Raw genomic sequence first — 57,236 nt, 5'->3', positions numbered from 1 at the left:
TCGAGGGCTCCAAGGAGCGCATTCAGGTCTTCAAGGGCGTGGTCATCCGCCGGCAGGGCGGCGGCGTGCGGGAGACCTTCACCGTGCGCAAGGAGAGCTACGGCGTCGGTGTCGAGCGCACGTTCCCCGTGCACTCGCCCAACATCGACCACATCGACGTCGTCACCCGCGGTGACGTCCGCCGCGCCAAGCTGTACTACCTGCGCGAGTTGCGTGGCAAGAAGGCGAAGATCAAGGAAAAGCGCTGATCTGCCCGCCGGCCGGGTACCCGGTGCGTGCTGGCTAGTCTGATCTTGTGAGCGGACCCCCCACGCCCGACGACCCCCAGCCCGAGCACACCTCCGAGGCGGACGCCGCAGCGGAGGACGGCAAGAAGTCGGACAAGAAAAAGGGCGGCGCGCTGCGCGAAGCCGCGATCTTGATCACCATCGCGGTGGTCCTGTACTACGTCATGCTGACGTTCATCGCCCGTCCGTACCTGATCCCGTCGGAGTCGATGGAGCCGACGCTGCACGGGTGTGACGGCTGCGTCGGGGACCGGATCATGGTCGACAAGCTCAGCTACAACTTCACCTCGCCGCGCCCCGGCGACGTGGTCGTGTTCAAGGGGCCGCCGAACTGGAACATCGGCTACCAGTCGATCCGATCGGACAATCCGGCGCTGCGCTGGGTGCAGAACGCGCTGTCGGTGGTCGGGTTCGTCCCACCCGACGAGAACAACCTCGTCAAGAGGATCATCGCGGTGGGCGGTCAGACGGTGCAGTGTCGTCTCGACACCGGATTGACCGTGGACGGCAAGCCGCTCGATGAGCCCTATCTGGACACCGAGACGCTCAATGCCGACCCTGCGGTCTACCCGTGCCTGGGCAACGAGTTCGGCCCGGTCAAGGTCCCCGAGGGCAGGTTGTGGGTGATGGGGGACAACCGCACGCACTCGGCGGATTCGCGGAGCCACTGCGCGAACGAACCCGACGACGCACAACGCGGCCTGATCTGTACGGGGGACCCGGTCCCCGGCACCATCCCGGTGGAGAATGTGATCGGCAAGGCACAGTTCATCGCCTGGCCCCCGTCGCGGTGGGGTGGGGTGAGCTCGTTCAACCCGCAGACCTGAACAGGAGGCCTCGGACGTGCGTGCTGCGTGGCCACCCCGGACGGTGATCCGCAAAGCCTCGGGACTGCGCACCCTGGAGTCGGCGCTCTACCGCGCCGGGCTCGGCCCGGTGGCCGGTGTCGACGAGGTCGGACGGGGTGCGTGTGCGGGTCCGCTGGTGGTGGCCGCCTGCGTGCTCGGCCCCAATCGGCTCGACAGCCTGTCGGCGCTCGATGACTCGAAGAAGCTCGGCGAAGCCGAACGTGAGCGGTTGTTCCCGCTGATCAAGCGGTATGCGTTGGCCTATCACGTGGTGTACATCCCGTCGGTGGAGGTGGACCGCCGCGGCGTGCACGTGGCCAACATCGAAGGGATGCGGCGGGCGGTCGCCGGCCTTGCGGTGCGCCCCGGCTATGTCCTGTCCGACGGCTTCCGGGTGCCGGGTCTGCCGATGCCGTCGCTGCCCGTCGTCGGCGGTGATGCGGCGGCGGCGTGTATCGCCGCGGCCAGTGTTCTGGCCAAGGTGAGCCGGGACCGGCTGATGGTGGCGATGGAGGACGAGCACCCGGGGTACGGGTTCGCCGAGCACAAGGGCTACAGCACACGTGCCCACAGCGCGGCGCTGGCGGCGCTCGGGCCGTCACGTCAGCACCGCTATTCCTTCATCAACGTGCGGCGGCTGGTCACCTGCGATCGCGAAGTGGGTTCGTCGACCCAGTGGGAATGGGAACCCGGAGAACATGGCGAACTCGCGTGCGGGAAGATGAGCGCAATGGGCCCGATGGACTCCGACCTACATGAAGGACAGCTGAGCCGATGAGTGCCGAAGATCTCGAGAAGTACGAAACCGAGATGGAGCTCTCGCTGTACCGGGAGTACAAGGACATCGTCGGGCAGTTCAGCTATGTCGTCGAAACCGAACGTCGCTTCTACCTGGCCAACAGTGTGGAGCTGCTACCCCACAACGCCGACGGCGAGGTGTATTTCGAGCTGCGCCTCGGCGATGCGTGGGTGTGGGACATGTACCGGCCGGCACGTTTCGTCAAGCAGGTCCGGGTCATCACCTTCAAAGACGTCAACATCGAAGAGGTCGAGAAGCCCGAGCTGCGGCTGCCCGAGTAGTCACCCGATCCGGGTCAGCGTGAACGGCATCCGCACGTTGAGCGACCGGTTCACCCCGCACGCGCCGCTGGGGCCGATCGTCTGATCCCAGCCGCTGAGCCGGTCGTGGCGGTCCGGGGCGTCCAGCCGTGCCGCCCAGAATGTGAAGGTCTGCTCGCCTGGCGCGGTGCTGCCGTCCGGACACCGCTGCCACCCCTCGATGACGTGGGCGGCCTTCCAGCGCTGACTCTGATACACCAGTTCGGCGGTCCAGCCCTGATCGCTGATCACGGTGCCGGTGCAGTCCTGGAAGGTGGTGCACGACGACGTGACCGTCCAGGTGGCCACGACGTCAGGCTGGTAGACCATGATCTCGTTGGTCGTGGCCCACAACCCGTCGGAGCGCGCGGTGAACGTGCCGTTGAGCGCGACGTCGGGGGAGGCCTGAGCAGCGCCGCCCAGATGCGTGGCTGCCCCGGCGAACAGGCACGACGCGAGGATCAGGGCACGGTGGGCCATACCAGGTCCTCCCAGCTGTCGGCGGGCGCCACCAGATCGGTCTGCTGCACGGCCCTGCCGTCGTCGGTGGCGACCCGACCGGTTTGCGGGTCGTAGGTGGCGACCGCGACCGGCGAGGGTGGGGGCGCTTCGGGCGGCATCGGAGTGCCGGCCGGCGGGCTGAACAGCCGCTCGTCGCGCGTGACCCGGTCATCGGGTGCGACGCCCTGCCCGATGAGGTTGGGATCGAACGGGTACGGTCCCAGCGCGTGCTGACGGGCGGCCAGCGGCTGGAAACCTCGGTCGCTACGGCACAACTCGACGGTCGGCGCGCGCTTGCCGGGAACATCCATACACGGAAGGTTGCGCACTCCGCGCACCGCGATCGGGGAGTCCTGCGGCAGTTTGCAGTACAGACCGTCGGGCGTGTCGATGGTGGTGGTGTCCGCCGGTGACCGCCACGACGACGGCGGGAGAAACCCGACGGTGCACGCGGGAGGGTCGTCGACCGAGATCCGGAAGTCCCCGACCGGGATGCCGGTGGCGTTGTTGGAGCCGACCGCGGACTGGTAGAACGCCGAAGCCGGCGGCAGGAGCACCAGGAGCTGCTCGAGCCCGGGTCGATAGGTCAGTCCCACCTGGCCCAGCGACGTCAGGTTGGCCAACAGCACCGGCAGAGTCGGCCGCACCTGCTCGAGGAGCTGCGAGACTTCCTGCGCTGCAGGGGATCCCGACTCGATGATGGTACGGATCTCCGGGTCGCGGGCCACCAGCTGGGCGCTGAGCGCGGCCAGCCGGGCCGACCAGGTCGCCAGCGCGTCGGCGCCGGCGACCTGGCCGTCGAGCACCGGGGCGCTGTCCTCGATCAGCGCCGAGGTGCGATCGGCCACGCTGTCGGTGTCAGCGGCGATCCGCGAGGTGGACTCGGTCAGTGTCTGCAGGTCGTAGCCCGCCCCGTGGAACGCGGTGAACGACTCGTCGAGCAACCTGTCGAGTTTGTCCTTCGGGATGCTGGTCACCAGCGCGCTGAGATTCCGCATCATGGGCGCGACCTGCTGCGGGACGGTCACCGCCGACGTGGGGATCACCGCGCCGTCTTCGAGGTAAGGCCCAGAGTCGGTGCGGGGCTGCAGATCGACGTACTGTTCGCCGACGGCTGACACGCTGCGCACCTCGGCCTGCAGATCGGCCGGCACCCGGGGCGAATCCGCCAAAGACAGCGTGGCGAGGGCGCCGTCGCGATGGACGTCGACGGCGGTCACCTTGCCGATCTGCACGCCCCGGTAGGTGACATTGGCGAAACGGTACAGCCCGCCGGCCTCGGGTAGCTGCAACGCGATCTCGAGGCGTCCGACCCCGAGCAGCGTCGGCACGCGGATGTACTGCACGACCATCACCGAGATCCCGACGATCGACGCGATCGCGAACAGCGTCAACTGAATCCGCACCATCCCGGTGAGCATCAGCCGCCACCCGTCGGCAACCGGTCGGGTCCCATCACCCCGGGCGGCGGCGCCACCGCCTGGCCCTGGGCGTTCTTCGAATAAAACGTGTCATAGCCGGGGTCGCCCGGTGCGGGCACCAGCGGGGCGTTCTCGTCACCGAACGAGGTCCCGGCCAGCAGGCCCCGCTTGAAGCGGCCCAGCGTCAGGTCGACGGTGACGAACAGGTTCATGTAGTCACCGCGCACGCCGCGGTCGATGATGTTCTGGTTTAACGGAAACGTCAGCGCATAACCCAGCCCCGTGCCGATGTCAGGTCCGACGTCGGACAGGGCGCGGAAGACCGGTTCCAGGTGTGCGAGGTTGGCCACCAGATCGGTTTCGACCGAGTGGATCACGGTGGCCGCGGTGTCGCTGAACCGGCGCAGCGCGTCGAGCGCCTCGATCAAGCGGGGCCGCTGGCGCAGCAGCGCTTCCAGCGCGGGCGGAATGTCGCGAAGTGCTCTGCTGACCACGTCGCGCTGGGCGTTCACGGTCGCGGCGAACCGATCGAGTTCGGTGATCGTGGCCAGGATGTCGGCGGTCTGAGCCGACAGCACGCCGACAAAGGTGTCGAGTCTGCCCAGCAGCTCGCGAATGTCGCTCTGACGGCCGGTGAAGACGTCGTTGAAGGAATGCACGACGTCGCCGATCTGGCCCAGGCCACCGGCGTTGACCACCGTCGACAGCGCGGCCAGCGTCTGTTCGGTGGAGGGGTAGGTCGACGATCGGTCCAGACCGATGGTGGCGCCGGAGGCCAACACACCGGCGGGGCGCTCGCCGCCGGGCGGGGCGAGTTCGAGGTGCATCGAGCCGAGCAGACTGGTCTGTCCCACCGTGGCGATCGCGTTCGCCGGGATCTCGACGCCGCGCTGCACTCGGATCGTCACCTCGGCGTGCCGCCCCGCGATCCCGATGCTGCGAATGCTACCGACCACCACGTCATCGACCAGCACCGGCGAATTGCTTTCGAGGGTACCGACGTTGGCGAGCTCGACGGTGAATATGGACGCACCGTCCTCCCGTCCGACCGTGCCGGGCAGCGGTAGCGAGTTCACCCCCTCAAAGGCGCATGCCGTCGCGGCGAGCATCGTTACCATGGCCAGCGCAGCGGCGCGCCGCGCCGTGTGGAGTGGCTTCACGGGGCCGGCCTTTCGGCGGGCAGCAGCATCTGCGGCAGTGTGGGCGGTGCGGCCTGATACGCCGAATCTTGCGGGGCGATCGCTGCGGGCTCGGAGCGGGTTCCGGGACCGCCGGGCCGAAGGTCGGGCTCGCTGTAGATCAGCTTGCTCTCCGACGGCACCGGGGTCAGCAGTGGGTTCACCGGGAACGGCAGGTAATTGAAGTTCACGGTGTCCAGCCCGGGACCCAGGTACTGGGCGCACAGCTTGGCGCTCTCGGGGGCGGTCACGTTGGCCAGCGCGCCGAGCATTCCGCAGAAGAAAGCGGTCGGGTCAGCCATGTTGTTGAGCACGAACACTCCGCTGGCACCTCCGGTGCGCGGGTCCATCATGTTGTAGGCGTTGGCCATCGCCGAAGGGGCGACGTGGAGCACCTGCTCGAGGTCGGCGCGGTGATCGACCAGGTTCTGGGTGACGTTGACCAGGCGGGCGACCTGTTCCCCCGCGTGGTCCCGGGTGCCCGCGACGAAGTGTTGCACCTCGCCGACGGCTTCGGCGAGGTTGGTCAGCGCGGAATCCAGATCGCTGCGGCTCCCGTCCAGGACGCTCGTGAGCGTGGCCAGCCGCTCCTGGAACTGCACGATCTGTGCGTTGCTGTCTCGCAGCACCGCCACGAAAGTCTGCAGGTTGGTGATGATCTCGGTGATGTCACCGCTACCGTCGGCGATGACCCTGCTGATCCCGGCGAGTTGTGCTATGGCGGCGCGCAGCGTGTGCCCGTTGCCGTCCATCGCGTCGGCGGCGCTGTCGATGAATCGGCCCACCGAACCCGTCGTGGAATCACCGGCGGGGCCGAGGTCGGCGGCCAGCCGGTCGAGTTGTTCTTTGACCTCGTCCCACTCCACGGGCACCGCGGTGCGTTCGCGGGGGATCACCGCGCCCGGACCGAGTGCCGGTCCGGTGCTCCCGCCGGCGGTGAGCTGGACGTAACGTGCCGACACCAGGTTCTGGGCGACCACAACAGCTTTCGCATCCGCGGCCACCCGCACCCCGTGGTCGATCTCGAGTGTGAAGACCGCCTGTGTGCCGTCGGCTCGGATCGACGCGATGCTGCCGACCTGCACACCCGCAATGCGGACGTCGTCACCGGGATAGATCGCGTTCGCGTTGGCGAACACCGCGGTGATCGTGGTGGCCGGGAACAGCCGCGCCACGGTGACGAAACCGACCGATCCGATCAGCAGCGCGCCGAGGGCCGCGGCGGTCCATCTGGTCAGCAGCGTCGGGCTCATCGCGGCGGCCTCTGGGGGATGCCGTTGCGCGGGAACGGCAGCTCGGCGCGCGGGCCCGCGTTGTCGGGCGGTTGGCCGGCGTTGACACCGCGCCGGAAACCGAAGGCGTAGTCCAGGAACGGCTGCAGGATGGGAGGAAGGTCGAGGTTGGGGATGTAGGCCGAATAGTACGGTCCACTGGCGACCGTCTCGCCGAGAGTGACCTGGTACTTGGCCAGCCGCGGCAGCGCCAGCGCGATGTTGTCGCGCTGGCGTTCGAGCATCTCCAGCACGGTGTTCAGCTTCTCCAGTGTCGGTGCGAGTTCAGCCTCGTTGTCGCGTGCCAGCCCGGTGACCTCGCGGGCCATCGCCGACGTGTAGGCGAGCAGTTCGGCGATCGTCTGGCGCCGTTCGTTGAGCGTCCCCACCAGGTCATTGGCGTCGAGGATCAACGCTCCCACCTCCGCGCTGCGGTCGGCGAGCACCTCGGTGACGTCACGGCCGCTGTTGAACAGCCCGGCGAGGGCGGTGTTGCGGGAGTTGAGCGCCTCCGAGATCCGGGTCAGCCCGTCGAAAGTGGGACCCAGGTGCGGCGCGATCTGATCGATGGTGTCGGACAACGTGTTCAGGGCCTCGTTGAGGCGGGCGGTGTCGGTGTCGGTGGTGTTGGTGGTCAGCTCGCCGATCGCGTCAGTCAGCGTGTACGGCGACGAGGTGCGGTTGCGTGGGATGATCTCCATCGGAGACAGCGTGTCGTCGCCGGAGGACTCCAGCACCAGCACCCGCTGGCCCAGCAGCGTGCCGGTGCGGATGTGCGCGGTGGTCTGCGATCCCAGTGGGGTGCGGCTGTCGACGGTGAAGGTGACCCGCGCGTCGGGGTCCTGCAGCGACACCGCGGTCACCTTTCCGAGCGTCATCCCCGAGACCGTCACGTCGTTGCCCACCGCCAGGCCGCTCAGGTCGGCGAACACCGCCTGATACCGGATGGTGGTGGCCCACCCGATGATCCGTTCGGGCGCCAGGCCGACCGCGATCACCAGCGTGATGAGCACGACGCCGATGAAGCCCGCCCGGATTGTGCCTGCGCGCCGATACTTCACCATCAGTTCTCCGCGCACCTTCCGTTGTCCTGCCGGAACACCGGGAACACCGCAGTGCGCCCCTGCAGGTCTGTGACCCGAACACCGAGTGAGCAGATGTAGTAGTTGACGAAGCTGCCGTAGGAGCCGATGCGGACCAACTTGCGGTAGTTGTCCGGCGCTTTGGCGATGGCGGTCTCGACACGGTCCAGCTTGCTTTCCAGGTGGGGCGCCAACCGGTGGAGCTGGTCGACGGAACCGGCCAGCGGGGCGCGGGTCTCGGCCAGCAGATCCGACAGTGCTGCGGTGCCGGCCGACAGTGAGTCGATGGCGGCGCCGATCGGCTCACGCTCGGCCGACATTTCTCCGACCAGCGTGTGTAGCCGCTGCAGCGCAGTGGAGAACTGGTCACGCTGACCGCCGAGCGTGGCCAGCGTCGTCTGCAGATTGTCGACCAGTTGCTCGATCACCTGGTTCTTGTCGGCGAGCGCATTCGAGAACGACGACGTCTGGGACAGCAGGGATTCCATGGTGCCGCCCTGCCCCTGCACAATCTGGATCAGTGACGCGCTGAGCGCGTTGACATCTTGTGCGTTGAGGCCCTTGATCACGGGTTCCAACCCGCCCAGCAGCAGGTCGAGGTCCAGCGCCGGGGCGGTCCGCCCGATCGGGATCTGCGCACCCGGCGGCAGAATCTTCGTCGATCCTTCGTCGTCGACGAGCTCGAGGAACCGGTCGCCGACCAGGTTGAGGTAGCGGACCAGCACGCGGGTACCGGTGGTCAGTGCCACCGAGCGGTCGGCGTCGAAGGTGACCACGACGGTCTTGTCGGGCTGCATGGACAGGCTCTTGACGGTGCCGATCCGGACGCCGGCGAACCGGACCGATTCCCCGGTGCGCAGGTTCGAGACATCGTCGAAGACCGCCGAATACGTGTGGGTCGACCCGGACCGGTACTGCCCGAAAACAGCGAACAGGCAGCCGGTCAGCAACATCATCACGGTGACGAACGCGGCGAGCTTCGGAACCACCGTCCGGCCCCGGGTCATCCGGGTTGTCCGATCTGTGCGCTGTTGCGCGGCGGCCCGTCAATCGGCCCGAACATGATCTGTTTGAGCAGATCGGAGTTCACGATCGGCCCCCGGTTTCCGTACTTCCACGGGTTGGCGCCGGTGTCGGCGATGACGAACGGGGGAGCCTTGCCGTACGGGATCTTCGGAAGGTCGGTGCATTGGGGGCCTCCGGTCGCGGCCACTTTGGGCAGATCCGACGGGTAGCGGTACCGGTCCTGCCCCCAGAAGAAACCCGCGAGCACCTCGACGCCCGGGACGTCGAGTGGTGGGTTGTTCGCCATCACGGTGAGCGACCCGAGCCCGCAGGTCAGCGCCCGATGGTAGTCGGCGACCAACTCCGTGGTCGGCGCCAGCAGGCCCAGCACGTCGGACAACGGTCGACCGTTGTCCTCGAGCACCTGGGTGCCGAGATTGCCGAGACCGATCGCACTGACCAGGAGAGCGTCCAGGTCGTCTTCGGTCTCGACGATGCTGGTGCCGATCCTGGCCGCGCTGTCGACCACCGACAGCAGATCCGGCGCTGCGTCCGCGTAGGCGGCGAACACGGCGGGCGCGGTCGCCAGATCGCGCCGGAGCGCCTCGAGGTGCGGATTGATCTGCGCCAGTGCGGAGTTGAGGTCCGAGAGACTCTGCCCGATCATGTCGCCGCGGCCCCTCATCGCCGCGGCGATCGCGCCGAGGGTGTGGTTGAGCTTTTCGGGCTGGACGGTCGACAGAACCGAGACCAACTGTTCGAACAGCGTGTTGACCTCGATCATGACCCGGTCGGCGGTGAGAACCTGTCCCGAGTGCACGGCGCGCGGCGCGGGATGTGGGGGTGGGACCAGTCGGACCACCTTGGCGCCGAACACCGTCGTCGAGGCGATGTCGACGCCGACATCCTCCGGGATCAGCTCGCGGCGCGCCGGCTCGATAGCCAGGTGCAACGCCGCCGTCCCGTCGGCCAGATAGTCGATCGAATCGACCTTACCGACCTGGACGCCATGGAGCTGCACCTTGGCATCGGGATTCATCACCAGACCTGCGCGAGGTGAGATCACGGTGAGGGCAACAGCTTCGGAGAACCCGTCCTGGAAGAGCACGGCCGAGACGGTGGTGACCACCGCGACGGCTGCGATGGAGATCAGCCCGGCGAGCGGGCGCACCAGTGCCGACCTCACGTGTTGTTTGGCCGGATCGCGATGGATCCGATGCCGCCGGTGGACCACACGACGACGCGATATGTCTTGGAAGTCATTCGTCTCTTCCGGATGTGCGGGAACAGCGCCCGATCGCAGCATTTCTGTCGAGGGCGTCAAAAGTGCCGGGCGCGCGCGGTGGTTCGCGTCGGACGGCAGCGCAGTCGGTACGGAATCGTCGGTCCCTCAGGCGGACGGGGGAGGGATGCCCGTCAGTCCATTTCGCGGGCGCGCCCCATGCGCCGGCGCGGTGCCGGCTGTCCTGCGGTGGGTCATCACGTGCTTCCTCGGATCGGTCGCGAGGTAGTGAACCTAACGTTTGCTCCGGAAAGCTAACAGTTACGCCGGAAGTCGGTCAATACCGCTGAAGCGAATTGCGAGAACAAAAGTTAGGTTACGTTGGCGACGCAGCTGAGACACGGCCCGCTCCGCAGGCCGGTGGAAGGATGACGTGGCAGGACCTGTGACGCCCTTACGCACCGTGGTGTGGTCGACCGGTGGAGTGGGGTGCAATGCGATCGGCGCGATCACCCGCCGGCCGGACCTAGACCTGGTGGGGGTGTGGGTGCACGCGCCGGAGAAGGTCGGTCGGGACGTCGGGACACTGTGTGGAGGCGAACCGATCGGTGTCACCGCCACCGGCGACGTCGACGACCTGATCGGGCTGCGGCCCGACTGCGTGGTGTACGCCGCGAGCGGACCCGAGCGCGATGCCGCCGCCGTGCCGGACTACGTCCGGCTGCTTGAAGCGGGAATCAACGTGGTCACAACAAGTTCCACCGGACTCATCTATCCGCCCTCCTACTATGCGCCGCAGTGGCGAGCTGCGCTGGACGCGGCGGCGAAAGCCGGCCGAGCATCGCTGTACGCATCCGGCATCTTTCCCGGCTTCGGTTCCGACCAGCTGGCTCTGCTGCTGTCGACGTTGTCGAAGACGATCACCCGCGTCACCGTCACCGAGGTGGCCCTCAACGACCATTACCCGGTGGCCGAGGTGATGACGGACGCGATGGGCTTCGCCCGTCCGCTGGACTTCGAGCCGTTGCTCAAGACCCCTGGTTTCATCGCAATGGCCTGGAGTGCACCGATTCTCCTGATGGCCGAAGCTCTCGGCGTCCAGGTCTCGGAGGTTCGGGGCACCCTCGACCGACAGACCGCCGACCGCGACATCGAGGTCGCGTTCGGAACGGTGCCCGCCGGCACGTGCGGTGCGGTGCGCACCCGCGCCGCCGGTGTCGTCGACGGTCGCGAGGCGATCGTCGTCGAACACATCATCAGGATGGCCCGTGACGTGGCGCCGGACTGGCCGGCCTCGGAGTTCGACGCGACCTACCGGGTGGACATCGACGGGGAGCCCGAGGTGCACTGCTGGATGGCGCTCGGTGCGGCCGAAGGGCACGGAGCCGGCCGTGCGGCCATGACCGCCACCGCGATGCGCGTGGTCAACGCCATCCCGTTCGTCGTCGATGCCCCACCCGGGCTGCTCAGTTCGCTGGATCTGCCGAATACGCTGCCGCGGCACGTTTTCGGGTGAGATCTCAGCCCCTCCGGCGGCCGGTGCGGGAGTCGATTCGACCTGACCGCAGCAGGCGACGCGGGAGCCGAACGGGATTGACGCGTCGATCACCGTCTGGCTAGGTTCTAGAACAAAGATTTGGTTGGAAGCGGCACTTGCTATCCGGAGAGGCTCGATGATGACATCGCGCACCGTAGTGGTCACCGGCGCCTCCCGTGGGCTGGGCCTGGCCTCGGCAGCCCACCTGCACCGGGCCGGCTGGACCGTCGTCGCGGCGATGCGGTCCGTCGACGAGGGCATGGCGCGATTGCGGGATGCAACCGGCGCCGGTGCGGCCGATCGTCGCCTCATCGGGGTGCGCCTCGATCTGACCGATGCCGAATCGATCTCCGGAGCGGTTAAGGACATCGAGCAAGCAGTCGGCGCGCCCTACGCGCTGGTGCACAACGCCGGAATCTCGGCAGCCGGGATGGTCGAGGAGACGCCGGTGTCGCTGTGGGAGAGGATGTTCGCCACCAATGTGTTCGGTCCCGTGGCGTTGACCAGAGCGCTGCTGCCGTCGATGCGGGCGGCGGGTGCCGGACGCATCGTGCTGGTGTCGAGCCAGGGAGGGGTGCGGGGGATGCCGGCGACAGCGCCGTACTCGGCAGTGAAGGGGGCGCTGGAACGGTGGGGGGAATCGATGGCGGGCGAGGTCGCGTCGTTCGGGATCGGCGTGAGCGTGTTGGTCACCGGCACCTATGACACCGACATCATCACCGACGCCGGGACGACGGACTGCCGGGTGCTCGACGGTCCGTACGCCCGGCACCACCAGACGATGGACCGGCGGGGCCGGGCGGCAATGCGATACGCCGCTCGCTCACCGGAGGCGTTCGCGGTCGGGCTGGAAAAGGCACTGCAGTCGAACAAGCCCTTCGACCGGCGTGCGGTCGGCCCGGACGCCCGCATGCTGATGGTGGCCAGCCGCCTACTGCCGCCGTCGGCGCTGCATCACATGGTGCGGGTGATGATGGGAATTCCGAGGTTCGGTGCGATCCGGCCCGTGCCGGCCACGGCCACGCGGCTACCCGCGGACAGCGACCCCGCGTAACACGGTGTCGCGCGCCAGGATCAACGCGTTGCGGGTGCCGACCTGCCGCAGGATGTTCTCGGGTATCCACTGCTCGCCGATGATGCAGCGGGCGAGCATGTCGGCGGTGGGGCTGTCGATGTGGATCTCGCCGGCCTTGATGCCCTCGGACAGCAGCGCTTTCATCTGACGGATCCGGGTGGTGAACGACCACGCCGGGTTCGCCGAGTCAGGCGGAGAGTGGCGCAACCACGCCAGCTGGATGCGGAATTCGTCGGGGAACTGATCAAGGGCGTTGATGTTCAACCAGCTCAGCGCATCCAGCTTCTCCACCGTGCTGGAATCGGCGCGGACGATCTGCGTCCACGCACCACCGACCTTGCGACCGAACTCCAGCATGATCGACATCAGCAACTCGTCCTTGGAGCCGATGATCCGGTACACGGTGCCGGTGCCCAGACCGGCGGCGGAGGCGATGTCGCGGATGGTGGTCATCTCGTAACCCCGCCGACCGAACTCGGCGCGGGCGACGGCGCGCAGATGAGCGACCTTCAGGTCCGCGTCGTCCTCTTCGTCGACCCAGCTGTTGATGATCGAATCCGCGGCAGCGAATGCCGCCGACGCGTCGAGATCGGTGTCGGACGGCGGATCGGTGGCCAACCCCTGCAGTGCGATCCGGCATTTGAGCTTGGCCAGATCGTCGGTGCGCGCTTTGTGCCGGATCACGTCGAGACCGACGTGCAGCATGCTCTGGCAGAGGCGGTCGGCAAGGGTGGGCAGGTCGACATCGGGACGGATGTCCCCGCTCCAGCGGCCCGCGCGTAACGCCTGCAGCATCGCGGCTTCGATCTTCGTCGGTTGTCGGGAGGTCAGCTCGATGAGCTCGGGATCGTTGCTCGGGCCCTCGTAGAACGACATCTGCAACGCGGCGCGGTGCTCGACCGCGCAGCGGGCGATCGCGCATCCGAGGGCGGTGATCTGCTCAGCCACAGGGGCGGGGTCAGCGGCGTCGAGACGCTGCAGTGCGAGTTCACCGACCCGGTCGAGGTCCGCGTGGTAGAGCCGGATCAGCTCGATCAGGATGGCTTCTTTGGACTCGAAGTGATGATAGAGGCTCCCGGCGAGAATGCCTGCCCCATCTGCGATCTGCTGCAACGAGCTGCGCAGCCCGGTCGCGGCGATCACCGAATTGGCCGTCTTGAGAATCTCGGCACGCCGGGTCAGGTCGGTCGGTGGCGGACCGGTGACCGCCGCGAGCTTGGTGGAGTTGGTCTTGACCGCGCGACGACCGCGTCTGGAATTACGCCCTGCGGCATCGGCAGCGGCCATCGCTAGCGCCTCTCCTTCGTCTGTGCCGACATGGGCCCGCGGCCGATCCTACCGGCCGGTGCGGGGATTCCCGGGGCACGTCAGCTCCGCGGTTCCGGGAAACTCACCTCGGCGTTGTCGGGCATCGCGCTGATCCCGCGTCGGTCGCACACCTGCAGCACCTCGTCGACGATGGAATCCGGCACGATGAAGTCGGCGGTCGACGACACTTCCGCGAGGTGCTCCGCGATGTCCTCGGCAGTGGGGTCACTGTCGGCGTCGGCCAGCCAGCCCTGGCCGAGCCCGGTGAAGACCCGGGCATAGCGTCCGGCGCATGCCGAATAGTTGTGATGGGTCAATGCACAGGCTCTGCTTGCCAGGAAGGTCACCAGTGGCACCACGAGCTCCGGCCGAATGGCGCGCATGAAGCCGGACTCGGCAAGGAACTTCTCGTCGCCGACAGTCTCGGTGACCATCCGGGAGAACCCGGTCGGCAGCACGGTGTTGGAGGCAATCCCATACGCGGCGCCTTCGATCGCGATCACATTGGACAAGCCGACCAGACCGGTCTTGGCTGCGGCGTAATGCGCTTCCATCGGTTGGCCGAAGTTGCCCGCCGAGGACGAGATGAAGACGAAACGGCCGTAATTCTGGTTCATCATCACCCGGTAGGCCGGTTGGCTGAGGTGGAAGCCGCCGTCGAGATGCACCCGGAGCATCCGGCGCCACTCCTCGGTGTCGAGTCGGTGGAACGGGACGCTGGTGAAGATGCCCGCGTTGCTGACCACGACGTCGAGGCGGCCGTACTCGGCCATCGCCCGGTCGATGACGGCCCGGCCGCCGTCGGGGGTGTCCACCGAGTCATACGACGCTGTCGCCTGTCCTCCGGCGGTCCGGATCTCCTCGACCACCGCGTCGGCGACGGTGGTGTCGCGCCCGGTGCCCTGCATGGTGCCGCCGATGTCGTTGACGACGACCGCCGCGCCCCGGCGCGCGAGGTCGAGCGCGTAGAGCCGCCCCAGTCCACGTCCGGCGCCGGTGACCACCGCAACCTGTCCGGCGAAGTCGATCATGTTGCTTCCCCGTCTATTTCGCGAAGATCGGGATGCCGAACGGTTGGTCGGCACGAGATCGGCCGACCGCCGTCCAGCGACCTGATGGCATTGACTCCGGTCGAGCCGAACTCTACGGTGGAACAGATATTTGGTCAACACGCTGTTCGGCTGGGTGCGGAGGTGCGCGGGTGTCCAACGGTGGTGGCGGCAACCGGTATCCCGGGTTGGGTCTGCTGGCGTCTGCGCTCGCCGGCCGTCCCGTCGCGGTGGATGTGGCCGATCCGGGGAGGCCGTCGTGGACGGACGGTCAGACGGTGTTCGTCGACCCGTCGGCGCCGTCGCACGCACGGGTCGAGGCCGTCGCGGTGCAGGCGTCGTTGATCGCGGCCGGCAGCCTGGATCCGGACGTGATGAGCGCCCTGGTGCGGCATCGGCGACTCGCACAGCGCTACCTGGCCATCGAGGGACACCGCGCGCTGCTGGCCAACGCGGCCCTGCTGCCGGGCAGTCTCGTCGCCATGGCCGACCGCAGCATCGGGGAACACAGCGACTCGGCGGCGGCCTCGCTGCGGATCGCCCGACAGGATGGGGCGATGCCCGGCCCGCCGAAAGCCTTCGGCGCCATCGCAGCCAAGAAGGTCCTCGCGGTCAGTGCTGCGGCGGCCAAGCACGCCGATCCGCAAGGGGCGGGGCATGTGCCACGACGCCAGGAACGGCACGAGCTCACCGAACTCGACGAGGACCAGGTCGACGACACCGACGATCCCGATCTGTTCTCCAGCCCGGTGGGCGGCGGGGGGACCATCGGCAAGTGGCTCAAGAAGTTGTTGTCCTCGGCGCGCAAGACCGGCGGCAACGGCGCGGGCCCGCCCGGCGCGGACACTCCGACACACCGCACAAACTCGACCACCCGCGGACTGCACGCGGTGTCGTCGCTGGCGTCGGTGGCGTCCGAGCAGGTCGACGACATCAAGACCGAGGGTCTGAAGTATCCGGAGTGGAACGCCGAGCGCAAGACCTACCGACCGGACTGGTGCACGGTTCGCGAAGTGGATCCGGAGATCAAGGCCAGCGCCACCCAGCAGATCGAGGACGCGATCAGCGTGCGTCGCCCGCTGGCCCGCCTCGGAATGGGGCTGCACCGACGCCACCGGCAACCGCAGGGCGACGACATCGACATCGACGCAGCACTGGAGGCGCGCGTTGAGGTGCGGGCCGGATCGGCCCCTGACGAGGCCGTCTACCTTGACAGCCTGCGGCGCCGGCGCGACCTCTCGGTGCTGCTGCTGCTCGACATATCCGGGTCGGCCGCCGAGCCGGGAACGGTCGGACGCACGGTGCACCAGCAACAGCGCACCGCGGCGGCCCATCTGATGGTGGCGCTGCACGACCTCGGGGACCGGGTGTCGCTGTACGCGTACTACTCGCAAGGCCGTTCCGCGGTGAGCATGGTGCCGGTCAAGCGCTTCGACGAACACCTCGACGCCCAGGTGTTGCGGCGCCTCAACAGCCTCGAGCCCGGGGCGTACTCCCGCCTCGGTGCGGCCATCCGGCACGGCGCCGCGGTATTGGAGGACCGGGGCGGCACGTCACGAAGACTGCTGGTGGTGCTTTCCGACGGTCTGGCCTACGACCACGGCTACGAACGGGCCTACGGCGCCGCGGACGCCCGGCGCGCACTGACCGAGGCGCGCCGCCGGGGGACCGGTTGTGTGTGTCTGACCATCGGTGCCAGTACCGATACCGCAGCGCTGCGCAGGGTCTTCGGCAGCACCGCGCATGCCACGATCTCCCATCCCGACCAACTCGCCGGAGTGATCGGACCGATGTTCCGTTCCGCGGTACGGTCAGCCGAGGTGCGCCGGCGTGTGTCGTGATGGCAAGTCGCAGAATGCACTTGGCGCGCGACCAGCGGCGCGGACGACGCCCGGCCACATGCTTGAAACAAACATCTGTTCCGGTTAGGCTGCGTTCCATGCACAGCGGCACGGGAGCGCAACGAGAGGTGTGTCGATGACCATCGAGTCCGGGTTCGCCCATACGAACGGCGCCGCCGCACAGGCCACCGCATCGCGTCCGTACTACACGCCGGTCGGCAATGAGGAGACGGTGTTCAAGGCCGCGTACCGCCAGGGTCTGTCGATCGTGCTGAAGGGGCCCACCGGGTGCGGCAAGACGCGCTTCGTCGAGGCCATGGCACACGATCTCGGCCGGCCGCTGATCACCGTTGCGTGCCACGACGACCTCACCACCGCGGACCTGGTGGGCCGATACCTGCTGCGCGGCGACGAAACGGTGTGGGTGGACGGGCCGTTGACCCGGGCCGTGCGCGACGGTGCCATCTGCTATCTCGACGAGGTGGTCGAGGCCCGGCAGGACACCACTGTGGTGCTGCATCCGCTCGCCGACTACCGACGGCAGCTGCCGATCGAGCGACTCGGGGTCACCCTGGATGCGGCGCCGGGCTTCGGGCTGGTGATGTCCTACAACCCGGGTTATCAAAGTGTGCTCAAGGACCTGAAGGACTCGACGCGGCAACGAATGGTCGCCATCGAGTTCGGTTTCCCTGCCCCGGAGGTCGAGGAGGCGATCATCGCGCACGAAGCGGGCGTGGACGCCGGTACCGCCGCCGAGTTGGTGCGGTTCGGACAGGCGATCCGGCGGCTGGAGACCGGGGGGCTGCGAGAGGTCGCGTCGACGCGGGTGCTGATCGCGGCGGGGCGGCTGATCGCCGAAGGGCTGCCCGTCGCGGTGGCGGCCGAGGTGGCAGTCGCCGGGCCGCTGACCGATGACGTGGCGGTGGGTCGCGGCCTGCGCGAGCTGATCGAGGTCTACCTGGGGGAATCGGCGCCGGAGTGATTGACGCTGCACGGCGGCGCGGTTAGTGTCTGAACAAATATTAGGTTTTTTTAGTGGGTCGACAACTGTCGGTCGACACCGCGACGTGGAGGTCGGATGTCGTACGAGAGCACCGCTGAACCCATCAAGGTCGGCTACCTGATGGACTTCACCCTGCCTCCGGGTTTCCCCGACGAGTTGCGGGCGTCGTTCACCCGAACCTTCGACCTCGTCTTCGAGGAGGCCGTCGCCCAGCGTCTGATGGACCGTCCGGTGCAGATGATCTACCGCGAGGTCGAGGGCTTGCCCAAAGGTTCGGTCAAAGCAGTCATCGATGCCTACGGTGAACTCGTCGACGAGGGGTGCCTGGTGGTGTTCGGCCCCAACATCACCGACAACTGCGTGCCACTGCGGGAGGCGATCGAGGAGCGCTTCAAGGTGCCGGCCATCAGCGTCACGGGAACCGACGACTGGCTCGGTGAATGGACGTTCGCTTTCCCGCAGGGCTCGATGACCGACGAGCCGATCTTCCTCATCGATCTGGTGGCCAAACGCGGCCTCACAGAGGTCGGCGTGCTGGCCGAGCAGAGCCTGATCGGCGAGAGCTATCTGCGGAATCTGCGAAGCGCAGCAGCGCGCAAGGGAATTCGCATCGTCGCCGAAGTCTCGATCGCCCAGACCGCGCAGGACATCGATGCCGCGGTGCGGACACTGCACGAAGCCAAAGCCGAAGCGATCATCCACCTGGGCTTCGGCTTCGGGATCGTGTTCATCAACCCTGCGCTCGAAGCCGTCGAGTGGGACCCGCCGCGCTTCACCACCACGGCCTTCCAGAACGCCTGGGTCAACCCGATCATGTGGAACGCGTTCCTCGGCTGGGTCGGAGTCGACCAGTACGACGAGGGCAACAAGGTCGGCCAGGCATGGCTGGACCGCTACGCGCAGCGGTACGACGGCAGCCGCCCCGAGTACTGCGTGTCGGTCGTCAACCACGATGTCGCGGCGACCCTGGTTCGAGCCTTCACCGACGCGCACCCGCTGAGCCCCCGTGGGGTCAAGGAAGCCCTCGAGCGCGTCAAGATGATGCCTGCGGCCTCCGGCGCGCCGGGCACGCGGGTGTCCTTCGGCAAGTGGACGCGACGCGCGTGGATGGGCGCGGGTTATCTGGTGGCTCGGACCCTCGACGCCGACGGCGTCAACTCGCACCTGGTCGACCGCTTCGGAGAGGAAAGCTCATGACCGCAGAGAGGTCGGCGCCCCCGGTGACCGAGAACCGACCGGAGGCGGCGAAACCGGCGGGGAAGGGGCCGAACTGGGGGCGGTGGATCTCCGCGTTCGCGTTGTTGGCGTTCTTCAGCCTCTTCGTCGCGTTCGCGCGGACCGAGGTACACCCGCGAGTTGCCAACCCGAACGTGTCGGGCCGGCCGCGCCCGGTCGAGTTCCTGTTCGGCTGGGACGGCTGGCTGTGGGTGCATCAGATCGGCACCGTGATCCTGCTGGTGGTGCTGGTCGCGATATTCGTCCGGGGCTGGCGGCGCGACCCCGGCAGCCCGATCATGTTGATGTTCCTGTGCACCACGTTGATCGTGTGGCAGGACCCGATCATGAACTGGGCGCCCTTCGCGGTGTACAACCCCGAGCTGATCCACTGGCCGGAGAACTGGCCGCTGATCATGCTGTCCCCGACGGTCGAGCCGTTCATCGTGTTCGGGTACGTGGCGTTCTACTTCGCGCCGTTCTTCCCGGCGATCTGGATTCTGCGCAAATGGCAGGCCAAATACGGCCCCACGGCTTTCGTTTCGCGCCACCCGTTGGTCAGCCTCGGCCTGCTGGTGCTGGTCATCGGCTTCATCTTCGACGCGATTCTCGAGGTGAGCCTGGTGCGCACCGGTCTCTACATCTATTCGCAGGCCATCCCGTTCGGCACACTGTTTCCCGGCACCACCTTTCAGTTCCCGCTGATCTGGGAGTCGCTGGCGGTGACCTTCGTGATGATTCCCGCCGCGGTGCTGTGCTATCGCGACGACACCGGCAAGGCGGTCGCCGAAAAGCTGGCTGCGCGGGCGAAGCTCTTCCCCGGAAAGCCTGTGCTGGGCACCTTCCTGGTGATGTTCTTCATCATCAACGTCGCCTACTTCGCCTACGGGGCCTGGTTCGCGGCCATCAAGGCCAGCGGGCTGGCGACCGCGGTGGCCTGCCCGTGGCCGTACCCGGAGGCCAAAGTCTATGACCCGCAGGGCTATTACGAGAAGGAGGGCGCGCAGGGGCCGTTCTCGGTGGGCAAGTGGGCGACATGGCAGAGCGGTCTGCCCAACGGCCGGCCCGACGTCGAACCGCCCCCGCCAGGTGAGGGCGCATGTGCACCGGAGAACGCCGATGGCTGAGTCGCCGGCGGTCTACGAATCCAGGATGCTCATCGACGGCAAGCTCGTCGAAGGACAGGCCGGGACCTTCACCAACATCAATCCCGCCAACGAGGACGTGCTCGGCGAAGTGGCCGACGCGTCGCGGGCCGACATGGGCCGCGCCATCGACGCGGCCCGGCGCGCGTTCGACGGGACCGACTGGCCCACCGACCGCGCGTTGCGCAAGCAGTGCCTGCTGCAGTTGCACGACGCCATCGAGGCCGAGAAGGAAGAACTGCGCGAAGAGCTCATCCGCGAGGTCGGCGCGCCGCGGGCGGTCACCCACGGCCCCCAGCTCGACGCGCCGCTGGCCGACGGGCTGCGCTATCCCGCGCGGCTGATCGACACCTTCGGCTGGGAAACCGACCTCGGCGACACCGTGGTGTCGGTCACCGGCGTGAACACCACCCGCACGGTATGGCATGAGCCGGTCGGGGTGGTCGGCGCGATCGTGCCGTGGAATTTCCCGTTCGAGGTCAGCATCAACAAGCTCGGCCAGGCCCTGGCGACCGGGAACACCGTCATTCTCAAACCTGCGCCCGACACCCCGTTCAACGCCACCCGGCTGGGCCGGCTGATCGCCGAGAAGACCGACATCCCAGCGGGAGTCGTCAATGTGGTGACCGCGTCGGACCATCTGGTCGGTGAGGAACTGACGTTGTCCCCGAAGGTCGACATGATCTCGTTCACCGGCTCCACGGCGGTCGGCAAGCGGATCATGGAGAAGGGCGCGGCCACGATGAAGCGGCTGTTCCTCGAGCTCGGCGGCAAGTCGGCGACCATCGTGCTCGACGACGCCGACCTCAACACCGCCTGCCTGATGGGCATCGGGCCGCTGATGCACGCCGGGCAGGGGTGCGCGGCACCGACCCGGATGTTGCTGCCCCGCTCCCGCTACGACGAGGGCGTGGCGATCCTGCAGGGGATTTATGAGAACATCGCCGCCGGCGACCCGCAGGATCCGGCCACCCTGTGCGGGCCGGTCATCTCGGCCAGACAGCAGTCCCGCATCCTGGGGTACATCCGCAAGGGCGTCGAGGAAGGCGCCACCCTGCTGGTCGGCAGCCCGGAGCCGCCCCCGGAGTTCGACAAGGGGTTCTGGGTCAGCCCGACGTTGTTCACCGACGTCGACAACTCGATGACCATCGCGCGGGAAGAGATCTTCGGACCCGTGCTGGCCGTGATCCCGTACGAGGACGAGGACGACGCGGTGCGCATCGCCAACGACAGCGTCTACGGCCTGGCCGGCAACGTGGCCTCGGCCTCGCTGGAGCGGTCCCTGGCCGTGGCCCGCCGCCTGCGGGCGGGATTCATCGGGCTCAACGGCACCGCCGGTTACGGCGCCGACACCCCGTTCGGCGGCTACAAGGAAAGCGGGGTCGGCCGCCAGAACGGCGTCGCCGGCTTCCATCAGTACACGGAAGTGAAATCGGTCGCCTATCCGGCCCACTGACCAGCGTTTGCGGGAGGAAGCCTTGTCCCAGTTGTTCGATGACCTCGAAGACTTCGGAGCGTTCGACGACGCCATCTCCGGTGACGTCCGCGACCCCTACACCGAACTGGCCAGACTGCGCCGCGAGCAACCGGTGCAGCGGTTGGAGACCTCCGGAGCGCTGCCGCACGAGGAATCGCTGCCGATGTTCATCGTCTACCGGCACGAGGAGATCCAGCAGATGTTGCGCGACAACGAGACGTTCTCGTCGTCGAGCGTCATCGCGGCGTTCGGCCCGGTGCTCGGTGAGCGGGTGATGCTCGGCATGGACGAGCCGGTGCACGGCCGGCTGCGCGCCCTGGTCCAGAAGGCCTTCACCCAGAAAGCGCTGGCGCGCTGGGAGAACGAATTGGTCGGTCGCGTCGCGAACAGCCTGATCGACAAATTCGCCGACAACGGCAAAGCCGATCTGGTCAAAGAGTTCACCTTCGACTACCCGAGTCAGATCATCGCCGGGCTGCTGGGTCTCCCCGAGCAGGACTACCCTCAGTTCCAGCGGTGGTCGATCTCGCTGCTGAGCTGGCTGATGAACCCCGAACGGGGGCTGGCCGCGTCGGCCGCGCTGTGCGACTACTTCGCCCCGATCCTCGAGGCCCGGCGCGCAGAGCCGCGGGAGGACCTGATCAGCGCACTCGCCGCGGCCGAGATCGACGGCAACAAACTCGAAGACCAGGAGATCTACTCCTTCCTGCGGCTGCTGTTGCCGGCCGGCGTCGAGACGACCTATCGCTCGCTGGGCAGTCTGATCTTCGCGCTGCTGTCCGATCCGGTTCAGCTGCAGGTGATCCGCGACGACCGGACACTGCTGCCGCAGGCGATCGAGGAGGCGGTGCGGTGGGAGTCGCCACTGTTGACGATCACCCGCGTCGCCACGCGAGATACCCAACTGGGCGGGGTGTCGATCCCGGCGGGAGCGACGGTGATGCCGATGCTCGGTGCTGCCAACCGGCAGGAGGACCGCTACCCGGATCCGGACCGGTTCGACATCTTCCGCGCGCCCAAGTCCAACCTCGGCTGGGGGCACGGGGTGCACGTGTGCCTGGGTATGCACCTGGCCCGGCTGGAGATGCGCACAGCGGTCAACCTGTTGCTCGACCGGTTGCCGAACCTTCGGCTGGACCCCGACGGCGGCGATCCGCACATTCGCGGCCAGGTCTTCCGATCACCGACATCGCTTCCCGTGCTGTTCGACCGCCCCAGGAGTAACGCGTGACCGACCCCTCCACGTACGACGCCATCGACTACTTCACCGACGAGTCCCTGGTACCCGACCCATATCCTTACTTCGACCATCTGCGCGCGAAATGCCCTGTCACCCGGGCGACTCCGTTCGACGTGATGGTGGTAACCGGTTACGAGGAGGCGCTGTCGGTCTACAAGAATCCCGAGTTCTCGTCCTGCAATTCGGTGGCGGGCCCGTTCTCGGGCATGCCGTTCGGCCCCGGCGACAGCGACGATGTGTCCGCGCTGATCGAAGAGCATCGCGGCGCGGTCCCGATGGCCGAACACATCACCTCCCAGGATCCGCCACTGCACACCCGCACCCGCGGACTGATGAACAAACTGATCACTCCGAAACGCCTCAAGGAGAACGAGGACTTCATGTGGCGGCTGGCCGACCGGCAGCTCGACACATTCGTCGACCGCGGGCACGCGGAATTCCTCGCCGACTACGCAAAGCCGTTCTCTCTGTTGGTGATCGCCGACCTGCTGGGGGTGCCGGCCGAGGATCACGAGGAGTTCAAGGCCGCCTTCGCGCTGGAAACGGTCGGCGAACTGGGCAAGGAGGCGCCGACGACGCACAACCCGCTGCAGTGGCTCAACGACAAGTTCTACGCCTATATCGAGAATCGCCGGCGGGCCCCGCAGGAGGATGTGCTGACCGAGTTGGCGCAGGCGAAATATGAGGACGGGTCCACACCCGACATCGAAGATGTGATGAACCTGTCGACGTTCCTGTTCGCCGCGGGCACGGAGACGACGACGAAGCTGGTCAGTTCAGCGGTCCGATTCATCGCCGACAACCCGGGATTCGAGACGATGCTGCGCGACGACCGGAGCAAGATCCCCGCTTTCCTCGAAGAGACACTGCGGATGGAGAGTCCCGTCAAATCCCACTTCCGCATGGCGCGGACGACCACGTCGATAGGCGAGGTCGAGGTACCCGCCGGCACCACCGTGATGGTGCTGCCGGGCGCATGCAATCGGGACGCGCGCAAGTTCGCCGACCCCGACGAGTTCCGGCCCGACCGCCCCAATGTGCGTGAACAGATCGCGTTCATCCGGGGCGTGCACTCCTGCCCCGGGGCGCCGCTGGCGCGCGCCGAGGGCCGGATCTCGTTGAACCGGATCTTGGACCGGATGTCGGACATCACCATCTCGGAGGAACACCACGGTCCCGCCGCAGCGCGCAGCTACTCCTACGAGCCCACGTTCATCATGCGCGGGCTCGCCGAGTTGCACATCGAGTTCAAATCTGCGCCCTAACCGGTCAGCAGCGAAGGAGCACACATGACGGGAAAACTCGAGGGCAAGGTCGCGTTCATCACCGGAGCGGCCCGCGGGCAGGGTCGTGCGCATGCGGTGGCGATGGCCAGAGAAGGCGCCGACGTCATCGCGGTCGACATCTGCCGCGACATCCCCAGCAACCCCTACCCACTCGCGACGCCGGAGGACCTCGCCGAGACCGAACGCGCGGTGAAGGAGGCGGGCCGACGGGTGGTGGCCAGGGTCGCCGATGTCCGGGAACGCCACGAACTGCGCGAGGCCGCCGAGGCGGGCGTCGCCGATCTCGGCAAGATCGACATCGTCGTCGCCAACGCCGGAATCCTGCCGATGGCGATGGGCAACCCCGACCCGATGGGCTTCGTCGACGCGACCGACGTCGACCTACTCGGCGTGATGAACACGGTGGCCGTGGCGATCCCGCACCTGCCCGACGGCGCGTCGATCATCGTCACCGGATCGACCGCGGGCATGATCCGCGGCACCACCACCAGCCCCGACATGGGGCCCGGCGGCGCGGGCTACGGATGGAGCAAGCGCGTGGTGATCGAGTACGTCGAGGAGATGAGCCTGCATCTGGCGCCGAGGATGATCCGCGTCAATGCCATCCATCCGACCAACTGCAACACCCACCTGCTGCAGAACGAGGGCATGTACGGCGTGTTCCGGCCCGACCTCAAAATGGAGGGCAAGACTCCGACGCGCGAGGACGCCGAACCGCTGTTCAGCCTCTTCCAGGCGATGCCGATCCCGTACATCGAGCCCGACGACATGGCTCACCTGGGGGTGTTCCTGGCCAGTGACGACAGCCGCTACATCACCGGACAGCAGATTCGGGTGGATGCCGGTTCACTGTTGAAGTGGCCCAACGGACCCGGGGGATAGGGCAGCTCAACTGGGCCGATGGAGGAAGCCGTGCAGGACCGCCTGAACCAGTTCGTCGACGATCGCCTCGCGGGGTGGCGGTGCGCCGCCGAAGAAGGTGGACCGCAGCGCCACCATGCCGACGACCATGGCCACCGTCGAGTGCGCGGGCAGGTCCGGCTGGCGGGAGCGCTTGCCGCGCAAACGCATCCCTTCGGCACTGATCTCGCCGAGAACGTTGAGCACGCGGCGGATGTCGGCGATGCCGGCGGCCTCGAGCTCGTCGTCGCCGAGACCGTCGGCGGTGACCAGCGTGAGCACCAGGCCCTGGTGCTCGACGAGGACGTCGTAGAGCCGGCCGACGAACTGCCGGGCCAGCTCCTCCTCGTCGGTCTTTTCGGGGACCACCGACCGCCAGGTGTCGCGGAACTCGTCGAGGAAGGTGGTGAACGGGGTGACCAGGGCTTCGCGGAACAGACCCGCTTTGGAGCCGAAGTGGCGGAACAACAGATACTCGCTGACCCCGGCGGCCTCGGCGATCTCGCGGGTGGTGGTCGCCCGATAGTCCTTGCGCGCGAACAGGTCCCGGGCGGCGTCGAGCAGCAGCCGCCGCGCCTCGCCACGCGGTCGGCGGACGGCGTTCTGCTGGACAGACGGTTTTCGCGCAGGCACCGGATCTCACCATAGTCGGGTCTTGACTGCTCGCGTCTTAATAGTGTGCACTATTAAAAAGTCGCACGACGGAAGGCATCGATGTGGGCGCTCTCATCATGGTCGGCACGTTGACCGGTTTGGCCGTGCTCATCGTCGGTCTGGTGATCTACTTCGACCCCGAAGCGCGCGGGCCGCGGGGGACCGACGGCGAGGGAGAGCGCTGATGGACACAGCGCTGTCCCCTGCCTTGATCGCCGGACTGTCCTTCGCCTACCTCGGCGGGGCCCTCTTCCTGGCGTTCGGTGTCTACCTCAGCATTCGCCGTGGACGGCTGCATCCGCTGCTGCTGGTGTCCATCTCGGCGATCTCGTTCTCCTGGATCGAGGCGCCCTACGACTGGGCGGTCTATGCGCAGTTCCCGCCCGAACTGCCGAGGATGCCCTCGTGGTGGCCGTTGAACATGACCTGGGGAGGCGGGCTGCCGTCGTCGGTACCCATCGGCTACATCGCCTACTTCGTGCTGCCCGCGGTCATCGGCGCGGCGCTCGGCCGCCGGGCGATCACCCGGTTCGGGTGGCGCCGGCCCCAGACGCTGCTGGCGGTCGGCTTCGCGGTGGGGTTCTGCTGGGCGTTGCTGTTCAACGGATTCTTCGGCCCGCGGCTGGGGGTGTTCGTCTACGGCTACGTGATCGACGGTCTGGCGCTGTTCCAGGGCAGCAGGTACCAGTACCCGGTGTATGACGCGGTGGCGATGGGGCTGCAGATGATGGTCTTCACCTACCTTCTCGGTCGGGTCGACCGAGAAGGACGCAATGTCATCGAGGTGTGGTCGGACAGCCGGTCCTCGAGCAAGGTCGGGTCGTCGCTGTTGTCGGTGGCCGCCGTGGTCGTGGTCGGGCATCTGATGTACGGGGCGGTGTTCGCGCCGCATCTGGCCACCAAACTGGGCGGGTACGTGACGGAAGGTCCGACAGAGCAGTTGTGGCCGCCGACAGAGAACCAACCGAGGTAGGGATGAGCGCCATGCCGGCACACGAGACCGCCGAGTTGTACTACGACCCCTATGATTTCGCGATCGACGACGACCCGTACCCGGTGTGGCGCAGGATGCGGGAAGAAGCGCCGCTGTACTACAACGACAAGTACCGATTCTATGCGCTGAGCCGCTACGACGATGTCGTGAAGGCGCTGCCGGACTGGGAGACCTACCGGTCCGGTAAGGGCACCACCGCAGACATCCTGTTCAACGGGATCGACGTGCCACCGGGGATTCTGCTGTTCGAGGATCCGCCGCTGCACGATCTGCACCGCCGACTGTTGTCGCGGGTGTTCACGCCGCGCCGGATGCTGGCTGTGGAGGATCTGGTGCGCGGGTTCTGTTCCCGGGCGCTGGATCCGTTGCGCGACAGCGACGGTTGGGACTTCGTGGCCGATCTCGGTGCGATCATGCCGATGCGCACGATCGGGTATCTGCTCGGCATCCCGGAGGAGGGCCAGGAGCAGATCCGTCGGCGCACCGACCAGAACATCTCGGTCGGCGACGAGGTCGGCGACGTCAGTGCCACGGTGTTCGCGGAGTCGCTGGCACTGTTCGCCGAGTACATCGAGTGGCGGGCCGGCCACCCGTCCGACGACCTGATGACCGAGCTGCTCAACGCCGAGATCGAGGAGCCCGACGGGACGCGGCGGCAACTGGACCGCACCGAGGTGCTGGCCTACACCGCGATGATCGCCGGGGCGGGCGGCGAAACGACGGCTCGCTTGATCGGCTTCATGGGCGAGTTGCTCGCAAACCATCCCGACCAGCGGCGCGAACTGGTTGCCGACCCGACGTTGATTCCGCTGGCCGTCGAGGAGACGCTGCGTTTCGAGCCGCCCTCACCGGTGCAGGCACGCTATGTCGCCCGCGACGTCGAGCTCTACGGACAGACCGTCGCCGAAGGCTCGTTCATGCTTCTGCTCAACGGGTCCGCGAACCGCGACGACACCCACTACCCCGACCCGGACCGTTACAACATCCACCGCACGGGCGGGCATCTGAGCTTCGGTCAGGGCATCCACTTCTGCCTGGGGTCGGCGCTGGCCCGGCTGGAGGCCCGGGTCGCTTTCGAGGAGGTGCTCAAGCGCTGGAGCGACTGGGAAGTCGACTACGACAACGCCCGTCGCGCGCGGACCTCCAGCGTGCGGGGCTGGGCCCGGATGCCGGTCCGGACGCGCTGACCCCACCGCCGCACCAGCCCGGGCACTAGGGGCTTTCGTCCCTGGCGCGGGGTCACAAGGACTGCAGCGGACGGCGGTGCCGTTCGGGCACCATGGGCATATGAGCGGCGACGCGTCCGGTGTCCGCATGCCGGCCGGACCTGAGATCCACGAGACCCACACCGGTATCGTCGCACTGGTCGGGAACCGCGCCTACAAGGTGAAAAAGCCCGTGCGCACCGATTTCCTCGACTTCTCCGGTGTCGGGCAACGCGAGCGCGCGTGTGTTCAGGAGGTCGAGCTCAACCGCAGGCTCGCGCCGCAGGCGTATCTCGGTGTCGCGCACCTCAGCGACGTGGAGGGCGGGCCGGCCGAACCCGTCATCGTCATGCGCCGCTACGCCGACGAGCATCGGTTGAGCACCCGGGTCCGTCGGGGGCTGCCCGTCGAGGACGAGCTGCGGGCCGTTGCCGACACCTTGGCGCGATTTCACGCCGGCGCGGCCCGATCACCCGAGATCGACGCCGACGGCAGCCGCGCGGCGGTCGAGAAGCGGTGGCGCGACAACCTGACCGAACTGCACGGTTACGCTCCAACCCTGCTGCCCGGCGACGTCGTCGATCAGGTCGAGCGGCTGGTCGGCGAATTCCTCGCGGGGCGTGAGGCGTTGTTCGCCGAGCGGATCGCCGAGCGCCGCATCGTCGACGGCCACGCCGATCTGCTGGCCGACGACATCTTCTGGCAACCCGACGGGCCGGTGCTGCTGGACTGCCTGGAGTTCGACGCCGGACTGCGCCACGTCGACGGCATCGACGATGCCGCGTTCCTGGCGATGGATCTGGAATTCCTGGGGCGCGGCGACCTCGGCGCGCAGTTCCTCGAGCACTACCGACGCGCCGCCGACGATTCGGCGCCGGAAGCGCTGGGAGACTTCTACATCGCCTACCGGGCCGTGGTGCGCGCCAAGACCGACTGCATCCGCGCGCGGCAGGGTCGTGCCGAAGCGGTCGCCGACGCGCACCGGCATCTGCATCTGGCAGCCGAGCACCTGAGGGCCGGTGCGGTGCGGCTGATCCTGGTCGGGGGTGGCCCCGGCACCGGCAAGACCACCCTGGCCCGCGGGCTGGCCGGGCACCTGCGAGCTGAGGTCATCTCGACCGACGACGTGCGTCGCGATCTGCAGCGCGACGGCGTCATCGCCGGCGAGGCCGGTGCCCTGGGCTCCGGGTTGTACGGCCCTGAGCAGGTCGAGAAGGTCTACGACGCGGTACTCGACAGCGCCGCCGGCGAGCTCGGCAGAGGCCGGACGGTGATCCTCGACGGAACCTGGCGCGAGCCGCGGCACCGGGCCCGGGCCCGGGATCTGGCGGAGCGAATGCACTGTCCGAGCATCGAATTCGCGTGCACGCTGCCGCTGGCCGAAGCCGAGGCGCGGATCGCGGGCCGACGGCACACGACGTCGGACGCGACACCCGCCATCGCTGCCGCGCTTGCGGCGGGCAACGCCGAACACGACGGCGTCTGGGAGGGTGCCCACCGCCTGGACACCGGTCGACCTCTGGGCGACACCGTCGCCGAGGCACACGAAATCTGCTGTCTGGCAATTTGATCGGTAGGGAGAAGAGGCGGGCGATGAAGGCAATGGTGTACCACGGTCCGGGACGCAGGTCGTGGGAGGAGGTGCCCGATCCGGTGATCGGCGCGGCGACCGACGCCATCGTGCGCGTCGACGCTGTCACAATCTGCGGCACCGATCTGCACATCCTCAAAGGCGACGTGCCCGAGGTCACCGACGGGCGCATCCTCGGACACGAAGCCGTCGGCACCGTCGTCTCGGTCGGTGACGCCGTGCAGACGCTGTCGGTCGGCGACCGGGTGCTGGTCTCCTGCATCACCGCCTGCGGCAGGTGCCGATACTGCCGGGACGGCATGTACGGCCAGTGTCTTGGCGGTGGCGGATGGATTCTGGGCCACCTGATCGACGGCACCCAGGCCGAACTCGTCCGCGTGCCGTTCGCCGACACGTCCACCCACAAGGTGCCGGCGGGGGTCAGCGACGAACAGATGGTGATGCTGGCCGACATCCTGCCCACCTCCTACGAGGTGGGCGTGCGCAACGGCGCGGTGGCGCCCGGCGACACCGTGGTCATCGTCGGGGCCGGGCCGATCGGGCTGGCGGCGATCCTGACCGCACGGCTGTACAGCCCCAGCCACATCGTCGTGGTCGACCTCGCCGACTCCCGGCTGGAGGCCGCCCGCAGATTCGGCGCGGACGTGACGGTCAACGCGACGAAGCAGTCCCCGTCGACCGTCGTCAAGGAACTCACCGGCGGTCTCGGTGCCGATGTGGTGATGGAGGCCGTCGGGGTGCCGCAGACCTTCGAGCAGTGCGTGGAGCTGGTCCGCCCGGGCGGGCACGTCGCCAACATCGGCGTCCACGGGGCGCCGGCCACGTTGCACCTCGAAGACATCTGGATCAAGAACCTCACCATCACCACGGGCCTGGTCGACACCTACTCCACTCCGACGCTGATCGAGTTGGTGGCCAGTGCGCGGATCGACACCGCTCCGATGATCACGCACCGCTTCACCCTCGACGAGTTCGAGGACGCTTACGACATCTTCGCGGCGGCCGCCGAGACCGGCGCGCTCAAGGTCTTGCTGACCGCCGCCAAGTAGCCACGACACGGGATTGGGAGAGCATCGATGACGAACTCGAATCTGGTGCGCGATTTCGCGCACCTGCGGCTGAGTGACGCCGAGGACGCGGGGGGCAAGGGGGCCAACCTCGGTGAGATGATCGCCGCCGGGCTGCCGGTACCGCCCGGCTTCGTGCTGCTGCGGGACTGCTACCGGAACTCCATGCGTGCCGGCGGAGTGACCGACGAACTGAACGCCGCACACCGCGCGGCCATGGCGCAGGTCGGCAACCCGGACCGGCTGATCGAGATGTGCGAGCAGATGCAGACCCTGGTGTGGAAGGGCGGCATCGCCGACGAGGTGCGCGACCAGGTGCTGCGCGCCTACCGCGCACTCGGCGACAACGTGTCGGTGGCCGTGCGCTCCTCGGCCACCGGGGAGGACGGCAAGGATGCGTCCTTTGCCGGCATGAACGCCACGTTCACCAACATCAGCGGCGAGGACGACCTCATCGAAGCGGTCCAGCGGTGCTGGGCGTCGCTGTTCAGCCCGCGCGTGGTCACCTACCGGGCCAGCCGCAACTTCGGGTCCGACCCGGCGATGGCCGTGGTGGTGCAACAGATGATCGCCTCCGAACGCTCGGGGGTGGCCTTCACCGCCGATCCGAGCACCGGCGCCGAGGACCGGGTCGTGGTGGAGGCGGCGTTCGGGCAGGGCGAAGTGGTGGTGTCGGGGTCGGTGGAACCCGACACCTACATCGTGTCGAAGGAGCATCGCAAGATCCTCAGCACCCGATTGGGATACAAGTCGTTCAAAATCGTCCGAGGCGCGGACGGCAGCGACGCAACCATCGATCTCGGCGAGGAGGAGGCCACGGCGAAGGTGCTCAGCGACGCCGAGTTGCTGGAGATCGTGGACCTGGCCCTGGCCATCGAGAAGCACCACGGATGTGCCCAGGACACCGAGTGGGCCATCGCCGGCGGAAAGACCTGGTTCGTTCAGGCCCGGCCGGTGACCACGCTGCACCACGCCACGATGCCGGCTCCCGAGACCCATGACGTGGTGGCGCGCGGTCTACCGGCTGCGCCGGGCGAGGCGGCCGGCACCGTGCGGGTGCTGCTGACCCCGGAGGAGGGGTCCCGGCTCCGCGACGGTGAGGTCCTGGTGTCCCAGATGACCAATCCCGACTGGCTGCCCACCATGCGCCGGGCCGCGGCGCTGGTCACCGACACCGGCGGGATGACCTGTCACGCCGCCATCGTCGCCCGCGAGCTGGGCGTGCCGTGCATCGTCGGGGCGCGAACCGCCACCACCGACCTGAAGGACGGCATGCTGGTGACCGTCGACGGCACCCACGGCCGGGTGCTGACCGGTGACGCGGTCGCCCCGCGCAGACCTCGGCGGTGGACCGTCCCGCCGGCCCGCCGACCACCGTCGCGGCCGCCGAGGTGACCGCCACCAAGATCTACGTCAACCTCGCGATGGCCGACACCGCCGACGCCGTGGCCGCGCAGGACGTCGACGGTGTCGGGCTGCTGCGCGCGGAGTTCATGCTGACCGAGGCGTTGCAGAACCGGCACCCGCGGGAGTTGATCGCCCGCGGCGAGCAGGAGTCGATGGTGTCGGCGATGGTCGACGCGGTCGGCGGCATCGCTGCGGCGTTCGCGCCGCGTCCCGTCATCTATCGCACCACCGACTTCCGCACCAACGAGTTCCGCGGCCTCGAAGGCGGCGACGCCTACGAACCCGAGGAGCACAACCCGATGATCGGCTTCCGCGGCTGCTACCGCTACGTCAAGGAACCGGAGGTGTTCGCACTGGAGTTGGCCGCGCTGGCGCGGGTGCGTGAGCAGAACCCGAACCTGCACTTGATGATTCCGTTCGTGCGCACCAAGTGGGAACTCGAGGAGTGCCTGGAGCTGATCGACGCCAGCCCGCTGGGCAAGCAGCGTGGCCTGCACCGGTGGGTGATGGCCGAGGTGCCGTCGATCGCCTACTGGCTGCCCGAGTACGTGGGTATGGGCATCGACGGGGTCTCGATCGGGAGCAACGACCTGACCCAGTTGACGCTGGGCGTGGACCGGGATTCCGACATCTGCGCCGAACTGTTCGACGAGTCCGACGCCGCCGTGCTGGACGCGATCGGACGGATCGTGAGCACCGCGCGCCGGCTCGGGATCACGTCGTCGCTGTGCGGTCAGGCGCCCTCGACGAACCCGGCGTTCGCCGAGCATCTGGTGCGGATGGGCATCACGTCGGTGTCGGTCAACCCCGACGCCGCCGCGGCGGCCCGGCGTACGGTGTCAGCTGCCGAGCGCAGACTCCTGTTGGAGGCGGCGCGCAGCTAGCACCGACCACGGAGGAAATCGTCATGGCAGAGCACACCGGTGCGGTCGTCGTCGGGGTGGACGGTAGCGACGCGGCCATCGCGGCGACCCGGTGGGCGGGTGCGGTCGCCACCCGCGTGGGCGCGCCGCTGCACATCGTGCACGCGATGGTGGGTCTGGGCCGGGGCCTGAGCGAGGCGACGGCCGCGATCCAGGCCGCGATCGTGTCCTACCAGGCCGACACGGCGCCGATCTTCCTCAAAGACGCCGCCGACGCGGTCCGGTCCGACTTCCCCGACCTGGTCGTGTCGACGGCATCGTACCGCGAACCCGCCGACCAGGTGCTCACTGCGGCGAGCCGAGAGGCGCGACTGATCGTGTTGGGCGGCAACGAGATCAACACCGCGTCGCTGCTGCTGCTGGGCTCCACGACCCTGGCGGTGGCCGCGCACGCCCACTGCCCGGTGGTGGCGTGGCGTGGCGGGCAGACGGCGCTGAGCGGCCAGCCGGTGGTGGTCGGCACCGACGGCAGTCCCTCGGGGACCGCCGCGCTGGCGGCCGCGTTCGACGTCGCCGACCGGTTCGGCGTCGGGGTACGCGCGGTGCGCGGGTGGTCGGCACGTCTGCCGGCGGATGCGGTCGACGAAGAGCTGCACGAGGCGCTCCGTGCCGCGCAGCGGGCTGCGCTGGTGAGCGAGACCACGCGGATGTCGGAGCGGTATCCCGCCGTGGCGGTGGAGCCCATCGTCGAGGAGGCTCCGGCGGCCGAGGCGGTGCTCGGCCATTGCGGCGATGCGCAACTGGTGATCGTCGGTACGCGTGGCCGCAATGCGCTGGCCAGCACGCTGCTCGGCTCGACCAGCCTGAACCTGTTGCAGCACAGCACCGTTCCGGTGATGGTCTGTCGCGCGGAAACCGCTGCATGAGCGCTGCGATGTCAATGCTGGCGGCAGGGGCGCGTTGACTGCCAGACTGGGTCGATGCGTCCCACCCCGCAGTGTTGGCTGACCGACATGGACGGCGTGCTGGTCCGCGAGGAGCACGCGCTGCCCGGGGCGGCGGAGTTCCTGCAGCGGCTCGCCGAACTCGAGCGGCCGTTCCTGGTGCTGACCAACAACTCGATCTTCACCCCGCGGGACCTGGCCGCGCGGCTGGCCCGATCGGGGCTGACCGTTCCCGAGCGGGCGATCTGGACCTCGGCGCTGGCGACTGCGACGTTCCTGGCCGACCAGCAGCCCGGCGGGTCGGCCTACGTCATCGGCGAGGCCGGGTTGACCACCGCGCTGCACGAGGCCGGCTACACGATGACCGACATCGATCCCGACTTCGTGGTGCTCGGTGAGACCCGCACCTACTCCTTCGAGGCGATCACCAAAGCGGTCCGTCTGATCCTCGGCGGGGCCCGCTTCATCGCCACCAACCCGGACGTCACCGGGCCGTCGGCGGAGGGTCCGCTGCCGGCCACCGGCTCGGTCGCGGCGATGATCACCAAGGCCACCGGACGCGAACCGTACTTCGTGGGCAAGCCCAACCCGATGATGTTCCGCAGTGCTCTCAACCGCATCGAGGCGCACTCCGAGACCACGGTGATGGTCGGTGACCGGATGGACACCGACGTCGTCGCCGGCATCGAGGCCGGGCTGGAGACCATCCTGGTGCTCACCGGTTCGACCTCGATCGAGGATGTGGACCGGTACCCGTTTCGGCCCAGCCGGGTGCTGCCCTCGATCGCCGAAGCGATCGAACTGATCTGAACGCGCGCTTGCTAGCTTGATCGGGTGACCGAATCAGCGCCAGACCCGGCGCGGCCCCTGGCCGGAGTGCGGGTCGTCGAGATCTCCAGCTTCGTCGCAGTGCCACTGGCGGGGATGACCCTGGCGCAACTGGGTGCCGAGGTGCTGCGCGTCGACCCGGTCGGCGGTGCCGCGGACTACCGGCGCTGGCCGCTCACCGAGTCCGGAGACAGCATCTACTGGGCGGGCCTGAACAAGGGCAAACGGTCGCTGGCCGTCGACATGCGTGCGGAGAGCGGGCAGCAGCTGGTCACCCGACTGATCGCCGACGCCGGGGTGTTCATCACCAATGTCGCCGGGCGGCAATGGCATTCCTACGAGACGTTGCGCCGGACGCGGCCCGACCTGATCCACATCGAGGTCTCCGGGCGCCACGACGGCGGCACCGGCGTGGACTACACCGTCAACGCCGCCATCGGCTTCCCGTTGGTGACCGGACCGGCCGAGCTGACCACCCCGGTCAACCACGTACTGCCGGCCTGGGATGTCAGCTGCGGTCTGTACGCGGCGCTGTCGGTGGTCACCGCGCTGCGCCACCGCGACGCCACCGGGCACGGCCAGCAGATCAGCATCCCGCTGGAGAACGTCGCACTGGCCACCGCCGGCAACCTCAGCCTGTTGACCGAGGCCATGATCAACGGCACCGCGCGACAACGCATCGGCAACGCGGTGTACGGCACCTACGGACAGAACTTCACCAGCAGCGACGGGGTGTCCTACATGGTCGTCGCGCTGACCGGTCGGCACTTCCGCGACCTGACCGATCTCACCGGCACCGCCGGAGCCGTTGCCGCGCTGGCGGATTCCCTGGGCGCCGATTTCACCGACGAAGGCGAACGCTACCGGCACCGGGAGGCGCTGAGCGCACTGTTCGCCGAGTGGTTCAGCAGCCATACCGGCGCGGAGGTCGCTGCCGCCCTGTCGGCGACCTCGGTGCTGTGGGAGCGCTACCAGAGTTTCGCCGAAACGGCCGCCGATCCCCGGGTGACCGACAACCCGCTGTTCACCGAACTCGACCAGCCACGAGTGGGCCGCTACCTGGCGGCCGGGCTGCCCGTGTCGATCGACGGGTCGTACCCGCCCGCCGTCGCCGCTCCCGCGCTGGGCGACGACACCGCGGCTGTGCTGGGGGACTGGTTGTCGATGGACCGCGGCCGGATCGACGAGCTGTTCGATTCGGGCACCGTCGCGTGAGCACGCTTGCGGAGCTGCTCGAGGTCACCGACGTCGGCCGCGACACGTGGCGCGGACCGGCCAGCGGCCCGGCCGGCAAGCGGGCCTACGGCGGCCTGCTGGTGGCCCAGAGCCTGGCCGCGGCGTGGCGCACGGTCGACGACGTCAAGGCTCCCACTGCGCTGCACCTGCAGTTCCTGCGCGGCGGCGACGCCGGGCAACCGACCGACTACCAGGTGACGCGGGTCTACGACGGCCGTACGGCCGCGTCCCGGCGCGTCGATGCATTGCAAGACGGCCGACTGCTGACCACCGCGACGGTGTCGTTCTCGGCCGCGTTGCCGGGCCCGGAACACGGCTGGCGGGCCGCGGCGCCGGAAGACCCCGCCACCTTGCCGCAGACCGGTCCGCCCGGACCGGCGCCGTCGCTGCCGCTCGACGAACTCGACATCCGCATCGTCGACGACGCCGTGGGCACCGACGGATTCGTGCGCCGCATGTGGTGGCGCACCACAGCCGAGCTCCCGGCCGACCCGCGGGTGCACACGCTGGTAGCCGCCTATGTCACCGACGTCTACCTGATCGACCCGGCACTGCAGGTGCACGGACATTCCATGCGTGCCCGAAGTCACCGCAGCGGAACCACCGACTCGTCGATGTGGTTCCACCGCGCCGTCCACGCCGACCGGTGGAACCTGCTGGAGAGCCGGTCGCCGGCGGCAGCGCGCGGCCGCGGCGTCGTGACCGCCAGCCTGGTCGACGGCGATGGCGTGGTCGCCGCGACGTTGGTTCAGGAAGGACTCATCGCCGAGCGTGAGCCGGCTCCGGGGCCGTGATCGCGCGGCCCGACGTCGGACGCAGCCGTCGACGCAGCGCCGTCACCGCGGCGGTCACCGCCACTCCCGCCAGCAGCGACGCCAGCACCCCGATCACACGGTGTTCCCCGAAGAGCGGATAGACCTGATAGTGCGTCAGGTAGGTATACAGCGACGCCTCGGCCAGCACGCCCGCCACCACAGCGACCGGGGCGGGGCAGCGCAGCGTGGGTAGCCAGATCAGCAGCACCAGCCCGACCGCCACCAGCACTTCGCGCTCCGTGTGGTCGAAGTAGCCGATCAGGCCGACGAACAACGCGAGGGTCACGGCGACACGCGCCACCGTGCTCGACGCCTTGGCCGCGGCCCAGCCCAGCGCGAAGAACCAGAACGCCAGCACGGTGAACTTCGCGTCGAGATCCGACCCCGGGCCGAACCGTACGGCCAGGCCGACGGCGAGGAACACCGCCGCGACTGCGAACGGATACCGGCGTTCGATCCGGTCGGCGGCCGGCAGCCAGAACAGCACGGCCAGCGCCACCAGAATCCACACCAGCACCTCGACGAACCACAACCGGCCGGAGGTCATGCTGTCCGACGGCCCGAGGAACTTGTCGGCCAGCACCAGGTTGGTCAGGTGATAGTCGTCGGTGATGACGAGCGCGAGCGCGACCCAGACCATCGACGGGACCGCGATCCAGGCGATCGTGGTGCGCAGGTGCCGGATCCGGCGGCGCCGGGGCAGCGGGGTCAGACAGAAGCGGCCGAAGTTGTATCCGGCCACGCCGAGCAGAATGTGCGCGCCGCCCCACACCTCGAACAGTTCCGCGTGTGAGACGACGATGAGCACGATCGCGGCGGCGCGCAGCGCGACGCCGGTCTCCATGGTGGTGTCCCAGAACCGGCGGCGCGGCTTTCGTGGGGGCGGCAGTTGCTGCAAGTCCCGGATCGGCATCTGCGGCCAGTGCGCCGGCAGTTGACCGAGCATCCGCTCCAGGCGTACCGACATCGCCACATAGGACAGCGAGTTGCCGCCGAGGTCGACGAAGCTGGCTTCCTCGCCGATGTCGGCGGGGTCGAGGTGGAGCACCTCGCCGAACAGCGCGCGCAGATCGGTGTGGTCGCGGGGGGCGCGGGCGGGCTCGGCATCGCGGGCCAGCTTGCGCGCGGTCTGGTAGTCGGGCTTACCGGATGTCAGCATCGGCAGCTCGGTGACCGCGACAGCGTGCACGCCCTCGGTGGGGATCCCCGCCGCGGCCGCCGCTGATCGCCGCACCGTCGTGGCGTCGTGACCACCCGCGGCCACCACCGCCAGACCGTCGCCGTGGTCGACGCACAGCGCGGCCACCCCGTCGTCGCGCAGCCTGGTCTCCACCTGGTGCAGGTCGATACGCAGACCGTACATCTTCACGAAACGGCTTTTGCGCCCGACGATCTCGTAGAGACCGTCGGTGGTCTGCCGCGCCAGATCTCCGGTGCGCAACACGTCGACGGTCCGGCCCGTCGCCAGGTCGGCCGCGCACTGTGCGTAGCCCATCATCACATTCGGGCCGTGGTAGAGCAGCTCGCCGATCTCCTCGCCCGGCCAGTCCCGGCACGGTTCCAGCGAGAACGACCCGCCGGGGATCGGCACCCCGATCGCCTCAGGTCGCGTCAGCGCGAAATCTGGTGGCAGATAAGCCATCCGGGCGGTCGCCTCGGTGGCGCCGTACATGACGAACAGGTCCCAGCCGCGGCGCTGACCCTGCTCGGCGAAGCGGCGGACCCGCTCGGCGGGCATCCGTCCGCCGGCCTGGGTCAGGTAGCGCAGGTGCGGCAGGTCCATCGACGGGAAGTCGATGCGCTCGAGCAACTCGAAGGTATAAGGCACCCCGGCGAAGGTGCTGCCCCGGTGACGCCGGAACAGGGTCCAGAACTGCTCGTCGGTCACGGACAGATCCGTCAGGATCAACGCCGCGCCGGCCAGCAGGTGGCTGTGGATCACCGACAGGCCGTAACAGTAGGACATCGGCAACGTCGTGGCGGCCCGGTCCGTGGCGCGGATTCCGAGGTATTCGGCGATCGCGGCGGCGTTGGACATCAGATTGGCGTGGGAGAGCCGGACCAGCTTGGGCGACCCGGTGCTGCCCGAGGTGGACAGCAGCAGCGCGAGGTCGTCGTGGAGGTGGTGGGTCTCGGGCGAATGGGTGCGGACCCCGGCACCGTCGACGATCACGTTGGGCCGGTAGGTCTCGACGATGGCGCGGTGATCGCCACCGGCGGCCACCGGCAGGACGACATGGCCGCCGGCCAGCGCTCCGAGGTACCTGACCAGCGTCGCGATGTCGTTGAGTGTCTCGAGCAGGACCAGCCGGCGCCCCGTCCCCAACGTCCGGGCGAATTCGTCGACCCCGTCGGCGAGCTCGCCGTACGTGAGGTGCCGGTCCTCGGTGAGCACCGCGATCCGGTCACCGTGACCGCGCAGATGATCGACCAACGAGCTCACCGGAGTAAAGATACCCTCACCTCACCCGGTGGCCGGTTGTCACATCCGGTTGTAGCGGCTCCGGATGAAGCTGTAGACACCGAACGCGGCGATCCCGACTGCGGCCGCGACCAACAGGAACTTGCCGAACGGCGCGGCGGCGAGGGTCTTGACCGCGGCGTCGATGCCGCTGGCCTTCGACGGGTCGGCCTGCAGCGTAGCGATCACCACGAGCAGGCCGGCTCCGCCGAGCACCAGCCCCTTGGCCACGTAGCCGACGACGCCGGCGGCGGTGATGCCGGTCCCGCCGGACACCTGCAGCTCGTCGAGGAACTTCTGCGAGATGCCCTTGTACACGTGATAGGCGCCCACGGCGACCACCCCGGCACCGACCGCCAGCAGCAGTGCCTTGCCCCACCCCGACTGCATCAGCTGCGCCGAGATGCCGGAGTTCTGCCGGCTGTTCGACTGCCCGCTGCCCATCGCGAACTGCGCCGCAGAGAACGCGATCGCGAAGTTCACCACGGCCATTCCGACGGATTTGCCGCGCTTCCATGCCGGGTTGTCGCCCCGGCCGGCTTCATTGGGTTTTGATCCCATGACCGCTTCGGCCAGACGCCACAGCCCCAGCGCCACCAACCCGACCGCGACCACCCACAACATGATCGCGCCGCCGGTCTGGCTGCCCAGCGTGGCCAGCGCCCCGGACTGGTCCGCATTGCCGCCGCTGCCACCGACGAATGCCAGCCGGCCGATGATGTAGGCGATCAGCAGGTGCAGCACACCGCTGGCCGCGAAGCCGATGCGGGCGGTGTACTCGAAGCCCTTGTTGTTGGTGGCACGGTCGGCGGCGCCGTGCGCGGATCGCTGCAGCGACGATGCTGAAGGTCGGCTGGTCATCGGGTCCTCCTGGTCGGCGATGCTGCCGGGTACCCCGGTTTTGACGGCGATGAAACTGCGGTCTGGCTCAGGTGTGGACAATCCGGCGATTGGGGATAACTCGACGTTCGCGCCCGAGGTTGTCGGGCAGACGCGTCAGGGTGGCGTTCATGACGGGAACGCACACTCGCGGCGAGCTGGGGTCATGGGGTGAGCAGCTGGCTGTGGACTATCTGCAGCAGCACGGATTGCTGGTGCTTCAACGCAATTGGCGCTGCCGCTACGGTGAGCTCGACATCGTCGCCGCCGAGGCGGACGCGGTGGTGTTCGTGGAGGTGAAGACCCGGGCGGGTGAGCAGTACGGCCCGGCGGTCACCGCCGTCACGCCGGCCAAGGTGCGGCGGCTGCGACGGTTGGCCGGTCTGTGGCTGGCCGGTCAGGACCGCACCTGGGCGCGGGTGCGCATCGACGTCATCGCCATCCAGGTGGGCCGGCGCCGGGAGCCGGAGATCACCCACCTGCAGGCGGTGGCGTGATGGCGCTGGGTCGGGCCTTCTCGGTGGCGGTGTGCGGTGTCGACGGCGAGATCATCGAGATCGAGGCCGACATCAGCAGCGGCCTGCCCGGGGTGTATCTGGTCGGTCTGGGTGACACGGCGCTGCGGGAGTCGCGGGATCGGGTGCGCGCGGCCATCTCCAACTGCCACTTCGAGTGGCCGATGGCGCGGCTGACGCTGGCGCTGTCCCCGGCGACGCTGCCGAAGATGGGGTCGGTCTACGACCTGGCGCTGGCCCTCGTGGTGCTGGCCGCGCACGGCAAGAAGTCCTGGCCACACCTGGAGAAGACGGTGCTGCTCGGCGAGCTCGCGCTCGACGGACGGGTGCGGCCGGTCAAGGGCGTGTTGCCGGCCGTCCTGGCCGCGCGCGAGCACGGCTGGCGCGCGGCGGTGGTGCCGGTCGACAATCTCGCCGAAGCGAGCCTGGTCGACGGTATCGAGGTGTGGGGTGCGCACAGCCTGGGCCAGGTGCACGAGTGGTTGCGAGGAAAGGGTGATCTGCACGGACGGATCGAGAACCCGGCCCGGAGTCCGCAGGTGACGATGGACCTGGCTGACGTCGTGGGCCAACCACAGGCCCGCTTCGCGGTCGAGGTGGCTGCCGCCGGAGGACACAACCTGATGATGACCGGGCCGCCGGGGGTGGGAAAAACCATGCTGGCGCAACGACTCCCGGGCCTGCTGCCGTCACTGCCGCACAAGGAGTCCCTCGAGGTCACCGCCATCCATTCGGTGGCGGGACTGCTGACCGGCGACGCCCCGTTGATCACCAGGCCGCCGTTCGTCGCGCCGCACCACACTTCCAGCGTTGCCGCTCTCGTCGGCGGGGGATCCGGGATGGCGCGGCCGGGCGCGGTCAGCCGTGCTCACCGCGGGGTGCTCTTCCTCGACGAGTTCGCCGAGATCAACACCAGTGCCCTCGAGGCCCTGCGGACGCCGCTGGAAGACGGTCACATCCGGTTGGCGCGCCGCGACGGGGTGGCGACCTATCCGTGCCGGTTCCAGCTGGTGCTCGCTGCCAACCTGTGCCCGTGCGCGCCCCCCGATCCGCGGGACTGCCAGTGCGGGGCCGCTCAACGGCGTCGCTACCGCAGCAAGCTGTCGGGTCCGCTGCTCGATCGTGTGGATCTGCGCGTCGAGATGCACACCTCGCGGGCCGGGCCTTTCGTTGACGAAGCGGGGGAGTCCACATCGGCTGTGCGGGAACGTGTCTGGGCTGCCCGAGCGGCGGCGGAAGAACGGTGGCGGCCGTACGGTATCGCGACCAACGCCGAAGCCGGCGGGGCTCTTCTACGGCGGAAGTTCCGGTTGAGTGCCGAGGCGATGACCCCGGTGCGCACTGCCGTCGACCGCGGCGCGCTGAGCATCCGCGGGATGGACCGTACGCTGCGCGTCGCGTGGACACTCGCCGATCTCGGAGGGCGGACGTCGCCGACGAAACAGGACGTCGCCACGGCCCTGAGCTTCCGACAGGGGACGCACTGATGGACACCGCAGAACGTCGCGCCTGGGCCTACCTGTCCCGGGTGTGTGAGCCGCCCAATCCGAGGCTCGCCGCACTCGTGCACGCCGAGGGCCCGGTCGCGGCAGCGCAACGGATCCGCGCCCGCGACGTCGATGGCGAGCTGGCGCGGGCCACCGAGGCGCGTCACGAGATCGATTCCGCCGACGCTGATCTGGATGTGCTCGACCGGCTCGGCGGACGTCTGCTGACCCCCGGGGACGACGAATGGCCGCACCTGGCGCTCGCGTCGTTCGCCCGTCCGGCGCTGGCCGAACGGCCGTACGGGCATCCGCCACTGGTCTTGTGGGCGGTGGGCCCGTCTCATCTGGCCGATGTGACCGCGCGTGCGGCTGCGCTGGTCGGCACGCGGGCTGCCAGCGCCTACGGCGAGCACGTGACCTCGGAGTTCGCCGCGGGGCTGGTCGAACGCGACGTGGCGGTGATCTCCGGCGGCGCCTACGGCATCGACGGGGCGGCGCACCGCACGGCGCTGGCCTGTGACGGTGAGACGGTGGCGGTGCTGGCCGCCGGCATCGACGTGCCCTATCCGTCCGGGCATTCGGCGTTGCTGCACCGGATCGGCCGCAGCGGGCTGGTGCTGACCGAGTACCCGCCGGGGATGCGGCCCAGCCGCCGCCAGTTTCTGGCGCGCAATCGGTTGGTCGCCGCGCTGTCGGGTGCCACCGTGGTGCTGGAGGCGGGAGTGCGCAGCGGGGCGGCGAACACCGCCGCGTGGGCGCGCGCGCTGGGCCGTCAGGTGTGCGCGGTGCCGGGGCCGGTGACGTCGGCCAGCTCGGCGGGCTGTCACATCATGATCGCCAACCACACGGCTTGGCTGGTCACGCGTGCCGCCGAGGTGGTCGAAGCCGTCGGCCGCATCGGCGAGCTGGCGCCCGAACCGGACCGGCCGACCACTAGCCTCGACGACCTCGATGACACCGAACTCACCGTCTACGAGGCGTTGCCGCGGCGCGGCGCGCGCACGGTGGGTGAGATCGCCGTGCGGGCCGGTCTGCCGGTCTCCGAGGTGCTCGGCCCACTGGCCATGCTCGATCTGCGGGGTCTGGTGTCTCAGGAGGACGGCAACTGGAAGTTGGTGGCCGAACGGTGAGCTCGGAGGGCGGACCCTGCAGCGTGCACGGCGCTCGTATAGTCGCAGTGAAACGTCGTCGGCAGTGGAGGTTGAGCACGTGGCAGGACGTCCGGTCCACACCTTCGAAGTGGTGCGCACCGAGCAGATCGCGCCGCACATGGTGCGAGTCGTCCTCGGTGGCAACGGCTTTGACACCTTCGCGCCCAACGACTACACCGACGCCTACGTGAAATTGGTGTTCGTCGACGACGACCTCGACGTCAGCGGCCTCGATCAGCCGCTGACGCTGGACAGCTTCGACGCGCTGCCGCAGGGCAAACGGCCGGTGGTGCGCACCTACACCGTCCGTCGCGCCGACGCCGAGCGCCGCGAGCTGACCATCGACTTCGTCGTGCACGGCGAACACGGGGTCGCCGGGCCGTGGGCGGCCCACGCCGCCCCGGGCCGGCGGTTGTTCGTGATGGGGCCCAGCGGGGCGTTCGCCCCCGACCCGGCAGCCGACTGGTATCTGTTCGCCGGCGACGAGGCCGCGCTGCCGGCGATCAGCGCGTCGCTGGAAGCGTTGCCGCCCAACGCGATCGGACGCGTCTTCGTCGAGGTCGGCGGACCCGACGACGAGATCGAGCTGACCGCCCCGGACGGCGTCGAGGTGCGCTGGATCTACCGCGGCGGCCGGGCCGACCTGGTCGGCGACGAGATCGCCGGTGACCACGCCCCGCTGATCGCGGCGGTCACCGAGACCCCGTGGCTGCCCGGTCAGGCGCAGGTGTTCATCCACGGTGAGGCGCAGGCGGTGATGCACAACCTGCGGGCCTATATCCGCAAGGAGCGGGGGATCGAGGCGAAATGGGCGTCATCGATATCGGGGTACTGGCGTCGCGGACGCACCGAGGAGACCTTCCGGCAGTGGAAGCGGGAACTGGCCGAGGCGGAAGCCAAATAGCCCTGCCGGAGCCGGCGTCGATGGCAGGCTGACGCCATGACCTTCGGTAACTACCAGCTCGAGATCTACCTGCAGGGCCTGTCCGGGATCCTGCCGACGCTCCCGATGGACTACGCCGGCTGGGAAGCCAAGGCCGAAGTCGCGATGCCGCCGTCGGTCTGGTCCTACGTCGCCGGGGGCGCCGGCGACGAGCACACCCAGCGGGCCAACCGCACCGCGTTCGACCGGTGGGGGCTGATGCCCCGCATGCTGGTCGGCGCCACCGAGCGGGACCTGACCGTCGACCTGTTCGGCATGAGCCTGCCGTCACCGCTGTTCCTGGCACCCGTCGGCGTCATCGGCATCTGCGCGCAGGGCGGCCACGGCGACGTGGCCACCGCGCGCGCCGCCGCCCGCACCGGCGTGCCGATGATGGTCTCCACCCTGACCGAGGACCCGCTCGAAGACGTCGCCGCCGAGTTCGGCGACACCCCGGGGTTTTTCCAGCTCTACACCCCCAGTGACCGGGACCTGGCCGCCAACCTGGTCGCACGCGCCGAAGCGGCCGGATACCGGGCCATCGTCGTCACCCTCGACACCTGGATTCCCGGTTGGCGTCCGCGTGACCTGGCCACCTCGAATTTTCCGCAGCTGCGGGGCCGCTGCCTGGCCAACTACACCAGCGACCCGGTGTTCCGTGCCGGGCTGGCCCAACCTCCGGAGGAGAACATGCAGGCCGCCGTCCTGCAGTGGGTGCAACAGTTCGGAAACCCGCTGACCTGGGACGACCTGCCCTGGCTGCGGTCGCTGACCGACCTGCCGCTGGTGCTCAAGGGGATCTGCCACCCTGACGACGTCCGGCGCGCCAAAGACGGCGGGGTCGACGGCATCTACTGCTCCACCCACGGCGGCCGCCAGGCCAACGGCGGCCTGCCGGCGCTGGACTGCCTGCCGGGGGTGGTCGAGGCCGCGGACGGGTTGCCGGTGCTGTTCGACTCCGGTATCCGCAGCGGCGCCGACATCATCAAGGCGCTCGCGCTTGGGGCGACCGCGGTCGGCGTCGGCCGGCCCTACACCTACGGCCTGGCCATCGGCGGCGAGGACGGCGTGGTGCACGTGGTGCGGTCGCTGCTGGCCGAAGCAGACCTGATCATGGCCGTCGACGGCTACCGCAGCCTGGCCGAACTGACGCCCGACGTGTTGCGGCGCGTCGGCTGACCCGCGGCATCACCGTCTGCCACGGTGAGACCGTGGACGCAGTGCTCGACGAGTTCGACCAGTACCTGGCGCTGCAGCGGGGCCGCTCCGAGCACACCCGCCGGGCCTACCTCGGCGACCTGCGCTCGCTGCTGGCCTTCGTCGAGAACCGCAGCCCCGGCGCCGGACTGCAGGGGCTGACCCTGCCGCTGCTGCGATCGTGGCTGGCCACCCAGGCCGCCGCGGGCACCGCCCGGTCCACCCTGGCCCGCCGCACCTCGGCGGCCAAGACGTTCACCGCCTGGGCACTGCGCCGGGGACTGCTCAGCGACGACCCCGCGGCCCGGCTGCAGACGCCCGCGGCGCGCCGCACCCTGCCGGCGGTGCTGCGCCAGGATCAGGCGCTCGACGCCCTCGGCGCCGCGAAATCGGGTGCCCAGCAGAACGATCCACTCGCGCTGCGGGACCGGTTGATCGTGGAGATGCTCTACGCGACCGGTATCCGGGTCAGCGAGCTGTGCGGTCTGGACATCGATGACGTCGACCGGCCGCGGCGACTGCTGCGGGTGCTGGGCAAGGGCAACAAGCAGCGCACCGTGCCCTACGGCGGGCCCGGAGACGCGGCGCTGACCGCGTGGCTGAGCGAGGGGCGCCCCAAGCTGGCCACAGACCGGTCCGGGCCGGCGCTGCTGCTCGGCGCGCGCGGGGGACGGCTGGACCCGCGCCAGGCCCGCACCGTCGTGCACCAGACCGTGTCGGCCGTCGCGGGCGCCCCCGACATCGGCCCGCACGGGCTGCGGCACAGTGCGGCCACCCACCTGCTCGAAGGCGGAGCCGACCTGCGCGTGGTCCAGGAACTGCTCGGGCACTCGTCGTTGGCCACCACGCAGCTCTACACCCACGTCAGCGTGGCGCGGCTGCGCGCCGTGCACGACCAGGCCCATCCCCGGGCGTGAGCGCTCGGCTCACCGGACCGGCTTGAGCCGGATCCGGGTGCCCGCGAGCAACCCCACCGGATCCACGTAGTCGGCCCGCGCCGCCGGTCCCCACATCGCGCCCCAGTGCAGGCACGCCGCCACCGCGCAACCGGTGTGCCCGGCGGCCAGCGCTCCGAGCGGGGCGCCGGCCCCGACGGTCTGCCCGGCCCGCACCGACGGCCGCACCGGCTCGTAGCTGGTGCGCAGCCCGCCGGGATGGGCAAGCGACACCACGGGACGTCCGGCCAGCTCACCGGCGTAGACGACCACGCCCGCCGCGGCGGCGTGGACGGCCTGCCCCGGGGACCCGGCCAGGTCCACCCCGCGGTGCCCGCGCTGCCAGTTCGGCGACGGCGCATCGAACGCGCGGACCACCGCGGGGCGCGGACGCAGCGGCCAGGACAGGCGGGCGCCGTCGGCCCCGGCGGGGGCGGCCGCCAGCAACGCCAACACCACCCACATCGCCGCGACGCGCATCACCCCAGCTCAGCGCACCGCGTCCGGGCGGGACAAGAACGTACGCGCCGGCCTGTGGATGCTGTGCGCGCTGGTAAAAGCACCTGTTCCGAGCGTGTAAACTGCTACCCGCAGCTCGTTGGCTCGAGCTGACTTCGCGCGTCTGCGTCACGAGCCCACCGGTTCGTCACCTCGTATGCCGGGCGGTCCCGCTCCCGAGCGGGTCCGGCATCGAAGCAGTCGCCAGGGTCCGGCTCACCCGATGCCGGACGACAACCGACAACCAAAGAGGTATGGCCAATCATGGCTGTTGTAACCATGAAGCAGCTGCTTGACAGCGGCGCCCACTTCGGACACCAGACCCGGCGCTGGAACCCGAAGATGAAGCGGTTCATCTTCACCGACCGCAACGGCATCTACATCATCGATCTGCAGCAGACGCTGACCTACATCGACAAGGCGTACGAGTTCGTCAAGGAGACGGTCGCGCACGGCGGCTCGATCATGTTCGTCGGCACCAAGAAGCAGGCGCAGGAATCGATCGCCGAAGAGGCCACCCGCGTCGGCATGCCGTATGTGAACCAGCGCTGGCTGGGCGGCATGCTCACCAACTTCTCCACCGTGCACAAGCGTCTGCAGCGCCTCAAGGAACTCGAGGCCATGGAGCAGACCGGCGGGTTCGAGGGTCGCACCAAGAAGGAAATCCTGATGCTGACCCGCGAGAAGAACAAGCTCGAGCGGTCGCTGGGCGGTATCCGCGACATGCAGAAGGTGCCGTCGGCGATCTGGGTGGTCGACACCAACAAGGAGCACCTGGCGGTCGCCGAGGCCCGCAAGCTGAACATCCCGATCATCGCGATCCTCGACACCAACTGCGACCCGGACCTCGTCGACTACCCGATCCCGGGCAACGATGACGCGATCCGGTCGGCCGCGCTGCTGACCAAGGTGGTCGCGTCCGCGGTCGCCGAGGGCCTGCAGGCCCGTGCAGGTGCCGGCAAGGCCGCTGCCGATGACGCCGCCGAACCGCTGCCCGAGTGGGAGCAGGAACTGCTGGCCGGTGCCACCGCCGCGACCCCGGGCACCCCCGAGGCCGAGACGCACACCGAACCCACCCCCACCCCGAACCCGTAGGGAAAGGCTCAGATGGCTAACTACACCGCTGCCGACGTCAAGCGTCTCCGTGAGCTGACCGGTGCCGGAATGCTGGACTCGAAGAACGCGCTGGTCGACGCCGGCGGTGACTTCGACAAGGCAGTCGAACTGCTGCGCATCAAGGGCGCCAAGGACGTCGGCAAGCGCGCCGAGCGTGCCACCGCCGAAGGTCTGGTCGCCGCAAAGGACGGCGCTCTGATCGAGCTCAACTCCGAGACCGACTTCGTCGCCAAGAACGGCGAGTTCCAGGCGCTGGCCGATCAGATCGTCGCCGCGGCCGCCGCGGCGAAGGCCGCCGACGTCGACGCGCTCAAGTCCGTCAAGCTCGGCGACACCACCGTCGAGCAGGCGATCGCCGACCTGTCGGCCAAGATCGGCGAGAAGCTCGAACTGCGTCGGGCCACCTACTTCGACGGCACTGTCGAGACCTACCTGCACAAGCGGGCGGCCGACCTCCCGCCCGCGGTGGGTGTGCTCGTCGAGTACCAGGGCGACTCGACCGAGGCCGCGCATGCGGCGGCGCTGCAGATCGCCGCGCTGAAGGCCAAGTACCTGTCCCGTGAGGACGTTCCCGAGGACATCGTCGCCAACGAGCGGCGCATCGCCGAGGAGACCGCCCGCAACGAGGGCAAGCCCGAGCAGGCGCTGCCCAAGATCGTCGAGGGCCGCGTGACCGGTTTCTTCAAGGACGTCGTGCTGCTCGACCAGCCGTCGGTCTCGGACAACAAGAAGACCGTCAAGGCGCTGCTCGACGAGGCCGGTGTGACCGTGACCCGGTTTGCCCGGTTCGAGGTCGGACAGGCCTAGCAGCACCCGGATCGACACGACGCCCCCGGAGCCGCGGTTCCGGGGGCGTCGTGCATTCTGCGCCATGGTCGGCGACGGATTCCGCACGTCGATATCGAACCGACCCGGCCACGGCCGGTTCGCGCATCCTGGGTTTGCCTGAAGCGCTGCACCGGGGACATTGTCGGCTCCAGCCTCGCGGATCCGCCGATACCGAGTTTGCCTCAAGTCATCTGGACAAACACCAGCAAAGAACCCAGCAAATCCGGATGCCGTCCGATGGTCCGAGCCATGACCGATATTCGACGGTTTCGACAATTGACGGGTTAATCTCAGTGAATGGTCGGTACAGCCAAAGTTCTTGGTAAGGAATGACCGACACTGTTGAGTACCGCAGAGCGGCAAATCCGAACATCCGGAAGAGTATTGCGCGCGAAGTCCCTCTAGACCCCGACCCGGCACCATCCCAGCTAAAACGGCGGACGCCCTGGGAGTCGGTTGCCGGTCCGTTGATCGACCTGTCCACGGGCTCGGCCGCCGTGGCCATCGGCATGACCTGGGCGACACAGCTGGGCTACGACAGCCCGCCGATCTGGATGCTGTGGTGTTTCGCGCCGACCATCGTGGCGATGAGCGCGATGCGCGGCCTGTACCGGCGGTCACTGCAGCGCACGTTTCTCGACGAGCTGCCCACCATCGAGGCGGTCGCCGCGCTGGCGGCGGTCATGCTGCTCACCGGCATCGTGCTGAACACCAACCTGCCCGGTTCGGCCGACGACGCCGTGGCCCGGATGTGGGTGTGTGCGGCCGTCCTGCTACCGCTGGGCCGACTGTGGTGGTTCGCGCTGCGGCGAAAGTTGTTCCGCCGCAACACGCTGACCGCGCCCACTCTGATCGTCGGCAACGGGCGCATCGCCGCCAAAGTCGTCGACCGGCTCGCGATCACGCCGGAATACGGTCTGCGGCCGGTGGGCCTGGTCGACGACGAACTGCCATGGATGGGCGTCGACCGCGACAACCCGTCGAGCATCCCGTACCTGGGCAAGCTCGACGATCTCGACGACGTCATCACCCGCACCGGCGCGGAGTGCATGATCGTCGCGTTCTCCCGCACCCGGGACGAGGCGCTGGCCCGCGCAGTCCGAATCGCGCACGAGCGCGGGGTCGCGGTGTGGATCGTGCCGCGGATCTTCGACACCATCGGCGTGCACGCCCGCATCGACCACATCGGCGGTCTGCCGCTGATCGCGGCACCGCGCACCGACCCGCGGGGTTGGCAGTTCGTGGTCAAACACGTCTCCGACCGCGTGGTCGCCGCGGTCGGTCTGGCGATGATCTCGCCGCTGTTTCTCACCCTGATGCTGCTGGTCCGGTCGAGCTCGCCGGGCCCGGTGTTCTTCGGACAGCCCAGGGTGGGACGCGACGGCCGCGTGTTCCGGTGTCTGAAGTTCCGTTCCATGCGCCCGCCCGCAACCTCCGAGGCAGCCTTCGCGCCTGCCCCCGACTCCGCGCCCGGCGGCGTCGAGGGCGAGGACCGTCGCACCCGAATCGGCAGGATCCTGCGCGCCACCTCGATGGATGAACTGCCCCAGCTGATCAACGTCATCAGAGGCGAGATGAGCCTGGTCGGGCCCCGGCCGGAACGGCCCGAGTACGTCGACCTGTTCAACATGCAGATCGCCCGCTATGGCGACCGGCACCGGGTCAAGGCCGGGATGACCGGCTGGGCGCAGGTGCACGGCCTGCGCGGGCAGACCTCGATCGCCGACCGGGCCGAATGGGACAACTTCTACATCGAGAACTGGTCGCTGTGGCTGGACTGGAAGATCCTCACGATGACGGTGGGGGCGGTGCTGCACCGCGCAGAGTGACACCCGCCGCGACCGGCGCAACCCCGCGTCGACGGCGGTACGCTTTGGTACCGTCGGCGCATGGACCGGATTTCGGCGTTCCGCGACGACGCGCTGGGTGACCTCGACGCGGTGGGACTGGCGCAGGCGTTACGGGCGGGCGACGTGTCGCCGGCCGAGCTGATCGAGGCTGCCATCGCACGAGCCGAGGCGGTGAACCCCGCCCTGAACGGCCTGGCCTTCGAGGCGTTCGAGCGCGCCCGGGCCCGTGCCGCGCAGCGGAGCCGATTCGGCGGATTCTTCGACGGCGTGCCGTCGTTCCTCAAGGACAACGTCGCCGTTGCCGGGATGCCGACCATGAGTGGCACCGACGCCTGGCACCCCCGCCCGGTCGCGTCCCACGGTGATTTCGCGCGCTCCTATCTGGCAACCGGACTCGTGCCGTTGGGTAAGACCGCGCTCTCGGAGTTCGGATTCAGCGCCTCGGCTGAACACCCGCGGCTGGGTCCGGTGCGCAACCCGTGGAACCCCGAGCACACTGCAGGGGCGTCGTCGTCGGGATCGGGTGCCTTCGTCGCCGCTGGGGTGGTGCCGATCGCGCACGCCAACGACGGCGGCGGTTCCATCCGGATACCCGCAGCGTGCAACGGTCTGGTGGGTCTGAAACCGTCGCGAGGCCGGTTGCCGCTGGACAAGGACATGCGGCAGATGCCGCTGCGCATCGTGCACAACGGGGTGGTGACGCGCTCGGTGCGCGACACCGCGGCGTTCTACCGCGAGATGGAGAAGGTGACCGCCCACCCGAAGCTGCCGCCGATCGGCGACGTCACCGGTGCCAACCCGCGGCGGTTGCGCATTGCGGTGTGCACGAAATCAATCGAGCGCGAAGCCGGCCCAGAAGTCAGCCGGTTGACCATGGAGGTCGCCGAACTCCTCGAGAACCTCGGCCACCGCGTCACCGTGGTCGACAACCCGGTGCCGAAGCGCTTTGTCGACGATTTCCTGCTCTACTGGTCGTTTCTGGCGTTCGCACTGGTGCGCGGCGGGCGCCGCACCTTCGGGCCGACGTTCGACCCCGCGCGGCTGGACAACCTGACCCGGGGCCTGGAGTCCCACGCGGCACGCAACCTGCACCGGCTGCCGGCCGCCATCGCCCGGCTGGCACGGGTCCGCCGTGTCACCTCCCGGCTGCACGACGACCACGACGTCGTGTTGACCCCGACGCTGGCCGACGTCACCCCGCCCATCGGCCACCTCGATCCGACCGCGCCGTTCGAGCAGGTGATGGACCGGCTCACCGAATGGGTGGCGTTCACGCCGCTGCAGAACGCGACGGGGGAGCCGGCCATTTCGCTTCCGCTGGCCCGGTCCGAGTCCGGTCTGCCGGTCGGAATGATGTTCGCCGCGCAACTCGGCCACGACGCCCAGCTCCTGGAACTGGCCTACGAACTCGAGGACGCGCGGCCCTGGCCCACGGTCGCAGACTGACCGGGTCGCCGACGCCGGCCAACCGCGTGACGCGCTGGCGACCCCGGCGCCGTGTCGCGGCCACGATGAGGCAGGATGAGAGGGCCCGTCTGCGGCAGCGGGGACGGTGCACACGCCAGGACCGCGAAGGAGTCGGATGTCGGAGGACGCCAGCCCCCACGGTGCAGGATCGTCGTCACCGATCCGGCCCGCCTACACGCGGGTGCTGCTCAAGCTCGGTGGCGAGATGTTCGGGGGCGGCGCGGTCGGTCTCGATCCCGACGTGGTGGCGCAAGTCGCGCGCCAGATCGCCGAGGTGGTGCGCAGCGGCGTGCAGGTCGCCGTCGTCATTGGGGGCGGGAACTTCTTCCGCGGCGCGCAGCTGCAGCAAAGGGGCATGGAGCGTACCCGCAGCGACTACATGGGCATGCTCGGCACCGTCATGAACAGCCTTGCGCTGCAGGACTTCTTGGAGAAGGAAGGCATTCAGACCCGGGTGCAGACGGCCATCACGATGGGCCAGGTCGCCGAGCCCTACATTCCGTTGCGCGCGCAACGGCATCTGGAGAAGGGCCGGGTGGTGATCTTCGGCGCCGGGATGGGACTGCCGTACTTCTCCACCGACACCACCGCGGCCCAGCGCGCGCTGGAGATCGGCGCCGACGTGGTGTTGATGGCCAAGGCCGTCGACGGGGTGTTCACCAAGGATCCTCGCGTGCATGCCGATGCGGAACTGCTCATCGCTATCAGCCACCGCGAGGTCATCGACCGCGGTCTCAAGGTCGCCGATGCGACCGCGTTCAGCCTGTGCATGGACAATGGCATGCCGATCCTGGTGTTCAACCTGCTCGTCGACGGCAACATCGCGCGCGCCGTCGCGGGTGAGAAGATCGGCACACTGGTCACCACCTGACGGGTGGCGCCGGGCGAGACAGCGACGGGAGAAACGACAGTGATCGAGGAAACCCTCTTCGACGCCGAGGAGAAGATGGAGAAGGCCGTGTCGGTGGCGCGGGACGACCTCGCGTCGATCCGCACCGGACGCGCCAACCCCGCCATGTTCAACCGCATCCACGTGGACTACTACGGCGCGGCCACCCCGATCACGCAGCTGTCGAGCATCAACGTGCCTGAAGCCCGGCTGGTCGTCATCAAGCCCTACGAAGCCAACCAACTGCGCAGCATCGAGGATGCGATCCGCAACTCCGATCTGGGCGTGAACCCCAGCAACGACGGCAACGTGATCCGGGTCGCGATCCCGCAGTTGACCGAGGAACGTCGCCGCGAACTGGTCAAGCAGGCCAAGTCCAAGGGCGAGGACGCGAAGGTGTCGGTGCGCAACATCCGCCGCAAGGCGATGGAGGAACTGACCCGGATCAAGAAGGACGGGGACGCCGGCGAAGACGAGGTCACCCGCGCCGAGAAGGACCTCGACAAGACCACGCACCAGTACACGGCCCAGATCGACGAGCTGGTCAAGCACAAGGAAGGCGAGTTGCTGGAGGTCTGAACCCCACAGTGACCGATTTCCTGATGACTGAGCCCTCCTGATGCCCTCGTGAAGCGCTGATGAACCAGCCGGCCAACGAACCGCCGACGAACCCCCCTAAGACTTCGGGGCGCGCCGGGCGCAACCTGCCCGCGGCGATCGCCGTCGGCGTCGTGCTCGGCGGCGGTCTGATCGCGATTCTGCTCTTCGCGCCGTACCTGTGGCTCGCGCTCGTGGCGGCCGCGGTGGCCATCAGCACCTACGAGGTCGGTAGCCGCCTAGGGGAGGCCGGCTACCGGGTCCCGATGGTGCCGTTGCTCGTCGGCGGTCAAGCGACCCTATGGCTGACCTGGCCATTCGGCCCCGCCGGCGCGCTGGGCGGGTTCGCCGCCACGGTCGTGGTCTGCATGATCTGGCGCCTGGTCGGCCAGGGGCTCAACCACGCGCCGCAGAACTACTCCCGCGACATCGGCGCCACGGTGTTCCTCGCCACCTGGGTGCCGCTGTTCGCCAGCTTCGGCGCGTTGCTCGTCTACCCCGACGACGGCGCCAACCGGGTGTTCGCCCTGATGCTCGGGGTGGTGTTCTCCGACATCGGTGGCTACATCGCCGGCGTGCTGTTCGGCAAGCACACCATGGCCCCGGCGATCAGCCCGAAGAAGTCCTGGGAGGGACTGGCCGGTTCCTTGGTGTTCGGAGTGACAGCCTCGGTGCTGGCCGTGGTGTTCCTGCTGGACAAGCCGTGGTGGGCCGGTGTGGCGCTGGGCCTGATGCTGGTGATCACCGGCACCCTGGGGGACCTGGTCGAATCGCAGTTCAAACGCGACCTCGGCATCAAGGACATGAGCAACCTGCTGCCGGGTCACGGCGGCATGATGGACCGCATCGACGCCATGCTGCCGTCGGCGGTTGCGACCTGGATCGTGCTGACGCTGTTGGCCTGAGTGGGCACCGGCGGGGGATACTGGACGGCAGCCATGCCCAATCCACTTCCTCTGGTTTTCGACGCCCCCCGCCGCGCTCTGCCGCCGCGGCACTTCGCCGACCTCGACGACGCCGACCGTGCCGCCGCCGTGGCCGAGCTCGGGCTACCGGCGTTTCGTGGCAAGCAGCTGGCCAACCAATATTTCGGCCGGCTGATCGCCGACCCGGAGCAGATGACCGATCTGCCCGCCGCCGTGCGCGCGCACGTCGGCGCCACACTGTTCCCGGCGCTGCTGAGCCCCGACCGCGAGATCGAATGCGACGCGGGGCAGACCCGCAAGGTGTTGTGGCGAGCCGTCGACCAGACCACCTTCGAGTCGGTGCTGATGCGCTACCCGGACCGCAACACCGTGTGCATCTCGTCACAGGCCGGTTGCGGTATGGCCTGCCCGTTCTGCGCGACGGGCCAGGGCGGCCTGAAGCGCAACCTGTCGACCGCTGAGATCCTCGAGCAGGTCCGCTTAGCCGCCGCCGAACTGCGCGCCCGCGAGGGGGCGCGGCTGTCGAACATCGTCTTCATGGGCATGGGGGAGCCGCTGGCCAACTACAACCGGGTGGTCGCGGCGCTGCGGAGAATCACCGCCGCCGCGCCGGACGGATTCGGCATCTCCGCGCGTGCGGTGACCGTGTCGACCGTGGGTCTGGCACCGGCGATCCGCAAGCTGGCCGACGAGAAGCTCAACGTGACCCTCGCGGTGTCGCTGCACACCCCCGACGACGAGCTGCGCGACACCCTGGTTCCGGTCAACAACCGTTGGCGGGTCGACGAGGTCCTCGACGCCGCGCGCTATTACGCCGACGTCACCGGCCGCCGGGTGTCGATTGAGTATGCGCTGATCCGCGACGTCAACGACCAGCCGTGGCGAGCCGATCTGCTCGGCAAGAAGCTGCACACCACACTCGGTCCGCTGGTGCACGTCAACTTGATCCCGCTGAACCCCACACCGGGCAGCGAGTGGGACGCCAGTCCCAAACCGGTGGAGCGCGAGTTCGTCCGCAGGGTCCGGGCCAAGGGGGTGTCGTGCACGGTGCGCGACACCCGCGGCCGGGAGATCGCCGCGGCCTGCGGTCAGTTGGCCGCTCAGAGCTGACCGACCGCCGCCCCCGGTCTGTTGACGAACCACACGTTGTCCTCACGCAGGTGCCTGCTGCGCCAACCCTCGGGGGTGCGGACGAGGTCGTGGTGGTAGTAGCCGCCGCAGGTGCTCTGCTCGGCCATGCCGGGCAACTGCATCGGGTTGTAGAACATCGCGCGGACCGTGGCAGTTTCGCCATCGGCGCCGGCGCTGAAGTCGGTGATCTCGACGTTGGTGATGTAGTGCATCGTCCACGGAATCGGCTCGAACGCCGCGCGGAACAACTCGACGATCTCGTCCCGCGATCCCGGCGGGATGCCGGCCGATGAGTAGTCGATCACCGCGTCCTCGGTGAACACCGACCGGTACAACTCCCAGTCCTTGGTGTCCACGCCGCGGGCGTACCGGCTCAGCAGCGCCCGGATCTCCATCTCGTCGGTCAGCCGTGCCGCAGTGGTCATCCCGTCACCTCCAGTCGCAGGTCGCGGATCCGCCACCCTTCGGGGGTCCGCGTCATCTCGTCGTGCCAGCGCCCGCCGAAGAAGCTGATGTCCGACTTCCCAGGCAGCGCAACGGCGTTGAACCACATCGCCACCACATGGGCGGTCTGGCCGTCGAACCGGCTCTCTACGTTGGTGAGGTAGTGCATCCCCACGGTGATCGACTTCTGATGCCGGGTCAGGTAGGCGACCGCGTCGTCACAGGTGCCGACGAACAGACCCGCCGCCGAATAGTCCACCCGCGCATCGGCGGTGAACATCGACCGGTACAGCGCCCAGTCCTGGGAATCGACCGCGCGGCAGTACCGCGTCAGCAGGTTCTCGATCTCGAGAAGGTCGCCGACGCGCTGCGACATCACTGGTCTGGCATGCCGATGGTCTTGGCCTCCAGATACTCCTTGTAGCCCTCTTCACCGTTGCGGTAGCCCAGACCGGACTGTTTGGTGCCGCCGAACGGGCTGTTGATGCCGAAGTGGCTCTTGCCGTTGATGGTGACGTTGCCGGTGCGCATCCGGCAGGCCACCGCGAACGCGCGGTCGACGTCGGCGCTGGACACCTCACCGGAGAGGCCGTAGATGGTGTTGTTGGCGATGGCGATGGCCTCGTCGTCGGTGTCGTACGGCGTGACGGTGAGCACCGGGCCGAAGATCTCTTCCTGAGCCACCTGCGAATTCGGATCGACATCGGCCAGCAGCGTGGGCTGGGTGTAGTAACCGACCGGCAGGTTCTCCGGGACCCCGCCTCCGGTGACCAGGCGTGCGCCCGAATCGATACCCGACTTGATCAGTCCGAGCACCTTCTGGCGCTGGGCTTCGCTGATCTGCGGACCCTGCATGTTGCCCGGGGTCCACGGGTCGCCGACCGGGAAGTTCTCCATCATCGTCTTGAGCGTTTCGATGCCCTCGTCATAGCGGCTGCGCGGCAACAGGATCCGGCTGGGCAGGATGCAGGACTGCCCGCTCATCACACAGGCCATCATCGCCGCCATCGGGAGCGCGGCGCTGAAGTCGGCGTCGTCGAGCACGATGTGGGCCGACTTGCCACCCAACTCCAGCAGGGTCTTCTTCACCGTCGGCGCGCCTGCGGCCAGGATCGCACGGCCGGTGGCCGTGGACCCGGTGAAGGTGATCATGTCCACCTTCGGGTCCGCCGACAGCGCCGCACCGACCTCATTGGCGTTGGAGACCACCACGTTGAACACCCCGGCCGGGATGTCGGTCTCCTCGGCCACGATGCGGCCGTATTCGCTGCCCGACCACGGGGTGAGCTGTGCGGGCTTGAGAACCACGGTGTTGCCGGCCATCAGCGCGGGCACCGTCTCGGCGATGTT

The 57,236-nt window shown here is 68.6% G+C and carries 53 protein-coding genes and 1 pseudogene (2 of these 54 only partly in view); 38 read left to right on the top strand and 16 right to left on the bottom strand.

What is annotated here, in order from left to right:
• The 4 genes in view from rplS to G6N31_RS11515 are tightly spaced (at most 47 nt apart) and all read left to right on the top strand, a layout consistent with a single transcriptional unit that may run on beyond the window.
• A protein-coding gene (gene rplS, locus G6N31_RS11530; protein ID WP_098004431.1) for a 50S ribosomal protein L19 crosses the window boundary here: on the top strand, positions 1–248 show its 3' portion. 94 nt of this gene lie to the left of the window's left edge; only the last 248 of its 342 coding nucleotides appear in the window; its start codon lies beyond the left edge, outside the window; its stop codon occupies positions 246–248.
• Positions 249–295: 47 nt separating this feature from the next.
• Entirely contained in the window at positions 296–1,114 is an 819-nt protein-coding gene (gene lepB / locus G6N31_RS11525; protein ID WP_098004430.1) for a signal peptidase I, read from the top strand.
• Between the two features lie 16 nt (positions 1,115–1,130).
• Complete coding sequence (locus G6N31_RS11520) at positions 1,131–1,913, top strand: ribonuclease HII (protein WP_098004429.1); 783 nt, start codon at positions 1,131–1,133, stop codon at positions 1,911–1,913.
• Complete coding sequence (locus G6N31_RS11515) at positions 1,910–2,215, top strand: DUF2469 domain-containing protein (protein WP_098004428.1); 306 nt, start codon at positions 1,910–1,912, stop codon at positions 2,213–2,215. Before G6N31_RS11520 ends, G6N31_RS11515 begins: the two co-directional genes overlap by 4 nt.
• On the opposite strand, the gene G6N31_RS11510 is transcribed toward G6N31_RS11515, so the two are convergent.
• The 7 genes from G6N31_RS11510 to G6N31_RS11480 are packed head-to-tail and all read right to left on the bottom strand — an operon-like array spanning position 2,216 to position 9,940.
• Entirely contained in the window at positions 2,216–2,713 is a 498-nt protein-coding gene (locus tag G6N31_RS11510) for an Rv2253/PknI dimerization domain-containing protein (protein ID WP_098004427.1), read from the bottom strand.
• A complete protein-coding gene (locus G6N31_RS11505) occupies positions 2,695–4,155 on the bottom strand; it encodes an MCE family protein (protein ID WP_098004426.1) in 1,461 nt (486 codons plus the stop codon). The genes G6N31_RS11510 and G6N31_RS11505 overlap by 19 nt, the downstream gene beginning before the upstream one ends.
• The gene (locus G6N31_RS11500; RefSeq protein WP_098004425.1) at positions 4,155–5,315 is read right to left on the bottom strand and encodes an MCE family protein; all 1,161 of its coding nucleotides are present in this window, start codon (positions 5,313–5,315) and stop codon (positions 4,155–4,157) included. Before G6N31_RS11500 ends, G6N31_RS11505 begins: the two co-directional genes overlap by 1 nt.
• Positions 5,312–6,586 (bottom strand): MCE family protein, encoded by a 1,275-nt coding sequence (locus G6N31_RS11495; RefSeq protein ID WP_098004424.1) that lies wholly within the window; start codon positions 6,584–6,586, stop codon positions 5,312–5,314. Before G6N31_RS11495 ends, G6N31_RS11500 begins: the two co-directional genes overlap by 4 nt.
• Positions 6,583–7,668 (bottom strand): MCE family protein, encoded by a 1,086-nt coding sequence (locus G6N31_RS11490; protein WP_098004470.1) that lies wholly within the window; start codon positions 7,666–7,668, stop codon positions 6,583–6,585. Before G6N31_RS11490 ends, G6N31_RS11495 begins: the two co-directional genes overlap by 4 nt.
• Positions 7,668–8,693, bottom strand: coding sequence for an MCE family protein (locus tag G6N31_RS11485; RefSeq protein WP_098004423.1), 1,026 nt, complete (start codon positions 8,691–8,693; stop codon positions 7,668–7,670). Before G6N31_RS11485 ends, G6N31_RS11490 begins: the two co-directional genes overlap by 1 nt.
• Positions 8,690–9,940, bottom strand: coding sequence for an MCE family protein (locus G6N31_RS11480; RefSeq protein ID WP_420090925.1), 1,251 nt, complete (start codon positions 9,938–9,940; stop codon positions 8,690–8,692). Before G6N31_RS11480 ends, G6N31_RS11485 begins: the two co-directional genes overlap by 4 nt.
• Positions 9,941–10,346: 406 nt before the next feature.
• On the opposite strand from G6N31_RS11480, the gene G6N31_RS11475 reads away from it, so the two are divergent.
• Entirely contained in the window at positions 10,347–11,429 is a 1,083-nt protein-coding gene (locus G6N31_RS11475) for an NAD(P)H-dependent amine dehydrogenase family protein (RefSeq protein WP_234815388.1), read from the top strand.
• Positions 11,430–11,586: 157 nt separating this feature from the next.
• Positions 11,587–12,504 carry an SDR family oxidoreductase gene (locus tag G6N31_RS11470; RefSeq protein ID WP_098004420.1) on the top strand — a complete coding sequence of 306 codons (918 nt, stop codon included), beginning with the start codon at positions 11,587–11,589 and terminating at the stop codon, positions 12,502–12,504.
• Here G6N31_RS11470 and G6N31_RS11465 read toward each other — a convergent pair.
• Positions 12,478–13,812: a TetR/AcrR family transcriptional regulator gene (locus tag G6N31_RS11465; protein ID WP_098004419.1), complete on the bottom strand. Its 1,335-nt coding sequence runs from the start codon at positions 13,810–13,812 to the stop codon at positions 12,478–12,480. The two genes, G6N31_RS11470 and G6N31_RS11465, sit on opposite strands and share 27 nt — an antisense overlap.
• A gap of 80 nt (positions 13,813–13,892) precedes the next feature.
• The gene (locus tag G6N31_RS11460; RefSeq protein WP_098004418.1) at positions 13,893–14,864 is read right to left on the bottom strand and encodes an SDR family NAD(P)-dependent oxidoreductase; all 972 of its coding nucleotides are present in this window, start codon (positions 14,862–14,864) and stop codon (positions 13,893–13,895) included.
• Positions 14,865–15,034: 170 nt separating this feature from the next.
• Between G6N31_RS11460 and G6N31_RS11455 the strand changes: the two genes are divergently transcribed.
• From G6N31_RS11455 to G6N31_RS11420, 8 genes are all read left to right on the top strand, one after another.
• The gene (locus tag G6N31_RS11455) at positions 15,035–16,723 is read left to right on the top strand and encodes a nitric oxide reductase activation protein NorD (protein WP_098004417.1); all 1,689 of its coding nucleotides are present in this window, start codon (positions 15,035–15,037) and stop codon (positions 16,721–16,723) included.
• Positions 16,724–16,859: 136 nt separating this feature from the next.
• A complete protein-coding gene (locus G6N31_RS11450; protein ID WP_098004416.1) occupies positions 16,860–17,705 on the top strand; it encodes a CbbQ/NirQ/NorQ/GpvN family protein in 846 nt (281 codons plus the stop codon).
• A 96-nt stretch (positions 17,706–17,801) separates the two neighbouring features.
• The gene (locus tag G6N31_RS11445) at positions 17,802–18,923 is read left to right on the top strand and encodes an ABC transporter substrate-binding protein (RefSeq protein WP_098004415.1); all 1,122 of its coding nucleotides are present in this window, start codon (positions 17,802–17,804) and stop codon (positions 18,921–18,923) included.
• Positions 18,920–20,068, top strand: coding sequence for a spirocyclase AveC family protein (locus G6N31_RS11440; RefSeq protein ID WP_098004414.1), 1,149 nt, complete (start codon positions 18,920–18,922; stop codon positions 20,066–20,068). Before G6N31_RS11445 ends, G6N31_RS11440 begins: the two co-directional genes overlap by 4 nt.
• Positions 20,061–21,542, top strand: coding sequence for an aldehyde dehydrogenase family protein (locus G6N31_RS11435; protein ID WP_098004413.1), 1,482 nt, complete (start codon positions 20,061–20,063; stop codon positions 21,540–21,542). Before G6N31_RS11440 ends, G6N31_RS11435 begins: the two co-directional genes overlap by 8 nt.
• Before the next feature lie 22 nt (positions 21,543–21,564).
• Entirely contained in the window at positions 21,565–22,794 is a 1,230-nt protein-coding gene (locus G6N31_RS11430) for a cytochrome P450 (protein ID WP_098004412.1), read from the top strand.
• Positions 22,791–24,068: a cytochrome P450 gene (locus tag G6N31_RS11425; protein ID WP_098004411.1), complete on the top strand. Its 1,278-nt coding sequence runs from the start codon at positions 22,791–22,793 to the stop codon at positions 24,066–24,068. Before G6N31_RS11430 ends, G6N31_RS11425 begins: the two co-directional genes overlap by 4 nt.
• 24 nt (positions 24,069–24,092) lie before the next feature.
• Positions 24,093–24,971: a mycofactocin-coupled SDR family oxidoreductase gene (locus G6N31_RS11420; RefSeq protein ID WP_098004410.1), complete on the top strand. Its 879-nt coding sequence runs from the start codon at positions 24,093–24,095 to the stop codon at positions 24,969–24,971.
• Between the two features lie 6 nt (positions 24,972–24,977).
• On the opposite strand, the gene G6N31_RS11415 is transcribed toward G6N31_RS11420, so the two are convergent.
• Positions 24,978–25,622 (bottom strand): TetR/AcrR family transcriptional regulator, encoded by a 645-nt coding sequence (locus tag G6N31_RS11415; RefSeq protein WP_098004409.1) that lies wholly within the window; start codon positions 25,620–25,622, stop codon positions 24,978–24,980.
• Positions 25,623–25,705: 83 nt separating this feature from the next.
• Here G6N31_RS11415 and G6N31_RS27645 point away from each other — a divergent pair, with 83 nt between their 5' ends.
• The 10 genes and pseudogenes from G6N31_RS27645 to G6N31_RS11370 all read left to right on the top strand — a co-directional run bounded on the left by G6N31_RS27645 (position 25,706) and on the right by G6N31_RS11370 (position 36,572).
• The gene (locus G6N31_RS27645; RefSeq protein ID WP_264033601.1) at positions 25,706–25,828 is read left to right on the top strand and encodes a hypothetical protein; all 123 of its coding nucleotides are present in this window, start codon (positions 25,706–25,708) and stop codon (positions 25,826–25,828) included.
• Positions 25,828–26,616 carry a spirocyclase AveC family protein gene (locus G6N31_RS11410; protein WP_098004408.1) on the top strand — a complete coding sequence of 263 codons (789 nt, stop codon included), beginning with the start codon at positions 25,828–25,830 and terminating at the stop codon, positions 26,614–26,616. The genes G6N31_RS27645 and G6N31_RS11410 overlap by 1 nt, the downstream gene beginning before the upstream one ends.
• An 11-nt stretch (positions 26,617–26,627) precedes the next feature.
• Positions 26,628–27,824 carry a cytochrome P450 gene (locus G6N31_RS11405; RefSeq protein ID WP_098004469.1) on the top strand — a complete coding sequence of 399 codons (1,197 nt, stop codon included), beginning with the start codon at positions 26,628–26,630 and terminating at the stop codon, positions 27,822–27,824.
• A 100-nt stretch (positions 27,825–27,924) separates the two neighbouring features.
• Positions 27,925–29,412 carry a bifunctional aminoglycoside phosphotransferase/ATP-binding protein gene (locus tag G6N31_RS11400; protein ID WP_234815387.1) on the top strand — a complete coding sequence of 496 codons (1,488 nt, stop codon included), beginning with the start codon at positions 27,925–27,927 and terminating at the stop codon, positions 29,410–29,412.
• A gap of 23 nt (positions 29,413–29,435) precedes the next feature.
• Positions 29,436–30,482: a zinc-dependent alcohol dehydrogenase family protein gene (locus G6N31_RS11395; protein ID WP_098004407.1), complete on the top strand. Its 1,047-nt coding sequence runs from the start codon at positions 29,436–29,438 to the stop codon at positions 30,480–30,482.
• A 27-nt stretch (positions 30,483–30,509) separates the two neighbouring features.
• Positions 30,510–32,791, top strand: a pseudogene (ppsA, locus tag G6N31_RS11390) (phosphoenolpyruvate synthase).
• A gap of 23 nt (positions 32,792–32,814) precedes the next feature.
• Complete coding sequence (locus G6N31_RS11385; protein ID WP_098004405.1) at positions 32,815–33,696, top strand: universal stress protein; 882 nt, start codon at positions 32,815–32,817, stop codon at positions 33,694–33,696.
• A 54-nt stretch (positions 33,697–33,750) separates the two neighbouring features.
• Entirely contained in the window at positions 33,751–34,524 is a 774-nt protein-coding gene (locus tag G6N31_RS11380; protein WP_098004404.1) for an HAD-IIA family hydrolase, read from the top strand.
• Positions 34,525–34,548: 24 nt separating this feature from the next.
• Complete coding sequence (locus G6N31_RS11375) at positions 34,549–35,757, top strand: CoA transferase (RefSeq protein WP_098004403.1); 1,209 nt, start codon at positions 34,549–34,551, stop codon at positions 35,755–35,757.
• Positions 35,754–36,572: an acyl-CoA thioesterase gene (locus G6N31_RS11370; protein WP_098004402.1), complete on the top strand. Its 819-nt coding sequence runs from the start codon at positions 35,754–35,756 to the stop codon at positions 36,570–36,572. Before G6N31_RS11375 ends, G6N31_RS11370 begins: the two co-directional genes overlap by 4 nt.
• On the opposite strand, the gene G6N31_RS11365 is transcribed toward G6N31_RS11370, so the two are convergent.
• Together G6N31_RS11365 and G6N31_RS11360 are read right to left on the bottom strand one after the other, a co-directional pair.
• Positions 36,538–39,036 (bottom strand): AMP-binding protein, encoded by a 2,499-nt coding sequence (locus G6N31_RS11365; protein ID WP_098004401.1) that lies wholly within the window; start codon positions 39,034–39,036, stop codon positions 36,538–36,540. The genes G6N31_RS11370 and G6N31_RS11365 overlap by 35 nt on opposite strands.
• Before the next feature lie 39 nt (positions 39,037–39,075).
• Positions 39,076–39,915: a DUF1206 domain-containing protein gene (locus G6N31_RS11360; protein ID WP_098004467.1), complete on the bottom strand. Its 840-nt coding sequence runs from the start codon at positions 39,913–39,915 to the stop codon at positions 39,076–39,078.
• 149 nt (positions 39,916–40,064) lie between these two features.
• Between G6N31_RS11360 and G6N31_RS11355 the strand changes: the two genes are divergently transcribed.
• From G6N31_RS11355 to G6N31_RS11330, 6 genes are all read left to right on the top strand, one after another.
• Positions 40,065–40,430, top strand: coding sequence for a YraN family protein (locus G6N31_RS11355; RefSeq protein WP_098004466.1), 366 nt, complete (start codon positions 40,065–40,067; stop codon positions 40,428–40,430).
• Complete coding sequence (locus tag G6N31_RS11350; RefSeq protein WP_098004400.1) at positions 40,430–41,935, top strand: YifB family Mg chelatase-like AAA ATPase; 1,506 nt, start codon at positions 40,430–40,432, stop codon at positions 41,933–41,935. Before G6N31_RS11355 ends, G6N31_RS11350 begins: the two co-directional genes overlap by 1 nt.
• Positions 41,935–43,065, top strand: a complete 1,131-nt coding sequence (dprA, locus tag G6N31_RS11345; RefSeq protein WP_098004399.1) for a DNA-processing protein DprA — start codon at positions 41,935–41,937, stop codon at positions 43,063–43,065. Before G6N31_RS11350 ends, dprA begins: the two co-directional genes overlap by 1 nt.
• A gap of 79 nt (positions 43,066–43,144) precedes the next feature.
• A complete protein-coding gene (locus G6N31_RS11340; protein WP_098004465.1) occupies positions 43,145–43,990 on the top strand; it encodes a siderophore-interacting protein in 846 nt (281 codons plus the stop codon).
• 36 nt (positions 43,991–44,026) lie between these two features.
• The gene (locus G6N31_RS11335) at positions 44,027–45,187 is read left to right on the top strand and encodes a lactate 2-monooxygenase (RefSeq protein ID WP_098004398.1); all 1,161 of its coding nucleotides are present in this window, start codon (positions 44,027–44,029) and stop codon (positions 45,185–45,187) included.
• Positions 45,188–45,219: 32 nt separating this feature from the next.
• The gene (locus tag G6N31_RS11330) at positions 45,220–46,122 is read left to right on the top strand and encodes a tyrosine recombinase XerC (protein ID WP_098004397.1); all 903 of its coding nucleotides are present in this window, start codon (positions 45,220–45,222) and stop codon (positions 46,120–46,122) included.
• Between the two features lie 9 nt (positions 46,123–46,131).
• Here the strand turns inward: G6N31_RS11330 and G6N31_RS11325 are convergent, their stop codons facing one another.
• Positions 46,132–46,620: a peptidoglycan DD-metalloendopeptidase family protein gene (locus G6N31_RS11325; protein WP_098004396.1), complete on the bottom strand. Its 489-nt coding sequence runs from the start codon at positions 46,618–46,620 to the stop codon at positions 46,132–46,134.
• A 282-nt stretch (positions 46,621–46,902) separates the two neighbouring features.
• Here G6N31_RS11325 and rpsB point away from each other — a divergent pair, with 282 nt between their 5' ends.
• From rpsB to rlmN, 8 genes are all read left to right on the top strand, one after another.
• A complete protein-coding gene (gene rpsB, locus G6N31_RS11320; protein WP_163722141.1) occupies positions 46,903–47,733 on the top strand; it encodes a 30S ribosomal protein S2 in 831 nt (276 codons plus the stop codon).
• A 12-nt stretch (positions 47,734–47,745) separates the two neighbouring features.
• Positions 47,746–48,561 (top strand): translation elongation factor Ts, encoded by an 816-nt coding sequence (gene tsf, locus G6N31_RS11315; RefSeq protein ID WP_098002029.1) that lies wholly within the window; start codon positions 47,746–47,748, stop codon positions 48,559–48,561.
• A gap of 350 nt (positions 48,562–48,911) precedes the next feature.
• Positions 48,912–50,411 (top strand): sugar transferase, encoded by a 1,500-nt coding sequence (locus G6N31_RS11310; protein WP_098002028.1) that lies wholly within the window; start codon positions 48,912–48,914, stop codon positions 50,409–50,411.
• Positions 50,412–50,471: 60 nt separating this feature from the next.
• Complete coding sequence (locus G6N31_RS11305) at positions 50,472–51,878, top strand: amidase (protein WP_098002027.1); 1,407 nt, start codon at positions 50,472–50,474, stop codon at positions 51,876–51,878.
• A 136-nt stretch (positions 51,879–52,014) separates the two neighbouring features.
• A complete protein-coding gene (gene pyrH, locus G6N31_RS11300; protein ID WP_098002026.1) occupies positions 52,015–52,770 on the top strand; it encodes a UMP kinase in 756 nt (251 codons plus the stop codon).
• A 39-nt stretch (positions 52,771–52,809) separates the two neighbouring features.
• The gene (gene frr, locus G6N31_RS11295; protein WP_098002025.1) at positions 52,810–53,367 is read left to right on the top strand and encodes a ribosome recycling factor; all 558 of its coding nucleotides are present in this window, start codon (positions 52,810–52,812) and stop codon (positions 53,365–53,367) included.
• Positions 53,368–53,426: 59 nt separating this feature from the next.
• Complete coding sequence (locus G6N31_RS11290) at positions 53,427–54,290, top strand: phosphatidate cytidylyltransferase (RefSeq protein ID WP_098002024.1); 864 nt, start codon at positions 53,427–53,429, stop codon at positions 54,288–54,290.
• Positions 54,291–54,323: 33 nt separating this feature from the next.
• Positions 54,324–55,421: a dual-specificity RNA methyltransferase RlmN gene (gene rlmN, locus G6N31_RS11285; protein ID WP_098002061.1), complete on the top strand. Its 1,098-nt coding sequence runs from the start codon at positions 54,324–54,326 to the stop codon at positions 55,419–55,421.
• On the opposite strand, the gene G6N31_RS11280 is transcribed toward rlmN, so the two are convergent.
• The 3 genes in view from G6N31_RS11280 to G6N31_RS11270 are tightly spaced (each overlapping or abutting the next) and all read right to left on the bottom strand, a layout consistent with a single transcriptional unit that may run on beyond the window.
• Positions 55,412–55,867: a nuclear transport factor 2 family protein gene (locus tag G6N31_RS11280; RefSeq protein ID WP_098002023.1), complete on the bottom strand. Its 456-nt coding sequence runs from the start codon at positions 55,865–55,867 to the stop codon at positions 55,412–55,414. The genes rlmN and G6N31_RS11280 overlap by 10 nt on opposite strands.
• Entirely contained in the window at positions 55,864–56,262 is a 399-nt protein-coding gene (locus tag G6N31_RS11275; RefSeq protein ID WP_234815183.1) for a nuclear transport factor 2 family protein, read from the bottom strand. Before G6N31_RS11275 ends, G6N31_RS11280 begins: the two co-directional genes overlap by 4 nt.
• A protein-coding gene (locus G6N31_RS11270) for an aldehyde dehydrogenase family protein (RefSeq protein WP_098002021.1) crosses the window boundary here: on the bottom strand, positions 56,262–57,236 show its 3' portion. The gene runs 513 nt beyond the window's last position; the window shows 975 of its 1,488 coding nt (coding positions 514–1,488); the start codon falls outside the window, past its right edge; the stop codon is at positions 56,262–56,264. Before G6N31_RS11270 ends, G6N31_RS11275 begins: the two co-directional genes overlap by 1 nt.

Source organism: Mycolicibacterium duvalii, assembly GCF_010726645.1.
GTDB classification, from domain to species: Bacteria; Actinomycetota; Actinomycetes; order Mycobacteriales; family Mycobacteriaceae; genus Mycobacterium; species Mycobacterium duvalii.
This window is presented reverse-complemented; position numbering and strand designations above follow the sequence as displayed.

Excerpts from the sequence above, each read along its gene's own strand:
- tsf (WP_098002029.1), top strand. The coding sequence starts at position 47,746 with ATGGCTAACTACACCGCTGCCGACGTCAAGCGTCTCCGTGAGCTGACC.
- G6N31_RS11395 (WP_098004407.1), top strand. The coding sequence starts at position 29,436 with ATGAAGGCAATGGTGTACCACGGTCCGGGACGCAGGTCGTGGGAGGAG.
- G6N31_RS11505 (WP_098004426.1), bottom strand. The coding sequence starts at position 4,155 with ATGCTCACCGGGATGGTGCGGATTCAGTTGACGCTGTTCGCGATCGCG.
- G6N31_RS11420 (WP_098004410.1), top strand. The coding sequence starts at position 24,093 with ATGACGGGAAAACTCGAGGGCAAGGTCGCGTTCATCACCGGAGCGGCC.
- G6N31_RS11460 (WP_098004418.1), bottom strand. The coding sequence starts at position 14,864 with ATGATCGACTTCGCCGGACAGGTTGCGGTGGTCACCGGCGCCGGACGT.
- rlmN (WP_098002061.1), top strand. The coding sequence starts at position 54,324 with ATGCCCAATCCACTTCCTCTGGTTTTCGACGCCCCCCGCCGCGCTCTG.
- G6N31_RS11335 (WP_098004398.1), top strand. The coding sequence starts at position 44,027 with ATGACCTTCGGTAACTACCAGCTCGAGATCTACCTGCAGGGCCTGTCC.
- G6N31_RS11410 (WP_098004408.1), top strand. The coding sequence starts at position 25,828 with ATGGACACAGCGCTGTCCCCTGCCTTGATCGCCGGACTGTCCTTCGCC.
- G6N31_RS11400 (WP_234815387.1), top strand. The coding sequence starts at position 27,925 with ATGAGCGGCGACGCGTCCGGTGTCCGCATGCCGGCCGGACCTGAGATC.
- G6N31_RS11445 (WP_098004415.1), top strand. The coding sequence starts at position 17,802 with ATGTCGTACGAGAGCACCGCTGAACCCATCAAGGTCGGCTACCTGATG.
- G6N31_RS11275 (WP_234815183.1), bottom strand. The coding sequence starts at position 56,262 with ATGTCGCAGCGCGTCGGCGACCTTCTCGAGATCGAGAACCTGCTGACG.
- rpsB (WP_163722141.1), top strand. The coding sequence starts at position 46,903 with ATGGCTGTTGTAACCATGAAGCAGCTGCTTGACAGCGGCGCCCACTTC.
- G6N31_RS11405 (WP_098004469.1), top strand. The coding sequence starts at position 26,628 with ATGCCGGCACACGAGACCGCCGAGTTGTACTACGACCCCTATGATTTC.
- dprA (WP_098004399.1), top strand. The coding sequence starts at position 41,935 with ATGGACACCGCAGAACGTCGCGCCTGGGCCTACCTGTCCCGGGTGTGT.
- G6N31_RS11485 (WP_098004423.1), bottom strand. The coding sequence starts at position 8,693 with ATGACCCGGGGCCGGACGGTGGTTCCGAAGCTCGCCGCGTTCGTCACC.
- G6N31_RS11355 (WP_098004466.1), top strand. The coding sequence starts at position 40,065 with ATGACGGGAACGCACACTCGCGGCGAGCTGGGGTCATGGGGTGAGCAG.
- G6N31_RS11350 (WP_098004400.1), top strand. The coding sequence starts at position 40,430 with ATGGCGCTGGGTCGGGCCTTCTCGGTGGCGGTGTGCGGTGTCGACGGC.
- G6N31_RS11515 (WP_098004428.1), top strand. The coding sequence starts at position 1,910 with ATGAGTGCCGAAGATCTCGAGAAGTACGAAACCGAGATGGAGCTCTCG.
- G6N31_RS11325 (WP_098004396.1), bottom strand. The coding sequence starts at position 46,620 with ATGCGCGTCGCGGCGATGTGGGTGGTGTTGGCGTTGCTGGCGGCCGCC.
- G6N31_RS11380 (WP_098004404.1), top strand. The coding sequence starts at position 33,751 with ATGCGTCCCACCCCGCAGTGTTGGCTGACCGACATGGACGGCGTGCTG.
- G6N31_RS11440 (WP_098004414.1), top strand. The coding sequence starts at position 18,920 with ATGACCGCAGAGAGGTCGGCGCCCCCGGTGACCGAGAACCGACCGGAG.
- G6N31_RS11310 (WP_098002028.1), top strand. The coding sequence starts at position 48,912 with ATGACCGACACTGTTGAGTACCGCAGAGCGGCAAATCCGAACATCCGG.
- G6N31_RS11510 (WP_098004427.1), bottom strand. The coding sequence starts at position 2,713 with ATGGCCCACCGTGCCCTGATCCTCGCGTCGTGCCTGTTCGCCGGGGCA.
- G6N31_RS11470 (WP_098004420.1), top strand. The coding sequence starts at position 11,587 with ATGATGACATCGCGCACCGTAGTGGTCACCGGCGCCTCCCGTGGGCTG.
- G6N31_RS11465 (WP_098004419.1), bottom strand. The coding sequence starts at position 13,812 with ATGGCCGCTGCCGATGCCGCAGGGCGTAATTCCAGACGCGGTCGTCGC.
- G6N31_RS11290 (WP_098002024.1), top strand. The coding sequence starts at position 53,427 with ATGAACCAGCCGGCCAACGAACCGCCGACGAACCCCCCTAAGACTTCG.
- G6N31_RS11305 (WP_098002027.1), top strand. The coding sequence starts at position 50,472 with ATGGACCGGATTTCGGCGTTCCGCGACGACGCGCTGGGTGACCTCGAC.
- G6N31_RS11360 (WP_098004467.1), bottom strand. The coding sequence starts at position 39,915 with ATGACCAGCCGACCTTCAGCATCGTCGCTGCAGCGATCCGCGCACGGC.
- G6N31_RS11435 (WP_098004413.1), top strand. The coding sequence starts at position 20,061 with ATGGCTGAGTCGCCGGCGGTCTACGAATCCAGGATGCTCATCGACGGC.
- G6N31_RS11385 (WP_098004405.1), top strand. The coding sequence starts at position 32,815 with ATGGCAGAGCACACCGGTGCGGTCGTCGTCGGGGTGGACGGTAGCGAC.
- pyrH (WP_098002026.1), top strand. The coding sequence starts at position 52,015 with ATGTCGGAGGACGCCAGCCCCCACGGTGCAGGATCGTCGTCACCGATC.
- G6N31_RS11495 (WP_098004424.1), bottom strand. The coding sequence starts at position 6,586 with ATGAGCCCGACGCTGCTGACCAGATGGACCGCCGCGGCCCTCGGCGCG.
- G6N31_RS11490 (WP_098004470.1), bottom strand. The coding sequence starts at position 7,668 with ATGGTGAAGTATCGGCGCGCAGGCACAATCCGGGCGGGCTTCATCGGC.
- G6N31_RS11450 (WP_098004416.1), top strand. The coding sequence starts at position 16,860 with ATGACCATCGAGTCCGGGTTCGCCCATACGAACGGCGCCGCCGCACAG.
- G6N31_RS11280 (WP_098002023.1), bottom strand. The coding sequence starts at position 55,867 with ATGACCACTGCGGCACGGCTGACCGACGAGATGGAGATCCGGGCGCTG.